General features: G+C 34.5%; 44 protein-coding genes (2 of these 44 cut by a window edge). 11 read left to right on the top strand and 33 right to left on the bottom strand.

What is annotated here, in order from left to right:
• The 3 genes from D1839_RS05005 to D1839_RS04995 all read left to right on the top strand — a co-directional run.
• On the top strand, positions 1-75 hold the 3' portion of the coding sequence (locus tag D1839_RS05005; protein WP_120378944.1) for a class I SAM-dependent methyltransferase. 546 nt of this gene lie to the left of the window's left edge; only the last 75 of its 621 coding nucleotides appear in the window; its start codon lies off the left edge, out of view; its stop codon occupies positions 73-75.
• Between the two features lie 150 nt (positions 76-225).
• A complete protein-coding gene (locus tag D1839_RS05000; protein WP_199689972.1) occupies positions 226-603 on the top strand; it encodes a cupredoxin domain-containing protein in 378 nt (125 codons plus the stop codon).
• A gap of 365 nt (positions 604-968) precedes the next feature.
• Positions 969-1,442: a hypothetical protein gene (locus D1839_RS04995; protein ID WP_120378942.1), complete on the top strand. Its 474-nt coding sequence runs from the start codon at positions 969-971 to the stop codon at positions 1,440-1,442.
• A 589-nt stretch (positions 1,443-2,031) separates the two neighbouring features.
• Here the strand turns inward: D1839_RS04995 and D1839_RS04990 are convergent.
• Positions 2,032-3,216 (bottom strand): ROK family transcriptional regulator, encoded by a 1,185-nt coding sequence (locus tag D1839_RS04990; RefSeq protein ID WP_120378941.1) that lies wholly within the window; start codon positions 3,214-3,216, stop codon positions 2,032-2,034.
• Between the two features lie 737 nt (positions 3,217-3,953).
• A complete protein-coding gene (locus tag D1839_RS04985; protein WP_120378940.1) occupies positions 3,954-4,892 on the bottom strand; it encodes a DMT family transporter in 939 nt (312 codons plus the stop codon).
• 282 nt (positions 4,893-5,174) lie between these two features.
• On the opposite strand from D1839_RS04985, the gene D1839_RS04980 reads away from it, so the two are divergent.
• From D1839_RS04980 to D1839_RS04970, 3 genes are all read left to right on the top strand, one after another.
• Positions 5,175-6,356 carry a galactokinase gene (locus D1839_RS04980; protein WP_120378939.1) on the top strand — a complete coding sequence of 394 codons (1,182 nt, stop codon included), beginning with the start codon at positions 5,175-5,177 and terminating at the stop codon, positions 6,354-6,356.
• 76 nt (positions 6,357-6,432) lie between these two features.
• Positions 6,433-7,941, top strand: coding sequence for a UDP-glucose--hexose-1-phosphate uridylyltransferase (galT, locus tag D1839_RS04975; RefSeq protein WP_120378938.1), 1,509 nt, complete (start codon positions 6,433-6,435; stop codon positions 7,939-7,941).
• 15 nt (positions 7,942-7,956) lie between these two features.
• Positions 7,957-8,994: an aldose epimerase family protein gene (locus D1839_RS04970; protein ID WP_120378937.1), complete on the top strand. Its 1,038-nt coding sequence runs from the start codon at positions 7,957-7,959 to the stop codon at positions 8,992-8,994.
• Positions 8,995-9,282: 288 nt separating this feature from the next.
• Here D1839_RS04970 and D1839_RS04965 read toward each other — a convergent pair whose 3' ends face one another.
• From D1839_RS04965 to D1839_RS04950, 4 genes are all read right to left on the bottom strand, one after another.
• Positions 9,283-9,912, bottom strand: a complete 630-nt coding sequence (locus D1839_RS04965; protein WP_120378936.1) for an NUDIX hydrolase — start codon at positions 9,910-9,912, stop codon at positions 9,283-9,285.
• 278 nt (positions 9,913-10,190) lie between these two features.
• Positions 10,191-10,328 (bottom strand): YvrJ family protein, encoded by a 138-nt coding sequence (locus D1839_RS04960; protein ID WP_120378935.1) that lies wholly within the window; start codon positions 10,326-10,328, stop codon positions 10,191-10,193.
• Between the two features lie 372 nt (positions 10,329-10,700).
• Positions 10,701-10,916, bottom strand: a complete 216-nt coding sequence (locus D1839_RS04955; RefSeq protein ID WP_120378934.1) for a DUF2922 domain-containing protein — start codon at positions 10,914-10,916, stop codon at positions 10,701-10,703.
• A gap of 34 nt (positions 10,917-10,950) precedes the next feature.
• On the bottom strand, positions 10,951-11,175 hold the full coding sequence (locus D1839_RS04950) for a DUF1659 domain-containing protein (protein ID WP_120378933.1): 225 nt from the start codon (positions 11,173-11,175) through the stop codon (positions 10,951-10,953).
• Between the two features lie 404 nt (positions 11,176-11,579).
• Between D1839_RS04950 and D1839_RS04945 the strand changes: the two genes are divergently transcribed.
• Positions 11,580-12,638: an LCP family protein gene (locus D1839_RS04945; protein ID WP_120378932.1), complete on the top strand. Its 1,059-nt coding sequence runs from the start codon at positions 11,580-11,582 to the stop codon at positions 12,636-12,638.
• Positions 12,639-12,659: 21 nt separating this feature from the next.
• Here the strand turns inward: D1839_RS04945 and D1839_RS04940 are convergent, their stop codons facing one another.
• From D1839_RS04940 to D1839_RS04905, 8 genes are all read right to left on the bottom strand, one after another.
• Positions 12,660-13,391 (bottom strand): WecB/TagA/CpsF family glycosyltransferase, encoded by a 732-nt coding sequence (locus D1839_RS04940; protein WP_120378931.1) that lies wholly within the window; start codon positions 13,389-13,391, stop codon positions 12,660-12,662.
• A 104-nt stretch (positions 13,392-13,495) separates the two neighbouring features.
• Positions 13,496-14,866: a polysaccharide pyruvyl transferase family protein gene (locus D1839_RS04935; RefSeq protein ID WP_120378930.1), complete on the bottom strand. Its 1,371-nt coding sequence runs from the start codon at positions 14,864-14,866 to the stop codon at positions 13,496-13,498.
• A 39-nt stretch (positions 14,867-14,905) separates the two neighbouring features.
• Positions 14,906-15,688 (bottom strand): teichoic acids export ABC transporter ATP-binding subunit TagH, encoded by a 783-nt coding sequence (tagH, locus tag D1839_RS04930; protein WP_120378929.1) that lies wholly within the window; start codon positions 15,686-15,688, stop codon positions 14,906-14,908.
• 17 nt (positions 15,689-15,705) lie between these two features.
• The gene (locus D1839_RS04925; protein WP_199689971.1) at positions 15,706-16,530 is read right to left on the bottom strand and encodes an ABC transporter permease; all 825 of its coding nucleotides are present in this window, start codon (positions 16,528-16,530) and stop codon (positions 15,706-15,708) included.
• A gap of 45 nt (positions 16,531-16,575) precedes the next feature.
• A complete protein-coding gene (locus D1839_RS04920) occupies positions 16,576-18,492 on the bottom strand; it encodes a CDP-glycerol glycerophosphotransferase family protein (RefSeq protein WP_120378928.1) in 1,917 nt (638 codons plus the stop codon).
• A gap of 11 nt (positions 18,493-18,503) precedes the next feature.
• Positions 18,504-19,658 carry a CDP-glycerol glycerophosphotransferase family protein gene (locus D1839_RS04915; protein ID WP_120378927.1) on the bottom strand — a complete coding sequence of 385 codons (1,155 nt, stop codon included), beginning with the start codon at positions 19,656-19,658 and terminating at the stop codon, positions 18,504-18,506.
• Position 19,659: 1 nt separating this feature from the next.
• Complete coding sequence (locus D1839_RS04910; RefSeq protein WP_120378926.1) at positions 19,660-20,685, bottom strand: ribitol-5-phosphate dehydrogenase; 1,026 nt, start codon at positions 20,683-20,685, stop codon at positions 19,660-19,662.
• Entirely contained in the window at positions 20,682-21,395 is a 714-nt protein-coding gene (locus tag D1839_RS04905; RefSeq protein ID WP_120378925.1) for an IspD/TarI family cytidylyltransferase, read from the bottom strand. Before D1839_RS04905 ends, D1839_RS04910 begins: the two co-directional genes overlap by 4 nt.
• A gap of 904 nt (positions 21,396-22,299) precedes the next feature.
• Between D1839_RS04905 and tagD the strand changes: the two genes are divergently transcribed.
• From tagD to D1839_RS04890, 3 genes are all read left to right on the top strand, one after another.
• Entirely contained in the window at positions 22,300-22,698 is a 399-nt protein-coding gene (gene tagD / locus D1839_RS04900; RefSeq protein WP_120378924.1) for a glycerol-3-phosphate cytidylyltransferase, read from the top strand.
• 58 nt (positions 22,699-22,756) lie between these two features.
• Positions 22,757-23,884 carry a CDP-glycerol glycerophosphotransferase family protein gene (locus tag D1839_RS04895; RefSeq protein ID WP_199689970.1) on the top strand — a complete coding sequence of 376 codons (1,128 nt, stop codon included), beginning with the start codon at positions 22,757-22,759 and terminating at the stop codon, positions 23,882-23,884.
• Positions 23,885-24,306: 422 nt separating this feature from the next.
• Positions 24,307-25,278, top strand: a complete 972-nt coding sequence (locus D1839_RS04890; protein WP_199689969.1) for an LCP family protein — start codon at positions 24,307-24,309, stop codon at positions 25,276-25,278.
• Between the two features lie 42 nt (positions 25,279-25,320).
• Here the strand turns inward: D1839_RS04890 and D1839_RS04885 are convergent, their stop codons facing one another.
• The 18 genes from D1839_RS04885 to D1839_RS04800 all read right to left on the bottom strand — a co-directional run bounded on the left by D1839_RS04885 (position 25,321) and on the right by D1839_RS04800 (position 55,780).
• Entirely contained in the window at positions 25,321-26,406 is a 1,086-nt protein-coding gene (locus D1839_RS04885) for a glycosyltransferase family 4 protein (RefSeq protein ID WP_120378921.1), read from the bottom strand.
• A 376-nt stretch (positions 26,407-26,782) separates the two neighbouring features.
• The gene (locus tag D1839_RS20740; protein WP_120631198.1) at positions 26,783-29,776 is read right to left on the bottom strand and encodes an SH3 domain-containing protein; all 2,994 of its coding nucleotides are present in this window, start codon (positions 29,774-29,776) and stop codon (positions 26,783-26,785) included.
• Between the two features lie 166 nt (positions 29,777-29,942).
• The gene (locus D1839_RS04875; RefSeq protein WP_120378919.1) at positions 29,943-31,154 is read right to left on the bottom strand and encodes an alginate O-acetyltransferase AlgX-related protein; all 1,212 of its coding nucleotides are present in this window, start codon (positions 31,152-31,154) and stop codon (positions 29,943-29,945) included.
• Positions 31,155-31,170: 16 nt separating this feature from the next.
• A complete protein-coding gene (locus D1839_RS04870; protein WP_330585422.1) occupies positions 31,171-32,349 on the bottom strand; it encodes an MBOAT family O-acyltransferase in 1,179 nt (392 codons plus the stop codon).
• Between the two features lie 364 nt (positions 32,350-32,713).
• A complete protein-coding gene (locus tag D1839_RS04865; RefSeq protein ID WP_120631199.1) occupies positions 32,714-34,762 on the bottom strand; it encodes a hypothetical protein in 2,049 nt (682 codons plus the stop codon).
• Positions 34,763-34,795: 33 nt separating this feature from the next.
• Positions 34,796-37,462 carry a glycosyltransferase gene (locus D1839_RS04860; protein WP_120378917.1) on the bottom strand — a complete coding sequence of 889 codons (2,667 nt, stop codon included), beginning with the start codon at positions 37,460-37,462 and terminating at the stop codon, positions 34,796-34,798.
• A gap of 1 nt (position 37,463) precedes the next feature.
• Positions 37,464-38,429 carry a class I SAM-dependent methyltransferase gene (locus D1839_RS04855; protein ID WP_158589607.1) on the bottom strand — a complete coding sequence of 322 codons (966 nt, stop codon included), beginning with the start codon at positions 38,427-38,429 and terminating at the stop codon, positions 37,464-37,466.
• A 17-nt stretch (positions 38,430-38,446) separates the two neighbouring features.
• Positions 38,447-39,358: an ABC transporter ATP-binding protein gene (locus D1839_RS04850; RefSeq protein WP_120378915.1), complete on the bottom strand. Its 912-nt coding sequence runs from the start codon at positions 39,356-39,358 to the stop codon at positions 38,447-38,449.
• A gap of 15 nt (positions 39,359-39,373) precedes the next feature.
• Entirely contained in the window at positions 39,374-40,189 is an 816-nt protein-coding gene (locus D1839_RS04845; RefSeq protein ID WP_120378914.1) for an ABC transporter permease, read from the bottom strand.
• A 26-nt stretch (positions 40,190-40,215) separates the two neighbouring features.
• Positions 40,216-41,472: a nucleotide sugar dehydrogenase gene (locus tag D1839_RS04840; protein WP_120378913.1), complete on the bottom strand. Its 1,257-nt coding sequence runs from the start codon at positions 41,470-41,472 to the stop codon at positions 40,216-40,218.
• 30 nt (positions 41,473-41,502) lie between these two features.
• Positions 41,503-42,786 (bottom strand): glycosyltransferase, encoded by a 1,284-nt coding sequence (locus D1839_RS04835; RefSeq protein ID WP_120378912.1) that lies wholly within the window; start codon positions 42,784-42,786, stop codon positions 41,503-41,505.
• Positions 42,787-42,797: 11 nt separating this feature from the next.
• Positions 42,798-43,997 (bottom strand): glycosyltransferase family 4 protein, encoded by a 1,200-nt coding sequence (locus tag D1839_RS04830; RefSeq protein WP_120378911.1) that lies wholly within the window; start codon positions 43,995-43,997, stop codon positions 42,798-42,800.
• 352 nt (positions 43,998-44,349) lie between these two features.
• The gene (locus D1839_RS04825) at positions 44,350-45,084 is read right to left on the bottom strand and encodes a glycerophosphodiester phosphodiesterase (protein ID WP_120378910.1); all 735 of its coding nucleotides are present in this window, start codon (positions 45,082-45,084) and stop codon (positions 44,350-44,352) included.
• Positions 45,085-45,392: 308 nt separating this feature from the next.
• Complete coding sequence (locus D1839_RS04820) at positions 45,393-46,853, bottom strand: APC family permease (RefSeq protein ID WP_120378909.1); 1,461 nt, start codon at positions 46,851-46,853, stop codon at positions 45,393-45,395.
• Between the two features lie 421 nt (positions 46,854-47,274).
• The gene (locus D1839_RS04815; protein WP_120378908.1) at positions 47,275-47,811 is read right to left on the bottom strand and encodes a DUF1572 family protein; all 537 of its coding nucleotides are present in this window, start codon (positions 47,809-47,811) and stop codon (positions 47,275-47,277) included.
• A 736-nt stretch (positions 47,812-48,547) separates the two neighbouring features.
• Positions 48,548-52,330, bottom strand: a complete 3,783-nt coding sequence (locus tag D1839_RS04810) for a S8 family serine peptidase (protein ID WP_120378907.1) — start codon at positions 52,328-52,330, stop codon at positions 48,548-48,550.
• A gap of 862 nt (positions 52,331-53,192) precedes the next feature.
• Positions 53,193-54,605 carry an NADP-dependent phosphogluconate dehydrogenase gene (gndA, locus tag D1839_RS04805; RefSeq protein WP_120378906.1) on the bottom strand — a complete coding sequence of 471 codons (1,413 nt, stop codon included), beginning with the start codon at positions 54,603-54,605 and terminating at the stop codon, positions 53,193-53,195.
• A gap of 98 nt (positions 54,606-54,703) precedes the next feature.
• On the bottom strand, positions 54,704-55,780 hold the full coding sequence (locus D1839_RS04800) for a glycosyltransferase family 4 protein (protein ID WP_120378905.1): 1,077 nt from the start codon (positions 55,778-55,780) through the stop codon (positions 54,704-54,706).
• Positions 55,781-56,275: 495 nt separating this feature from the next.
• Between D1839_RS04800 and D1839_RS04795 the strand changes: the two genes are divergently transcribed.
• Entirely contained in the window at positions 56,276-56,680 is a 405-nt protein-coding gene (locus D1839_RS04795) for a hypothetical protein (RefSeq protein ID WP_120378904.1), read from the top strand.
• Positions 56,681-57,017: 337 nt separating this feature from the next.
• Here D1839_RS04795 and hprK read toward each other — a convergent pair whose 3' ends face one another.
• Positions 57,018-57,671 carry the 3' portion of an HPr(Ser) kinase/phosphatase gene (gene hprK, locus D1839_RS04790; RefSeq protein WP_199689968.1) on the bottom strand. The gene runs 282 nt beyond the window's last position, so 654 of the gene's 936 nt are visible here — the last part of the coding sequence; the start codon falls outside the window, past its right edge — the gene reads right to left on this strand; its stop codon occupies positions 57,018-57,020.

Below are 57,671 nucleotides of genomic sequence, written 5' to 3'. Positions count from 1 at the left end.
ATAAACCAGCAAGAGTTGCTTATGTCTGACATCGTTAAAAAACTAGTCATCTCGCCAAATAAAGATCATATTTGAATATCTGACATTTATTAAACATTAGTCTGACAAAGTTGTTACTCCCTGTTGTTCTTTGTTCATCAATTTGTCATTTTATTTACACACAAAATGGATGAATTTTATTTATCCTTCTTATTGAGGCAAAATAAAATGAAGGGGGATCTTGTTTTGAAAAAAAGATGGTTACTTTCCGTGTGCGTTTTATTCCTTGCAGTCCTAGCTGCTTGTGGAAGCGAGAAAGCAGAAGAAGGAAATGAAAAAGGCTCCAAGTCTGAACCAAGTAATACTACCCAACTGGACATATCGGCAACAAATTTTGCATTTGATCAAGAAGAATATAATATCACAGCAGGAGAAGAAGTTACGGTGAAACTATCAAACGAAGAAGGACAACACGGAATTGAGATTGATGAACTGGATGTGTCCATACAAGGCGATGGAGAAGCAACATTCACCGCCAGTGAACCTGGAGAATATACAATCTACTGCAATATCCCATGTGGAGAAGGACATAATGATATGAAATCAACCCTCATTGTCCAGTAATCTAATAATGTAAAATAAAAACGCTTGTTCAAATTAATGGCTACCCTTAAAAAGTTAAATAAAAATGGTTGACTTTCGGTGGGGGTACTTTTATGATACAAGCGTTTTATTGTCTTTAAATACGCTTCTCATCATCTTGCAACAATAAATGAGCTATACCCAAAATACGGTCCACAAACAACAAAGCAAACTGTGTATTACCTCCCATCACTTCCTACTAAATCAACAAAATCCGTTGTTTCCATCGAGATGACAACAAAAAACAGGGTGTATTTAATCCAATGTTTTTGTCCTTTTTGATTCTACAAATTTCACTTGATTATGGTATAATCATATTATGTTGCAGAAAGGAGGTAGTTAGGCAAGTGCAAATGGAAGAAAAAATAATTAGCATGCTAGAGCAAATCTCTACAGACGTGCAAGCACAAGGAGAAAAAATAGGCTCGCTAGAAAAAAGGTTCGATACTCTAGAGCAAAGATTCGATTCCTTAGAGCAAAGATTCGACACTCTAGAAACAAGGTTTAATCAGCAAGAGCAAAAACTGGATGAACAAGGGCAAAAAATCACTACTATTGAGCAAAGACTGGATGAACAAGGGCAAAAAATCACTACTATTGAGCAGAGACTGGATGAACATAAAGACCTTCTTACGGCACTTCGTTCTGGGCAAGAATATTTAAAAGCAGAAGTAGACGGAATGCGCATAGAAAATGCGAAAGAATTTGGCTATGTAAAGAAAGAATTGAGTAACATGCATTTGAACTTTTCTGTACTGCGCGACGATGTGTGGTCAAATAAAAAAGAAATATATCAACTAAAAAAAGCGGGCATGGAATAAGCACCACACTCTTCTTGTTTTTTTCAAAAAATTCCACATACCTCCTCTATCAACAAAACTTTTTCTACTCCTTATTCTTTCATCGTTTAATGCCTCGCCAATTATGTTTAAATTTCAAATTTATTCCCCCTTTGATGTAATATTTTTTATCAATGGGGATTTTTTATTCTTCTGTTCTACTCGTCATATAAAGGATATCGCTCTTCACTTGTTTTTTCACACAAATCGTATAAGTGTAAGTTAGACTGTAGCTATCCAGGAGCTAATGGAATACGCAGTATTTTTACTTTGATCTACGACTTATCCGCTGCCGCATACGGCTTTTTCGTTTTGATGCACAACTTTTTACTTCATAAAAAACCAGCAAGGAGCTTTGACTAGTTTCTCCCTTATATTTGCAGGCTATGTCATCATCCCTAAAAAACTTCGCAAACAAAGAAATCCTTCCAACGGGATTCTTCATCCCACACTAATAATGAGCAACCATAGACAAGATATGATCTTATCTAGGAACTGTCATCTCCCACTTGTTATTTGGAATACAGATTATCCAAGCGGAAATCTTACAGGAACTTATACACTAAATAATCTATCCCAATACCGAATCAAATATTTCCACGAACAATAACGACACAGCGCCTAACACCGTTGCATCCTTTCCAAGTTTGGTTACCATTACTTCTGTATTTTTTGCTTTCTTTGTTAAAGCATTATTTTTTATCGTCTTCCGAATGACAGGCAAAAGAAACTCCTCACTATTCATAACCCCTCCGCCTAACACAATTTTTTTAGGGTTTACGATATGAACGACATTGGTTAAACCAACACCGATTATATACCCCGTTTCTTTCAATACATCTATATATAATGAGTTTCCTGCTTTTGCAAGTTCAAAAACGATTTCTCCTGTTAATTTAGAACCAATATCTTCTCCTCGTGCAGATAATTTTTGGCGAGCGCGTTTTGCGATTGCTGGACCTGTAGCAAACGTTTGTAAACAACCACGGTTCCCGCATTCGCAGACATCCCCATTTATATCAATGGTCATGTGACCTATTTCACCAGCAATATCTTCTGCCCCATGAAACAGTTTTCCATCGGTTACAATCCCAGCACCTACACCACGTCCTAAGTTAACTGCTACCATGCTACCCCATTCTCCATGCCCACCGAACCACGCCTCACCTAAAGCCATGGCACGAGCGTCATTTTCCACTCTTGTGGTAACATGAAACTCCTTTTCTAACTCTTCTTTAATCGGGACATTAGTTAACTGCAAATTTGGAGCGTACAAAGATGTACCTGTTTTTACTTCTACAACTCCGTGCATAGCTATCCCAATTCCCATCGTGTCGCCAATTTGAAGCGAAGCATTTTGTAAAACTTGATAGATACTCTGCTTCATAACATCCACGAAGGAAGTGTTGGAAATCGGGGTTTCCAATGGAAAAGACACCCGTTCTATAATTTTACCACCTAAATCAGCAACAATAGTTTCTACCTTTTCAGGACCGGCATCTACCCCAATGAGATAAAAAGCTGTTTTATTAATCTTCAACATAGTTGGTCTCCGCCCACCCATTGATTGTCCACTATTGCTTTCATAAACCATATTCTGTTCTAATAATTCTTTTACAATGCTACTGACAGTTGGTGGAGTCAATTCCGTCTCTTTAGCAATTTGCGCTCGCGAAATAGGCTCGCACGTTCTAATTTTATTTAAAATAATTGATCTATTCACTGATTTCATCAGCTGAAATGTTCCCCGTTGCATAGCAACCTCCAAAAATTATTCGTTATCAATGTAAAAAACATTATGCTTATAATCCTTTATTTAAATATAACGAGATTACCTATGAAGATTCTTATCCTCTCTAGTACCTACATCTCTAGTACCTACATTGGTATACCCTACGATATCTCTTACATATATGTGACTTATGTTTAAATATGCTCCCTATCTCTTTAATTTGTATCAAATAGATAGACACTTCTACTGCTAATAACGTACGTGACAACAAATAGAGAAGTTAGGGGTACAATAGAACGTTGTCTTATTTCTCTGACTTTTTATACGCTACTGTACATTATTATACCATTCCATAAAAAATGAACAAAATCGCAGGCGCCCGTTTAGAGACGGAGCAATTGGAACGAATCAATTGAGATAAGAGAACCATGCCCTATAACTAAGGGGGATACCGGCGCTTGAGCAGCAAGCCCGTATTTAGTCAGCTTTCCTCTTAGCTACAATCAATGGTGACGTATCGTAGGGCGATTCGTGAAGTGACCTAATTGTTGAAAACCGGGCGTGGTTGTTCCGTCATTTCGTTATCTCAAAGCAACAAAGCTTTCTTATTCTTTTTTAAAAAAGAAGACTTAGCAAGCACCAAGTTGGCAACAGCAATTTCCAAGTATTCATACATAAGGAAACTAATAACAGAATATTTTTAATGGCAGAAATAAGCACTTCTACGAATACGTTTTACTGTTTAAATGCTAATTCCACCATTATGTCAGTTTTTGTTTAGTAGTGCCTTTTCCTTTATAATTTACAGCAATGATGCCAACAGCAACTAGCCCCAAAGCCCCAATAATGTACAGATTCAGTTTCTCAGCTGGTATAAAGATCGCTGATAAAATGGCACCAGAAACAGGAGTGATAAATTTATACATGCTGATCTCCCCTGCTTTGTTATATTTTAATATGGAATACCACAAAGCAAATGCAGCTGCGGATAACACTGCAGAGTAAACGAATAAACCAAACCCTAAAGGTGTAAAAGTCATCGCATTACTTTCCAATTGTGGGACGCCGAAGATCAACATAAGACTAGCTCCAATCGTTAATTGCCAACCTGTTATCGCAAAGGGATGGATGCCCACAGCTAATTCCTTTGCCATGATCGTTCCGATCGCTCCCGTTAATGCTGCCAAAATCATATATCCTTCCCCAGTAAACTGGAAGCTAAGCTGTAACTCTTGCCCCCAATTGGCGACAATAATTCCTGCAAAACCAGCGACTAATCCAATTCCTTTTTTCCAGTTCATCCGATCATTACTATAGAAAAAGTGTGCTAACACAACCGTAAAAAACGTACCGCTAGAAACCAATATAGATCCCTGCATACCTGAAACCTTCGCTAAACCATTATAAAAAAAGAAGTATTGCAATCCTGTTTGAATGAAACCAAATATCGTTAAAAATAACATTTGCCGTTTGGTAACAACTAATCGCTTTCGATCTACAAATAAAAGACCAATTAAGATCATTAACCCTGCTAATAAGAAGCGCATTCCTGCAAACACAATTTTCGCAATGGTATCATCAGCTTCCATTTGCAGCTCCGTATAGCTTACTTTCACAACAGGAAATGCGCTTCCCCATAAAATTGAACAAAAAATAGCGATACTCACAACTACCCATTTTTTCTCAAAAACTTGTTTCACAAAATTCAGCTCCTATTAAACCGCTATTTATAATATGACTATTTTCTCCATCCATTCTAGCAGTTTTCATCACTTTATTTGTTAAAATTAGCGACACAAAAACCTTTTTCATCTTTAGTATTACAGATAAAGATACCTAGATACAATATCTTATATTGAAATGTAAGTAAGCTCTTGTCAAATATATTGTTTTATTGTACAGTTAACTTAATTAATTAATTAATTTAATTAAGTTAACTGATAACCACTATGACCAAAAGTCACATTCAAGGAGGATATAAAATGAACTTAAAAAATTTACAAGCAAAATTTAAAACTATGTTTAATAATTTAGCTGAGCCTTCTATCTGCTTTGCGCCAGGGAGAATTAACTTAATTGGCGAACATACGGATTACAACGGTGGCCATGTTTTACCAGCGACGATTTCCTATGGAACCTATGCACTTGGTGTAAAAAGGACAGATCATACATTGCGCTTTTTTTCTCTGAACTTCCCTGAAACCGGAATCATCGAATGCGACCTAAGCGACTTATCATTTCAGAAAGAGGATGGCTGGGCTAACTACCCAAAAGGGATGATAGAGGCGATTAAAAATAGGACTTATCCGATCCAAACAGGGGCTGACATTTTATTTTATGGAAATATCCCTAATCAAGCAGGCTTATCATCTTCTGCTTCCATTGAATTAGTAACAGGAATTTTAATGGAAGAGCTGTTTTCATTCAACTTACCACGTCTCTCCTTAATAAAACTGGGGCAGCAAGTGGAAAATCAGTACATTCGTGTGAACAGCGGGATTATGGATCAATTTGCCATTGGTTTAGGAAGACAGGAGCACGCCATCCTTTTAAACTGCAAAACAAATGATTACGAGTATGTCCCTATTCATCTACAAGGTTTTGAGATCGTTATTATCCACTCCAATAAGCAGCGAACATTAGCTGAATCAAAATACAATGAACGATTCAATGAATGTAAAACAGCTTTAGCAACATTACAAACTGTGTTGCCTATTAAAAGCCTGAGTGATGTATCATTAGAGCAATTTAACTCTTATCAACATGTCATTAAAAATGACACTATACGAAAACGAGCCAAACATGTTATTTCAGAAAATGAACGGACGTTACACGCCAGTAATGAGCTAAAGAACGGAAACTTATCGGCATTTGGCAAGCTTATGAATGAATCCCACCAATCATTGCAACAGGATTATGAAGTAACCGGAAAAGAATTGGACACAATCGTACACACTGCTTTGAAACAGGAAGGCGTACTTGGTGCCCGGATGACAGGGGCAGGGTTTGGAGGCTGTGCTATCGCCATCGTTGCTAAAGAAAAGGTAAAAGCATTTAAAAAAAATGTAAACGATATCTACAAACGATCCATTGGTTATGACGCTTCTTTCTATACAGCAGCTATTGTTGATGGAGCCAGGTCATTGGTAGAAGCTCCTAAATAATAACAGCCTTTTGATGTTTGCCTAAAAAAATCTTTAAATATGGAGCTTATTCACTCTTTGGAAAGGAAGAACGAACATGCCGAACATTTATGTGCTGTTGAAAAAGCTTATCCAACAAGCTATAAACAAAAAGTTAATGGAACAACTGGACACCATCTATGTACAAAATCAAATTATGTCGTTATTAAAACTTGAATCTATGCCGGATCATATCAATAGCGGTGATTACCTTTCAGCGGATGATACGATTCCTGATCTATTAGAACAGATCATTACGTGGGCGCTGGAGCAACAAATTATTGAAGATGTCTTTGATGACAAAGAAATATTGGCAGCTAAAATCATGAATTGCTTTCTGGATAAGCCTTCAACGATACATGATACATTTTATAAAAAATATGCAGCGTCACCTAAAGCAGCCACAGACTATTTTTATCAATTAAGTAATCATTCTAATTATATTCAAGTAAAACGCATTCAGAAGAATATCTATTTTACAGCGACGTCAGCGTACGGAGATATAGAAATAACGATTAATTTGTCAAAACCAGAAAAAGACCCTGAACAAATAAAACGAGAGCGGGAATTAAAGCAAACGACAAATTACCCAAAGTGTGTGCTATGTAGAGAAAATGAAGGCTACGTAGGACGCACGGGATACCCAGCGAGGGCAAATCATCGCGTCATTCATGTTCCTTTATTAGACGAAAGCTGGTATCTGCAGTACTCACCGTATGTTTATTACAATGAGCATAGTATATTATTATCTAAAGAACATCGAGAAATGAAAATTGAAAGCGATACATTCGCTAGATTGCTAGCATTTGTAGAAAAATTCCCGCATTATTTCATTGGTTCTAATGCTGATTTGCCCATTGTTGGCGGGTCGATTTTAAGCCATGACCATTATCAAGCTGGCAGACATCATTTTCCCATGACCAACGCTCATCCAGCTTTTTCATTTGCAATGAATGGATTCCCTAGTGTCGAAGGGTCGATTTTAAAATGGCCATTATCTGTCATCCGTTTACGCAGTGAACAAAAAAAGGAACTTATTCAGACTGCAACACATATTTTAAACGTTTGGAAGAACTATACGGATGATGCTGTAGGAATTATTTCCTTTACAGACAATGTGCCCCATAACACCATTACGCCAATAGCACGGATACGAGAGAGCATGTTTGAATTAGATCTCGTATTGAGAAATAATCGCACAACACCCGACTACCCAACAGGGATTTTCCATCCCCATATGGATGTACAACATATTAAAAGGGAAAATATTGGGCTAATTGAAGTGATGGGTCTTGCGGTTTTGCCAGCAAGATTGAAAACTGAGCTACATGAACTAAAACAGTTCTTATTAAATGGTGAAGATCATCTAGCTAACTATCACCATGACTGGGCAAATGAAATAAAAAATTCCTATCATTACTCTCAAATACAGGAGCATGTTGATACGATCGTTCGGAATGAAGTGGGGAAAAAATTTATTAGCGCTTTAGAAGATGCTGGTGTTTTCAAACAAACAGAGACTGGCATGTTAGCGTTCCAACGGTTTATTAAAGAACTTAATTCGTAACGGAGTGAATAGCAGATGGAAATACTAGAACAGATCGTTCATGGCAAATGGACTTTACGAACATTAATGAACAACCAAAACATGCAAGTTAGTTTTCTCGACTACGGTGGAACAATTACTGAAATTATCGTACCTGATAAACAGGGTCAGATGGATAATATCGTATTACAGTATAATAGCTATGAAGAATACGAATCCAATCCATTCTATATGGGAGCTTTAATAGGGAGAGTCGCTGGCAGAATAGCTAACGCTACTTTTTCAATAAATGAAACACCCTATCAGGTCACTGCAAATGAAGGGCGTCATCACTTACATGGTGGAATAAATGGCTTCAGTCATGTGCGGTGGCATGTTACTACAGCACAAACAGAAAATGATGTCCGTGCTATTCTTACCTATACAAGTCATGATGGGGATAATGGCTATCCAGGGAACGTAGATGTAACGGTTACCTATATTCTAACAAATGATAATGAGTTTATCATAGACTATGCTGCGATTACAGATAAGACGACTCCAATCGCCTTGACGAATCATAGCTATTTTAACTTACGAGGAAGCAAGAAACAGACGATTAAACAGCATTACGCTAAAATTGCCAGCAGTACTTGCTTAGAGTTAAACAAAGCACTGATTCCAACAGGTAAACAATTTGCAACCGCACATACTCCGTTTGACTTTCAATTAGAACGGCAATTCCATGATGGTATTTACTCAAAGCTCGAACAGAATATCATTGTTGGTCAAGGATATGATCACTATTTTTGTTTCGATAAAGGAAAAGATGAGCAAGTATGTTTATATGATAAAGAAACGGGGAGAACACTTACCGTAAAAACCACTCAACCAGGAATGGTATTATACACCGGTAATTATCTACATGAAAAAAACGAGCACACGCAAACACCCTTTTTACGTTATCAAGGAGTATGTATAGAAACACAGGGTACACCAGCTTCACTTGTACACAAACACTTGCCAAGCATTATTTTAGCACCCGGAGAAGCATATCAGCAAAGAACAGCTTTTTGCTTTGGGTTTGAGGGATAAATTTGTAAATGACCTGCCGCAATTCCAACTACGAAAACTAAACTAATTTCCAACAAAAATTTATACGCAAAACAGACCAATTATGCTTGAGAGTGCCCATGCGTAATTGGTCTGAATACTTTGTTATAAATAGTTGCTTTTTGCTATACAATAAAAGAAACCAATTTACTCTTACGAAATAGGCATTTGGGAGTTGGTATCTCCCACTTAGACTTGTTGCAGTACTGAGATACCCAACTCCTAAAGCGCAAGTCTTACAGTACCTTATATATGGGATAAATAAAGACGTTAATTTTTTTTCTTCTTTTGCAACAAAGCTACAAAATGGGCTATAATTTTTGCGGTTAATCCCCATATTACTTTATCTTGATAATAATAGAACAGTTCATTCATTCCCCGAGCATTCCAATCATAAGCCCTTCCACCTTGTATATCCTCATATGGGAAATCCTGTTCTGGTATAACTTTAAAATTCACCTGATACACTTTTGGTTTTGTCTCCAGAAAAAAACGTAATGGAACCATGAATACTTCTTCAACTTCTGCAGGATTAGGGACAATTCTCTCAGGGTTATGAAGGGTACCAGTAAACGGAAAGATAATCCTTCCAAAATCAGATACAATATAATCCAAAGGGATAATGTTACGAATGTTTTCTTGGTTTACGCCCAGTTCTTCTGAGGTTTCACGTAATGCACAATGCAATTCACTTTTGTCGCTTTCATCCACTCTTCCACCTGGAAAACAAATATCTCCCGGTTGACTGCGCATATGCTTTGAACGAACTTCAAAAAGCAAATGGGTTTCATCTTCTATCTCTATCATCGGAATGAGAATACCAAATTCGCGAAAATTCTCCCGTCCTAAAATTGTCGGTTGCCGATTTTGTAACCGACTAACAATTTCTGATGTTTTCATTCTTTCACCCCCAACATGCTACCCACTCATCTTCATTATATATCACTCTATCAGGAAGATGAAATAAACACAGATTTTTGTAATATTATGATATAAAGATGTTTTTATATTCAACTCCAAACCCCTTCTGAAAAATATACGCCCGTTTAAATTTATTGTTTCTTTTTATCAACTTTTTAAATACAGACTTTAATGGATATGTCGATATTTCCCGGGAAATGAGTAAATATATACACGTGCATATTGGTCTATAAAGCAGGCATGCAAATTCTCTCCCTTTATCGCTTCATGTTACCAGGCAATTCATAAATGGATGCGATTAAGACATTCAGCTTTTCTTCAATACGGTGAAGCAGATAAAATGTTACTGCAACAGGGAATCCTACCTCTGTTATAAATGAAATCCACGTATCCATATACCGCGCCTCCTTTTATCAACTAAATTGTCACTTATAGCCCATAGAACGAATGATCCATTTAAATCATCTAAAGTAACTGGTACCCATGTGAAACAAACATTTGCAAGCATCACATGCAGGAAATAAGGCGTTTCTTAATCCGCTTCCTCTTACTTTATAGGCTAAAGAAGCTTAACATGAAAAGCCCTTATCACCAATTCAAGAGGCGTTGCTCGAATAACCAATTTGAATGAATGAGCCTCCCTCATGCCTTTCTGCTTATACACTGTATTGGCAATCATTTAACAGTTGCCACAAACCCAAAGCACTGAAATCATAATACAAGCGACCAGTAGCATCGCTACTGGTCATCTCTATACAAACAAAGAATTACTGTATTTCAATCTCCTCAACCATTCTTTCTACGATTCTTGCGCTCGATTTTGCGACCAACTCTCCACCGTTAGAGGTGAAAGCATTCTGCACGATAATTTCATCCATTACAGCATTAATAGCTGCAGCATCAGCTGGTTCCACTGGCTGATCAATGGAATAAGTGACTATTTTCCCTTCTTGGTTCGTAAATTTTAATTCTAGTTTTTTCATGTCTTTTCCTCCCTCTCTTCCATATCATTCTCCACTATGCCTCGACAATTTTCGAGCTATCTTTACGCTCGATGGTCAACAGTGGAAGTTTCTGTAAACTGGCAACCGCTTGAGCAATTGCATATAACTGATCAGATGTTGCAGTTGTTTTCACATTATGAAAACTTTTCGATACTATAAGTTGTTTTTCTGAACCTTCCTCCGTGCTTTTGCCAAATTCTAATCGTAGCGACGAATCGGTTAACGTTGAATTTACCATGGTATCACCTCCTTACATCTAAATTCGATGGAGAGGATGGAGAAGTGGCAAAATGAACATAAATTTCTAACAAGACGGATATTTTAAATACTATTTAATAAAATAATGTAAAAAGCAGCAGATTATTATAAAGTGAACCTTCCATCAGTGAGGGTTTTGAAATCATCCACTCTGTTAGTACCATAATGGTATGCCATAAAGACCTCTGAACGAATCGTATTTAGGTATTGTTATCATCCACTTAGGCTTGTTGCAGTACAGATATCTAACTCCTGGGAGTCGTACAGCACCTGATATACGGGATAAATTAGTTATGTACCTTACAATAATGTAACCTAAATGTAATTTACGTTAGCTACATATAGTAGTAAAATAAAAAGTAGTATGTATAATGAGGTGTAATTATGTCGAAAAACCGTGAAAATATATCTCGAATAAAAAAACGAAAAAGAAGAAGTAAAAAGAAACTTTTGTTTTTTTTAATCATTCCCTTAAGCCTTTTACTAGTAGCAACCGTTTCCTACGGTGCCCATGTCTATAACACAGCTCAAGAAGCAGCAAATAAATCATTTGAAAAAGTTGGTAGAGATGGAGAAAAATCCGCTTTAAGAGATGAATCAGTTACACCAATAGATGACAATGTCTCTGTACTTATTATTGGGGTAGATGATAGTGAAGCACGTAATGAAGGCAGCGGCAGGTCCGACGCATTAATGCTTGCAACCTTTAATAAACAAGAAAAAGATGTGAACATTTTAAGCATTCCGAGAGATTCTTATGTCAACGTTCCGGATTACGGATATACAAAAATTAATCATGCACATGCCTATGGCGGCCCCAGCAAAACCATCGATACAGTTGAAAGTTTTTTAAATGTTCCAGTTGATTACTATGTTCGGTTAAATTTTGAAGCATTTATTGAAATTGTTGATACAATTGGTGGTATTCAATATGATGTACCTTTTGAAATGAGCGAACTTGATTCAAATGATAATAAAGACGCTATACATTTAATGCCAGGTTACCAAAATTTAAACGGTGAAGAAGCTTTAGCTTTAGCACGGACAAGAAAATACGATAATGATTTTGAGAGAGGAAAACGGCAACAGGAAATTATTAAAACAATTATAAAGGAAACTGCTTCTGCCTCTTCCATCCTAAAACTCGATGAACTCATTAATGCAGTCGGAGATAACATGAGTACCAACCTTACCTTCGATGAAATGAAGAGCTTTATAAGCTACGGGTTGAATACTAACTTAGCTATAAATACAATTAATATCGATGGCCAAGGTGGTAAAATGCCAGATGGAATTTGGTATTATCAGGTGAATGAACAGAGCAGAGTGGAGGTTGAAAATAAGTTGCGAGAGCACTTGGATCTTCCTGCATCGTCTGAAACAAATTATGAATTCACCCAAGAGAGCAATGATAAAGAAGTACAGGATTCAAATAGTTATTAGAGAGTGATCATAGGTCACTCTCTATTCTTTTTTAAAATATATCCTTGCCATAAACTCTATTACTTTTAATATACGTTTCCAGCGAAAAGGTTGTCTTAGTAAACGATACAGCCACTCTAGGTTAAGACTAATCCACGCATCTGGAGCACGTTTTACCTCTCCAGCAATAACATCGAAACTTCCTCCTACACCCATAAACAAGCCTTTGGTAAAGTTATTTATATGTTTTGTAATCCACTCTTCTTGGCTAGGAGAACCTAATGCAACAAAAATTAAATCCGGGTTAGAGATTACTATGCGCTCTACTATGGATTTATCATCAGTCGATATATAGCCATGGTGATGACCTGCGATAATAATATTTGGATATTGTTGTTTAATTTTCGCGACTACTTTCTTATTAACATGTTCTTTTGCTCCTAGAAAATAACAAGAGTAAGATTTTTTATCAGCTGTTGCCAATAAATCAAGCATTAAATCATAACCAGGAATTCTTTCTTTTATCGGCTGTTTTTGGAATTTAGAGGCCATCACAATACCTACACCATCAGGTACAACATAATCCGCCTGCTTAACCATATTTTTATATGCTTTGTTCTCTCTTGTTTTCATAACGATCTCTGGATTAGCTGTTACGATAAAACATTTTTCATTATTGGCAAGACGAGGATAGACATGTTCCGTTAAAAAGTCGACTTTTGTTTCATTAATAAATTCAATATCCATTATGTTTACTGCAGTTTTATTTACCATAGGCTAATGCAACCTTTCTCATGCATTCTACTAGTATCTAGTGAAACTAGGCATGTATATTATTTCAACAGTGGCTTATAACAAGAAATAATCCCATTTATTATTTAAAAGCGAAACATATTGGCTACCTTCAAAGCAAGGCGGGCGGATTTTCGATTTAGAGTCCCCTCTAACTTCTTAACTGTTTTTTTATTTTTATTAAGCTGTGATTTTAAATCTTTTAAAGATTCATTATGTTTTTTCTCTAATTTTGGATAGTATGACTCTAGCCGATTAACCAATTCTTCTAAGTCGCAACCACTGATTGGATATACAGGAGAAGGATGATTTATTTCATGCAGTTTATCATCTAAAGGTACTTTTGTTGGCGTGATTGTCTCTTTATAAATATGTGATAGCTCATTTTTATTTAAGAAATCAATAAAATGATCAAAATTTCTCCCCTGCACCTTAGTTGGAGCTTGAAAGTCACTATTTTCCACAACGTCTGATAGTTTCATATCTTCATTAATGTCATCGGCGCGGACATGTGTCAGATTATGATATTCCACTAATTCTCTCATTCTTGCATCTTTTGGGATGATTAAACTTGGAGTGCCAGCTATCGTAGCAGATATATTTCCATGTAATCTGGCTCCAAAAGCTAAATCAGCTTGTCGCATAAAATCGAGCCATGTAGGAACATTTAAAAAGAAACGAACCCGATTTGCCATATACACGGGATCTGACATTTTCACTGGATAATATTTGCTTTCCTTAGCAATTGGGGGAGTACCCATATAAGTAAGCCTTAATTCTTTCATCCATTGTGGAATAAAGTAATGATTTTGATATTCCTCCATACCTTTAGCAATAAATTTCAACACATGTTTTGGAGACAAGCGAGAGGAGTTTACACAAACCATCGATTCTTTTGTAATGCTTGTATCCCTTATATTTAACTGTCTTCCAAATGTATACATGGATGGGCAACCGATTACCATATGATCAATCCCCTCACGGAACCCTAAACGTGACAAATAACGAGCGGTAATTTCTCCTCTTACACCAATCATATTTGATTTCTCTAATACAGCACGGACAAATTCCTTTACATCTTCATCAAATGGAAAACCCTCATCCAGTTTTGGTTCAAATGGCGCTCTTAAGCCAACACCGATAACAACAACAGGAATACGAAGTTTTTTTATTAATTTTGTATACTTCCTTAACGCTGATGCGAAACCTTCTCGAAATGCATCCGCAAATGGTATAATTAACCCGTCATACTTATCATTAATTTCATCAGCATCCTCAGGTAAAACTTTATAATAATTTGGAGTTACTGTCGTTTCTTCTGTCATTAATGTACGAAATATACTGTATTGGTAAATTAGGTTTCCAACATTACCACCGATAGCGTTATTTAACATAACATATGGTGCATCAAAAGTATCTAGTGGGGACATACCTGCACGTATAAGATAATTCCTCATGTTTACCTCTCCTCTTCAGTAATATTTCTAATTAGATGGTTACACAGAGTTTATTACGTCATTTTTATAACTCTCTTTTTCAGCTTTAGACATTTTTTTCCACTCCCGAATAAATGCTGTATATTTTGGAAGAATATCTTTTACTGAACCAAAGTCCTTCACTCTTCCGTATTCCAACCATAATATCTTTTCACAAAATTTCTCCATTTGCTTAATAGAGTGACTTACAAATATCATGGTCTTGCCCATTTCTTTAAACTGTTTCATCACGCCAAAACTCTTCTCTGCAAATGCTTTGTCACCGACAGATAAAGCCTCATCAATTAATAAAATATCCGGATCAATATTTATGGATATGGCGAAGCCGAGCCTGGATTTCATACCGCTTGAATAAGATTTTACAGGTTGATCAATGAACTTGCCTAGTTCAGAAAAATCAATGATTTCTGGTTCTAGTCTCTTAATAGCGTGTTTATTAAACCCTAGCATTAATAATTTTAATTCAATATTATCTCTACCACTTAGCTCCTCTTTTAAACCAGAATTGATGGCAATTAATGAAGTCTGTCCATTTCTATACACTTCTCCAGATGAAGGTGGAATGATACCAGTAATGATGTTGGATAATGTGGACTTTCCAGAACCATTCACTCCTACAAAACCAATAATGTCACCCTTTTCAGCTTCAAAGCTCACATTACTTAATGCATAGAAATCTTCGCCAAAATCTTTTGGAGTGATTAAGTCTAATAATCGCTCCTTCGGGTTATTATATAAACGGTATTTTTTTGATACATCGTTAACAATAATTGCTTTTTCCATGATATATTCACAAACCTTTACAAGTAATCAATGAAATGCTTTCTAAACCTCACATGTAATGAAGCACCGATAATTAGTAAAACCATGACTAGGCCCCAAAAATATAAAGTATATCCCCAATGAGTGATAAAGTACCATTCCAGCCCAAAGAATGCTGATCTATACCCTTCAATTAAATAATATAATGGATTTAATTTCATGATACTTACTAAATCAGGGAAATCTTCCAAAAGAGATAGTGGCCATAATACTCCCGATAAATACAACAGCATCCTTAAAACAGAATTTAATAACATATGAAAGTCTCTTATAATGGTAGATAAGGTAGATGTAATTAGAGATATGGCCAATAACAAACATAAAGCAGCAAATATAAAATATATGAGTTGCAAGTAATAAATACTTATAGTAAAGCCCATGAATTGCAACGTGATGACTGTCAGCACTAACATAGCAATATGAACATAAAATTGAGAGAAAATAACAAAGCTAGGAATCACACTCATTGGGAAATTCATTTTCGATAAAATTCGAATTCTAGTGTAAATTGACTTGGATCCTTGTATGGTGGCTTGGTAAAAGAAAGTCCAAAGGAAAAATGCCGCCATTAACCAACTAAAAAATGGTATGACCGTTTCACCCATTTCAATTGGAGCACGAGCACGAAGCGTGCTAAAAACAAACCAATAAATAAGGATTTGTATAAGTGGGTTAAGAATTTCCCAAAGCATACCGAGATAATTATTTTTATTTTGGCTCTTAAGTTCAAAAAGAGACAGTCTTCTAATTAAGTAAAAATTTTCAACTTGTTCTTTAATTACTTTGATCGCAGATTTCATCATAGTTCCCTTTCCTATTTAACGTGAGACACAAAAGAGATCCCATTATTAGTCTTCTTTCTCCTCATAATTACCAATACTTCTTTCAAATAATTCGATTCTTGAAGAAGGCGGTGTTAAGATGGCATCTTGTTCTAGGACATCTTGTCCCATATCCTCAAGACTTGGTATAATTACTTCATCTACTACATTCTTCGAGGCTTTTCCAACAGTGCTGTCAAAAAAATAGTCTACGAATGCATCTATTTTTCCCATATCATATTTTTTCTCTTTTATTGTCGAGACCATTTCTGCAGTTGTCTTAACTAAAGGCCCCGGAATGAAATCAAAATAATTATAATAAAAATCTCTTTCTTCGATATATTTTTCAACATCAAAAGCAAAGAAAAGCATCGGTTTTTTTAACAATGCATATTCAAAACAGACAGATGAATAATCTGTTATTAGAATGTCAGTAATCAACAGCAAATCATTCACTTCTCTGTAATCACTTAAATCGAAGAAGAAATCCTTGTATTCATATGGAATGTGCAACTTATTATTCACAAATGGATGAATCTTAAATAAAAATACATATTCTTCATGAAGCTCTTCGTACAGTTGCTTTAAATTTAAAACTTCAAACGGATAGTGAGCCGAAGCCTGACCATTTCCACGAAAGGTCGGCGCAAAGAGAATTACTTTTTTATTTTTGATAAAAGGGTACATGTCGGTTAGCTTACTTTTTACATATGACTTGTATTTTTCATCAGCAAAAATATCTGCTCTAGGTATTCCAGTAGCATATACTTTATCTACTGTTATGCCAAATCCTTCAGCATAATTTTCTCTAACCCCTTCACTACTTACCAACGCTTTAGTGTAATTTTTATGGTTTTTAGATTTTGGAGACGGTCCTCCAGGCCTTCCAATACGACTATATCCAAAGGTTTTAAATGCTCCAGCTGCATGCCATACCTGTATTAGATCAGCGTTATTCCGTATGTTTAAAGGGTAGACAAGAGGATAAAAATCATCAAGTAAAATAATTTTGGCTGTTGCAAAATGGTACGCTGTTTTTACTAGGTCATTAATCGTTTTTTTATTATTAATTCGCTCATTAAAGATAAACGTAATATTTAAATCCAAATTGCGTTTATACAGTTCCTCATAAACGAAATAAAGGTTCCCATTTAACTCAGATCGACTATCTGAAGCAAATACAACTTTTCGTTTTTTTATCGGGAATAACATACAAAACAACATGTAAAACACTTTGAACAGTCTGCGTTTTATTGCCTGTATTTTCCTGCTTTCTTTATAAGCAATATCACTTGGCTGCTCACGTGGATCGTATGATTGTAAAAGAGTGTTTTTAAACAACAAAGTCTTACTATATTTATCAAATGATACGATTAAGTTATATTTTAGAACTTTTTTAGCCGAAAAATATTGCAGCTTTGTATTTAAGATGCTGCTGCCTTCAATAAATTCTTTCACACTAGATAATGGTAATACCCTTTCAAATTTCTTTCTTCCATGTAGCAACTGTTCTAATTTAATGAACAGATTGTACTCCCCTTTTTCTAATGGCTTTCCATGAGCAAGCGTGGATAAATCTATACTTCCCTTATAGCCAGCCAAAGCTCCAAGTTCATCTGAAGCAAATGTGTCAACATTACCTTTTAGCTCATTTAACCGACAATTATCCAAGGCTATTTTAATAATATATTTATCCAAAATTTCGCTGTCAGAAAGTTCACCATATTCCACGTGTTTTTCTCTTAATTCATCTATGTTTAACTTCGGTACTAATAAAAGGGTTTTACGTATTTCGTCTTCTTGAAAAGATAAATGTTTTTTTACAGTTATATACCCTTCTATCTCCAAATAAGAACCATGTATCTCAAAGCTAGTAACTTTATTAAATACTGGGCTTCCCGTATTTATTTCTAGGTGTTCATCATCCAATGCTGTATGGAACATTCAGCCTCACCTCATTCACTTGTAAAATGCTTTACAATTTTCTCCGTTACATTAGATGTGTCATCGAAATTATGCTTTACCATTCTGGAGGTATCTGCATATTCATTCCGCTTCCTGTTATTTATCCAAGCAAGCAATTGCTTTTCATTATTTAAAATGACCCCATCCGAAAGCAAACTTATATCTTGATATAACCCTCTATTTGTTTCATACTCATCCATATCAGGAATCATATGAGCGATTGGCCGATACAATAAAGCAAACTCAAAAACAGCCGAAGAAAAGTCTGTAACAAAAGCATCTGCAACTAACATCCACTCATTAATGGTAAATTCTTCAGCTACAAGTATTTTAGAATCTTTTCTTAAGTTTTCTATCTCTTGTTCCCTAGTATAAGGATGTGCTTTAAAAATAATTTGGACACGCTGATTGATCTGAGGTGAAATCTGCAATAAAGTTTCAATTATACTATAACTCGTTTCACCCTGTCTTCCATTTGCCCTATACGTAGGAGCAATTAATATATTTACTGCCTCTTTGTCTGACAAATGAGGGTACCTTTGATAAATTTTCCCTTTAATTATGGAGCATTCATCCCGGTGATTAAATAAGTCAATTCTCGCCAAACCGATTGGATATATTTTGTTTTTAGACATATTGAACGCTTCGGCATAGAAATCAATCACTTTTTTAGTTGAAACATACACATGTGTATAATTTTTATGAATTGGAACTAAATCTAAATATTCTTTTTTTGGACCAAACTTAGTCCCGACTGTACTGTATCCAAATTTTTTGAATGCACCAGCTGCATGCCATAGCTGAATGACCTTTAAACTATGTTTAGCTTTAATTAAATAGATTGGCAAATAATAATCATCTAATATAACATATTTAGCGTTTGACAGCTTAAATATTTCAGTAAAAAGCCTAAGATTCATCTTGTTTTGTCCATAGACAAGATGAATCTCAGCATGAGGTATTTGTTTTAATATTTCCTTATACACATATTTAAGATTACCTTCTAATTTTCCAGATCGATACAGAGCAATGACAATCTTATTACGATTATGTTTTCTAAACAAAGAAAATACGCTATAGGCGATTTGCAATAATTTTTTATAGCATTTAATATACATCTTCTTCCATAATTGAAGATGATCCATTTTAAATTTTCCACCTCATTACTGTTTTCCCCCAAGAGTTGGATAAATCATTCTCAAATGCATCAATCGCATCTCTTATTTTCCTTACTTCAAACACTTCTCCAATTAAAGTACTTAAATAATCAATAATGTCTGGATGTTCTTTGAAAATCTCAACCGTCTGTTCAAAATCAGTCACTCCGCTTCTGCTGCTTCCTAGGAGAGTTAATCCTTTTTCTAATACCATTCGTGTATTGATTTCAATTGGATATTCACTAACCCCTAATAGACTAACGGTTCCCTCCGGATTTATATGATCAATAATTTGCTCAATAGCATATTGACTTCCTTTTCCTCCAGCACATTCAATTGCATGATCAACACTAAGACCTTTAGGTATATCATCGATTTTCACAGTTTCATCTACAAAAGAAAAATGGTTTAACTTATAGTCCGTTTTCCCAAAAATAATCACCCAACTATTGGGATACAATTTTTTTAGAAACAAACAGGTAATAAACCCTAGATTTCCGTCACCCCAAACACCAAATGTATTTACACGAGGATGTGCTTTTTGCTTAAAACGTCGCAAAGCGTGTACAGTAATGGTCATTAATTCTGTAAACGCTGCTACATCCATATTTATATCCTCTGGTAGCTGTACAGCTCTGTCAGGGTTTAAAAACACATAGTCTTGCATAAACCCATCATACCCACTAGACCTAAACTTACTAGACCTTAAGTAATTTTCACTTATATATGGATCGCTCTCAACAGGTGTATTCGGCACCATGACTACTTTTGAACCAATTTCAAACTTATTACTAGGATCAAAAACAACCTCGCCAACGCCTTCATGTGTCAAGGCCATCGGCAGTTTTTTCTTCATTGCTTCTTTCCCACGTGTGCCTGTATAATACCTTTGATCAGCAGCACAAATTGATAGGTGAGTCGGTCTAACTATAACATGGTTATTAACAATAGATTCATCCTTATAGGTCACTTCAAACTGTCTTGGTGAGACTAAACGATACACTTGATTTATCATTGGTTTATACTTCCTTTAATAATCGCATTTGCAACGTTTAAATCATAAGGAGTAGTTACCTTAATATTAAAAATCTCACCTTTTACTAACTTGACCTTTTCACCTCTAATAGAGAATATCTTACAGGCATCTGTTAAAATTTGCTTTTCTTCGGCCGTTAATTCATTATATAGTGCCTTTAGCTTCTTCGCATTGAAAGTTTGCGGTGTTTGGCCTTGAAACATATAATCACGTCTTGGGATAGACGAAATATAGTCATTATCTTCTGATTCAACTATTGTATCAATCGCTTGTATGACAGTATCTACAGCCCCATGCTTAAGTCCTTGGTCAATATTATCCTGTATAATACGATGTGTTAAAAATGGGCGGACAGCATCGTGAGTAACTAATATGTCCTCTTCGTTTAATGAAAAGCTTGTTTCAATATGATCAATAATATTCATAATCGTAGTATTTCTATCACTACCACCAGAAATTACTTCAAGTTTAGGAAAATCCAGCTTATATTTTTGCAAAATATTCTTTGTATGATTAAGCCACTCTTTTGGAGTAGCAATAATAATTTTTTCAAATTGATTATTAAGGATAAACTTTTCTACGGTATGAACTATAATTGGCTTATCATTCAGTGTAAGAAATTGCTTCGGCATTGGCACATTGCCCATGCGTGTTCCTTTCCCGCCTGCTAAAATCCCTGCATAAATCAATATATTCACCTCAGTTATTCTAATTACTAGTATTATAACATAAAATTATTTTTACATACGATTTACATTGTATTTACATTACATGGTATCATTTGTCAAGATTATTTTTATAACTATTTTTCACCAACTATTCGATCTTAGCTACAAATATAAAAAACATCGTCAGTTAAGGGATTCCCATTTAAATTCATTCATCATTTTTAATTGGATATTGCTAGCTTTGTAGACAAAGCAAATTCAACGTTAGGATTTCTTCTTGAGTTTAATAGATCACATGGAGAGACTTTAGGTGCTTTTATCTTCCACCTAGGCTTTTTTATTGATCTCGACTCTTAAAATAAGCTTGCTATATTTCAAAGTTTAAATTTGCGCCACTAATATCTACTTAATAGCTTTACCTTATTACTTTGTATGATTCGCATGGACCCTTTGTAGACATGAATTTATTTGCAAAGGTATAGTGAATATTTCACATCCACATCGGGCGGATTTCCATAAATTTCGTTTGAGTTTTGTAGAAGATAATACCTACAAACTTTAATTGTTCCATTTTGAGTTTCAAGTATACGGCACCTTATACTCAGAAAAAAGTAATTACTACATATAGCTTCGTGTTCCTAAACAAAAATGTAGGGGCTAGTACGATATAGTAAATCTTTACACTTAAGGGAAGCCATTTAAAATCAAAATGTGGGAATTGCTGTTATTTTAATAAGCTCCTTGTAAAACGTACCTGTTTATTAAGATTTTATCCCCAAATTATTACTACATCCTGCAGAAAACACAAGTTCAAATCTTAAAGTAAATGTAAATTTAATATTAATTCTATGTAAAGATATGTTATTATACTATTAAGTGAAAGATCATAATTAAAATGATTCTTCATTAATTGGAGGAAAAGATTATGAAAAAGGTAATAACCTACGGAACCTTTGATTTACTTCATACTGGTCACATAAATTTGTTGCGGCGTGCTAAAGAATATGGCGACTATTTAATTGTAGCCATTTCATCTGACGAGTTTAATTTAAACAAAGGGAAAAAGGCATACTATACATTTGAACAACGTAAGGCTATTCTAGAAGCAATTCGATTTGTTGATGAAGTTATAGATGAAAATTCGTGGGATCAGAAAATTGAAGATGTGCAAAAACATAACATAGATGTATTTGTTATGGGCGATGATTGGAAAGGCAAATTTGATTATTTAAACAAGTATTGTGAGGTCGTCTACTTGCCTAGAACAATTGGTATCTCTACAACCCAAATCAAGACAGATCTAAAAAAAGTGAACAATGGTTAGAGAACTTAGTATAACTGTATATCTCCTTGTCTTTCGAATCATTTTCGGCGTATGCAAAATGTTTTCTCGACAGAAAAAGGTTGTAGCTGTCGCCTCTTTTGGTGATAACATCCATTACACCGTGCAGGCTTTAAATAAACAAGCAGACGACATAAGGGTTGTTATTTTAAAGGATAGTAGGTGTACCTATCCATTTAAAGAAGGTTTATATGATGAACTGCTGCTATTCAGTTTATCTCATCCACTTCATTTTTTAAAATCAATTTACCATCTGGCAACAGCTTCAACCATTTTAGTAGATAACTATTTTGGGTTTTTAGCTGTTACCAATTTTAAACCGAATACTACTTGCATTCAATTATGGCATGCAGCTGGTGCTTTAAAAAACTTTGGACTAAAAGACCCGTCCATTCAAAACAGAAGTCAAAAAGCTTATCGACGTTTTAAAAAAGTATACGAAAAGTTTCATTATATCGTTGTCGGATCTGAAAGAATGGCGGCCACTTTTCGTGAGAGCTTCCAATCCCCAAATGAAGCGATGTTAAGAACAGGGATTCCTAGGACGGATCTCCTTTATGATAGCACGAAAAAAAAACAGATCTCGCTCTATTTCAACCAGAAATTTCCTAAGATAAATGGCCGAAAAATTATTTTATATGCTCCAACATACAGGGAGCATCAACTCAAAAATTACACAACACATATTGACTTGAAATCATTGTATAAAGAGTTATCAGGTGAATATGTTTTATTTATCAAGTTGCATCCCGCTATAAAAAACACGTTCCAACAACAATTTGGTTCCTTTTTATATGACGTATCCGATTGGTCAGATACCAACCAATTGCTAACCATAACAGATATATTGATAACCGATTATTCCTCTATTCCATTTGAATATGCTTTATTTGAAAAACCAATGATATTTTATGCCTATGACCTAGAAGTATATAAAAGCGATAGGGGCTTAATCGAGCAGTATGAAACTGAAATGCCAGGTCCAATTGTTCGCTCAACAGAGGAAGTTATTGCAGCCATTAAACAGCATGATTTTAGTACAGAAAAGATAAAATCATTTGCCAATACATGGAATCAATACTCTAAAGGAAACTCAAGCGAACGTTTGGCTAATTTTATCATTGAATTAGAGGCACCAATAGAGAAACGAAGTAAAGCTTTAGGATAAAGTTAATTTGAACAAGTAGGAGGACTAAGAGCGTTGCCTCGGAGTAGTTAACTACTTTTTATCTTAAAAACTATACTACAAAAATTGAGTAAGCCACATGAAATAAAATTTAACTAATTATTTCATGTGGTTTATTTTTTAAAGAGATATGAAAGTATATAGTTGATTTGACCCATTCGCTACGTTGCTAAACGGGCGCTCTGCGCCTTTGTTCTTATGATAAACAATACTTTTTCAATTTACTTTACAACCTTTTTTATTCATTCAGCTAGCTTTTCAACCTCTGTCTAAAGTCAAGAATTGTCAATTTTACAGACTATGTTGTGTTATTATGTCATCCTCTGTCAAAATTTCATTTGATATTTATTAGAATACTATTTATAATTAACTAGAATCACCATCTTTTCTAAAGGAGACTAATGATGGAACGTGAACGTATATTAGTTCGTAAAAGAAAAAAGAAGCGTAGAAGACGTAAACTTCTTTTAGTTATAGTTTTATTGTTCTTAACATTAATAGGTTTTGGCGGTTATATGGCTATTCAAACTCTCCAAGCTGCCAGCGATTCATATGATGACTTGGGGAGAGATAAATCAGATTTACGTGAAAAGGCTGTTTCTATTAGTAAGGACCCTGTTTCTATTCTGTTAATGGGAGTCGAGGATTATGCCACAGATGGTGATAAAGGTCGCACTGATACTCTAATGGTTGCTACTTTCAACCCTAACGATGAACGTCTTAAACTATTAAGCATCCCTAGAGACACCATGGTTGAAATTGTCGGCAACGGAACAGAAGATAAAATCACACATGCCCACTCTTTTGGCGGCAAGAAAATGACCATTGATACGATAGAAAATTTCCTTGAAATTCCTATAGATTATTACGCGACTGTTAACTTTGACGCTTTTAAAAATGTTGTAGACATCCTTGGTGGGATTACTGTTAACGTTCCATTTGATTTTGAACAAAATAGTGATGATAGAGTTGCTGAAAAGCTTCAATTCCACGAAGGTGAGATGGATCTTGATGGCCGATATGCTCTGGCGTACGCAAGAATGCGTAAGGAAGACCCCAAAGGTGATATTGGGAGAAACGAAAGACAGCAAGAGGTTATTAAAAGCATCATTGATAAAGCGATGTCTGTCGGGACCATTACAAAAGTAGATGATTTGGCAAAAGAAATTGGAAATAATGTAGAGACGAATATGAAAATCTCAGAAGGTCTTGCATTTTACAAGGAGTATTCAGATTTTAACACTAGTAAAATAGATAAAATTCAACTAGAAACATATCCAGAAAGAATAAACGGTAGCAGTTACCAGATGGTTGATCAACAATCTCTAGAAGAAGTGAAACAAACCTTAAAAGAGCACTTAGAAATTGCAAACTAGTTGAACAAAAATAATCCTTTCGTTTACATGTAAACGAAAGGATTATTTTATTTGGTCTGTTTTATTTATCCCTAGTACTTTTCTCATACTTCCTATTATAGGTTGCTTCCCCTTTAATACAATTCCTGCTAATTCAGCTATTACTTGTATTCCAATTAAAGCAATAATAAAAATAATGCTAGAGGCTAGCAGGGTACTACTATTAAAAGAAATTGCTAATAATCCAAAAAAGATACTGAAAGCATATATGATTAATACAGCTGTTCTGTGGCTATATCCCATTTTCACAAGCTGGTAATGAATATGCTGCTTATCAGCTGTCGCTATTCCTTGCTGATTGATTATTCTTCTAATAATCGCAAGTGTTGTATCAAAAATAGGAATTGCTATGACGATAATCGGGATAATAAAACTAAAAAACGCAACATTTTTAAATAGCCCCATCATAGACACGATAGCAATCGAATACCCAAGAAACAAGGCGCCTGTATCTCCCATAAAAATTTTTGCAGGATAAAAATTATGGTATAGAAAGCCTAGGCAGCTTCCAATTAATACAATACATAAATAAGCAACTACGACTCGGTAATCCATGACTGCCATTACTAGAATACTAGATAACCCTATTGCTGAAACACCTGCAGCTAAACCATCCAATCCATCGATCAGATTGATAGCATTAGAAGCTCCTACAATCCAAATTATCGTTATGACAAATGCCAACCCTTCTAAATAAACAGTCCCCAAAAAAGGAATTGTCAACTTTTCGATGACTAGCCCAGAAGACACAACAACTACCGCTGCTGTTATCTGTCCAAATAATTTATAATACGGTTTCAATTCAAAAATATCATCAATCAAACCTGTAAGTAACATAATCATAGCGCCAATGATGATTGCGCTCATTTGTGGATGCTCTGGCTGTAAATATAAGAAACCAGCAACAGCTCCAATGAAGATAGCAAGCCCACCTAAGCTAGCTTTGTCTCCATCATGGTTCTTACGATTATTATCAGGCTTATCAATAGCTTTTAAACAAAACGCCAGCTTTTTTATGATTGGTGTCACTAATAGAGCTGTTAACATCGAGATAATAAAAGCTATTATCCATTCTGAGATGTGGAGCATATGTAGCACCTCTTACTATTAAGTTAACTTCATTGTAATTTTACCATATAATATGTCGTAATTCTAATCATAGAGTAATTATTTTAAATTCCTATACATAACAAAGGCGCGGGGCGCCCGTTTAGCAACACAACAACTGGAACGAAGCAACTGAGATAAAGGAACCACGGTGAGGCACGAACCGATGGTGACTTATCGTAGGGCGATTCGTGAAGTTGCCTAGTTGCTGGGCTCCAACGCCGGATGTGGTTATTCCGTTAAGTCCGTATCCTCAAAGCAACAATTTTTATACTTTCTTATCTTTTAAAAAAACAACTACCATCAGTACCGTATCCACTTAGGTACTGATAGTAGTTTTGTAGAATCAGTATAAAAATTATTTGTAATCAGGAACATCAAGATATAAGTTATAGCTACCAATTTCTTGGTATAGATTATACATTGTATAAACTTGCTTCGAAGCCCAGCCAATATCAGTTGCATATTGCTTTCCAAATCTACCCGTATCATCCATGGCCTTAGGGTTCCATCTCATCTTATACAATGTATTTAATCCATTATTTATATAGCCATTACCAATAAATTTAGCTCCTCCTACAATTGCCTTATATGGCGTAGTCCACCCTTCTTCATATGCTTTTTTAGCACCACAATCAACTGGACATGAATCATAAGCACCAATTCCAAACATATTATATACGGTGACACCTTTATACTTTACACCTCGAGCTAAAGTGGAAGTTCCGTTACCAGTTTCTAAAACAGCATGAGATACTAGGTAAATATCGTTGATCCCATTAATGCGGCTTGCATCAACAAACGCTTGGCCTTGACCAGCTAATTTACCTTTGCCTCGCAAATAATTATTTAGTACACTTGCTGTTACATCACTTGATCTTGCCAAATCCAAGAATTGAAACTTCTGTCTTTCATCATTGATGAAATTATTTGGATCTAAATAATATCTGACATCCTCTGGGCTCGCATTGACCCATCGTTGTTTAAAATCTATTTGATACCATCCATTTACTTCTTTAATGATGTCAACATTAGCACCTTTAGAAAGCTGCCCTACTATCCAGTAACTTGATCCTGGACCACCCCTAACATTTAAGGTCGTAGCAGTAACTTTTCCATCTTTTATATACGCTTTTGATACAAACGTCTTATACTTTTTATCTGTTTGCGGTGTGGCTGTCATTTGGATATTTACTGCTTTAGACAAGGATAAATCATATTTTGTTTTATCTATACCATATGCTTCAACTTGACTTTTCTTAATATATCCTACTCGGTCTAAGTAAACAATACGCCACCAATTTCCATAGTTTGTGGCGATAGGGTATACTGTTCCCTTTTCAATCTCTCCAAAAGGGACCAATTTGCCTGTACTATTGTCATATACAGTTACATTTTGCTTAGCCTTAATTTTATCCCGGGAATGTCTATACTTTGTATTTAAATTCTTTATCTCTTTTTTCGTAGCGTATCCAGTATCGGACTTTCTGACATATCCATAGAAATCACCATAATTTACGCGCCACCAATTTCCATAATTACTCAAAATTGAATAGCTTTGACCTTTCCTAAGTTCTCCAACTTTTTTCAAACTACCTGATCTATTATCATACACCGCTACGTTTTCTTTTAAAACACGGAAATAACTGTTATCTCCGCTAAGAAATTTTGTTTTCACTTCATCTTTTTTAACATATCCAACTCGATCTGCAAAGATGACCCGCCACCAATTCCCATAATCTGTGGCTATTGAAAACTCTACTCCTTTATCAATCTTTCCAAAAGGGGTTAAATTTCCCGATGAGTTATCATAGACTGTTACTGATTTTAAAGCTGTAAATGTTCGTTTTTGGTTACTGTAGTTTTTATTTTTATTCTTAATTTCGTTACCTTTTGCAAAAGATGTTCCTGATTTTTTCACATACCCATAATAATTTCCAAATTGGATACGATGCCAATTGCCATAGTCGCTTACACGTGGATATACTTGACCTTTTGTCAGTTCACCGACTTTTTTTAATGAGCCGCTTCCTCGGTTATCGTAAACAGCTATATTGCCATCAGCTTTAAAGTATTTATCACTTTTGGAAAACTCTATTTTTGCTTCACTTTTTCTAACATATCCAACTCGATCTGCAAAGACGACTCGCCACCAATTCCCATAATCTGTGGCTATAGGATAGCTTTCACCTGAACTAATAACCCCATATGGTACTAATTTACCTGAAGTATTATCATATACTACAATATCTTGTTTCGCAGTAAAAGTTCTAGATTGATTTGAATATTGATCATTTTCATTTTTTAATTTTTGTCCACTAGAAGGAATTGTATCAGCTTTTTTAACGTAACCATAAATATCTCCATACTGAATTCGATGCCAATTACCATAATCACTGACCCTAGGATATACTTGACCTTTCTTTAATTCTCCCACAGGTCTCAATGATCCACTTCTATTATCATAAATCATCAAGCTATCTTTGGTTACTTCGAAATATTTAGATTTCACATTTTCCCATGGGTTAGCTTTAGAAACCCTACTAAACTCTTTTATCGCAGAAGATGCAACATTGTTTTCTTCCAATTGTTTTTCATTGGTATTTTGATCTTTTTGATTCTTGTCTTGTTCCTTATCTAATAAATCTTCTAGGCTTTTATCTTTTTCTACTTCCTTAATATCAGATCTTTCATTATTAACTGCTTGATCATCTCCCGATTCCTGCTCATTTGGAGATTTTTCATTATTTTCATTAGCTTGTTCTTCTTTAGGCTCTTCACCTTCTGTACTTTCATCCATTTTTTCTTCTTCATCTGTACTACTTTCTAACTCTTTAATGGCTTTTAATCTATCTTCTTCACTAAAGTAATATTCTATATTTCCTATACAAAGAACTTGTAATCCTAAGCTATTCTCATAAACAAAATATTCACTATCCTTATTCAGAATAACTCGAATTTGCTCGTCAGGTTCTATGGAATATAAAGGAGTTCCTTTTGTTAGAAGCTCTTTCTTCCCATTAAGGTTTTCAGTATTTGTTTGAAATTCTGGTGAACTAGTGTCTGATGCTATTTCATTAACAGATGAAGCAGGAATGGTTATATATGTATCTCCAAATTCTAAGCGCACCATTTCTTCTTCTTTATAACCATACAAGAAAGTGTCTTTTTTAACCAACAACTCATCATTTACATTTATATCCTTGTTAGTTTGAAATAAAAGGTGATTGTTAGCCTCTCTAGTTGCTATATTATTTTTCCCAGAGGCCCACGCTGAAACTGGATACAAAACTTGCAATATAACCATTGTGATGATGAAAATACTTAAAAAGGCTTTTTTATTTTTACACATTTTTTGCTCCTTTCAATTATTAGAATACAAGTTTATTATAATACTTTAGACTCATTTTAACAATGATAAGTAATATAAAACAGACAGAATGTAGATCCTTTTTTAAATTACTACTATGAAAGTCATATAAAAATAGACTTGTAATGTTGATCTCTTTTCAGCAAATCTATTTAGGTAGATCAAAAAAATTATAGTTTACTCCTCTAAGGTGTGAGCTATTGTATAAGATCGCTACAGAATCGAAGTCCTCTTTATCTATAAAATCTTTTATTGTCCTATCTTTATTATGTCTTGGGTCATAAACTGTAGTCTTATAAAAATGCTGAGCTATATGATAAATTATTGGGTTAGCATATGAATCCTTTATAATTAAAATGTTTTCTCTACCCCTATTTTTATTATTAACAATATTAATTTCCCTTTTATTATTAGTAAATATCTCCCCATAATCTATTATGTTGTTATTTTCATCATCTAAAGCTCTAGCATATAAATCAAAAGGTTTTACTTTTTTATTTCCTTGTCTAACTTCATAATCCAAAAAAATTTCTCGATTAGTTAAAGTACACATATCCTTATTATCATCAGACTTGATAGCCATATACAATTGTCTATTAGTACTACCTAGAAATAATTTATTAGGTGATATACATTCTTTTTTATATGAATTAACATCCACATATTTATCTTTATCCTTTTGTAAACCATTTTTATCTAATACATCCACTATCATTTTATATCCTTCAAATGCCCCATATATATTCCAATGGTGGTCTGTTTGAAAATACATATCTTTTAATTCATCTAACGTGAAATTTTTTTTAAACTTCTCAACCATATCTAATGATGTAACTACATTTTTATCAAGATTAGACATAAAATAATTAACACTTTTTAATTCATTTCCCCTTTCTATATAATCAGGTAACATTTCTCTAAACATACTGGCCTTATGCGGAGCTGAAAAATAATAAAAATCTATGTCCTTTTTCTTTAAATATTTTCCAAATTCATTAACTTTGTTAGTGGATAAGTCTATTTGATTCTTATATGAAGTATGAACAGGTTTATTGAGAATCCAATTATCCTCCGTAATATAGAAACCATTTACATAGGTCTTGTCAACCATCCTTTGGTAATTTAAATAACTCTTTAACCAAACGTCTCTACCGGGGAACTGATCAGTAAAATAATCTTCGAATTCTTTCATAAAAGTACCCTTCCCAAATGAATCATATGAAAGATTTGGCTTTTGAGCCATTTCCCTATTTTCTGTATTAGACTTTGCATTATCTGGTGTTAACATCAGATAAATACCTATTATAAAAATATAAGTAATAAATAAACTAATTAAAATTAATTTTCCGTGCTTATTCATATATTAGCAACTCCAATTAAAATCTAAAATAAATAAAGGGATTGTATGTTGAATTAACTAAGAGAATCATTACGCAAACCATTATTACCATATATATAAACGGTAGAATAAATGAAATTAAATACACTAATACTGTTTTATATTCGCCAGCTAATTCAATATACTTCTTTTTCATCCAAGGAACGATTGGAATGCTAAAAATTAAGCCTAGCGAAAATATAATCCAGTAATCGTTTAAATATATGTACACACTTCCATCAATAAAATTAGTATGGTTTAATCCAAACATTGTTTGTAAATACTTTAAAGAGTAACTAAAATCATCTGCTCTAAAGAAAACCCAACCAATCATGACTACCAAAAGTAAGTATAAATGTTGAAAAGGCTTTTTTAATTTGAATAGAAATTTCTCTAATCCAAAACGCTCAAGGGTAATAAAGATTCCAAAATAAAAGCCCCAAATAATAAATGTCCAACTAGCACCATGCCAAAAACCAGTAACCGTCCAAACAATTAATAGGTTTCTAACTGTCTTATACAACCCTTTTCGATTTCCCCCTAAAGGAATGTATAAGTAGTCTCTAAACCAACTCCCAAGTGATATATGCCATCTCCTCCAAAATTCTGAAACTGATCTCGAAATATACGGATAATTAAAGTTTTCTAAGAAATCAAATCCAAACATTTTGCCAAGACCTATTGCCATATCACTATATCCGGAAAAATCAAAGTAGATCTGTAATGAGTACGCTGCAATTCCTATCCAAGTCGCTGCAACGCTTAGATTGTCTGGTGATGTACTAAATACAGAATCAGCAATTTCGCCAAAAGAATTTGCTAAAATAACTTTCTTAGCAAGTCCTTCTATAAATCTCTTAATGCCCTCAGCAAATTTATCTATATTAGTAAACCTTTTCTTTATTTGTTGTGAAATAGTATTGTACCTAACAATTGGTCCAGCTACTAATTGAGGGAATAAAGAAATATATAAAGATAAGGAAATAAAGTTCTTTTGTACCTCAACATCTCTTCTATAAACATCTATAATATAGCTCATTGCTTGGAATGTAAAAAAAGATATGCCAATTGGCAAGGGAATAGTTTCTATTTCTATAGATAAATTTAATAAATTATTAATGTTATTTACTAAGAAATTAGCATATTTAAAATAGCCTAATATAAGAAGATTTCCCAATATAGCTAATATTAAAAATGCTTTTTATACGTTACATTAGTTTTATATTTATTTATAAGTAAGCCAAAAACATAGTTTAATATAATTGAAAATAACATTAATAGCACATACTCGGGCTCGCCCCATGCATAAAAAATTAAACTCGCCAATAGCAATACCAGATTTTTTAATTCTTTCCTCACAATGAAATAAAATAATAGTACCAATGGTAGAAATACAAACAAAAATACTAAATTACTAAATACCAATTTGTTCACCCACTAAAATGTACTTATAAACAATTATTAAAATCAAGATACCGAAAAATCGGACATATAAGCGCTTAGCTAGAATGATAAGCAAAGATTAATAAATCAAAAAGGATTTACTTGTTAAATAGCTTTGAAATTACTTTTTTAATTCCTTTTAAGTTTTCTTCATCAACCGTAGAAAACGGGCTTGAAAAGATCAATTTATTTGGCATTTCATCAGGTTTTTCAACTACTTCAATCTTTTCTATTTTAACTCTTGCTGCCTTTCCCCAATTCCACTCTTCACACCCACGAAGTGCCAAAATTCTAATCGATAAGTTTTGATGCGACTTATTAGAATCCAAAGGAATAAAAATTTGATTGGTTAAACCCCATTTAGCTATATCTTCCTCTAGTAATAGTTCTTTATTTAAGAAAACTTGATACTTCAATCTACCACTATTTTTGGGTTTATTGTAAGGGCTACAAATCTCCAAATTTAATATGTATTCTTGATTTTCACCTGGAATATTGATAGGGATTTCCGCTGTTGCATAATCTCCTTTTTGAGGAGCTTCCTTTTTAATGTAAAACACGTCACTACTTTTAGATTTATAGTGCTTTATTGGTACATATGAATTGTTTAAAGTATTTCCCGAGTGATAAGTAATTTTAAAATTTTTTATTCCAGAATTCAGCTTCCTAATTTTTGACTGTTGGTGCTTAGTTACCTTAATTAAATCCTGATCTTTATTAATATCCCAAAAAAGTAAAACAGGCCATTCTTTTTCAATAATGTGATAATATATTTGTTTATCTTCTCTCTGTTTTCTTGGCAAGGATAACATATTCTTTAATATATAATGCGAATTAATTAATGTATGGGTATTAAAAGCCAAATCACTTTGTAAAATTAATTGTGAATGCCATGTTCCCATTCTACTTTCCCAATATAATAAATCAAAAGGATCGTAATTGTATTTAACATTTGGGTTATATTCTGTTAGCCACTTAGTAAACGCACTGACTGCTAAGTCGTCATCTAGCAATGAAGGATTTGTACATTTTATTATATCGGAGAGACTTGCAGTTTTACTTTTAAACTGAAATTTTTTCCTGAAATTTGATTTTGTTATTCCTTGTATATTTGATCGAATATGTAAAAAGTTTTGATTGCTAAAATGATCAATATACAATTTAGCCAATAAAGAATTATGGTTTAAAAATGTATTATCCCTCAACACTTCTCTTAGTTTTAAAAACTCACTATTTTGGCTATTGGCGTAGTCAATTGGTAAAAAGCGATGGTTCAGAGGAATGTTTTCAGTTATTTCATTAACAATATCTCTATCTTTATATAACGAATTATTTCCTTTATAGTTCTGATCCCGACTATGAGTATAAAAATATGTAAATACAATAGATGAATTAACGAAATTTTTCATAGTAGCTAAAGTAGTTCTACTATCCAAACCACCAGTAAGAGAAAATAGTAATTTATACTCTTCTTTCAGCAATTTTAACTGCTTTTGTGATTCACTTATTACCATATCTCCAACTTCATCAATACTTTTTTCTGTTAAATCCTCACGTGGAAAGTACCTTTCGAAATTAGTAGAATTGACATTTTTTCTATGATTGGGTAGAAGGAAACGCACGTTCTCATATGGGGTAAAATTTCCAGGTAAATGATATGTGCCAGATTCTTTTAACCAATCCATGTTTATTTGAGAACTATTTTTACTGTTTGTCGCCTCGGCTACAAGCTTTGCATGACTGGCCACTGAAATAATATTTTGGTGATAAAAAACACTTTGCATACCAGTTGCATCATTATATATATAAGTTTCACCATTTACATGAGTAAATATAGCAAATCTTCCAGCCAGTACTTCTAAATAGTCTAAAAACATTTCATAGTTATGCGTTAACTTATTTAATAATATCTGAGAAATACGGTTTAAGCTAGTCGTTTCATTAATTGTATCGATACAATGACCAATAAAGAACACCCAATTATTCTGACTTTCTGCAACAGCATATTTACTGTAAGGGTGAAGATAAATGAAGTATTCACCCTTACGTATCTCGTTCCACTTCAAATCAAGTAAATTATCGTTCTTCTTTGTAGTTAAAAGAAAACCTCTTGCGTAAATATATTTTTCATAATGATAAGACATCATTGGAGGCCACCTTTCAGTTTACAAAAATGCTGTTTAAATTCTTTTTCTTCGTAATTTTTTTATAAAATCCTTCAATTCAGAGTCTACTGATTTTACATCTAAATAATTTTCATATAAAGTATATATTTCCAATAAAATTGACAAAGCTGATTTCTTTTGTTCAATCTCTACTTTTTGCAACTTCTTCAAATACCAGTTTTTAAAATAAAAATTAAATCTCTTATTTATATAAGCCTCCATTAAATTATTTTGTTCTAAGAATTTAACTCGTTCTTTTTCTAACATTAAATATTTTTCAAAAGTCTTACTAGTTATATGGTTAACTGCGGAACCCTGTATACCAGCATAATATATATGAATTAATTCATCAATTACTTTAAATGTGCTCACACTATTTATAATTTCATGAAAAAACAAAGTGTCTTGTCCAACTACTCCGTCCACCATTTTTAAATTATAATTATCAATTATGCTCTTTTTAACCATCAATGCCTGAATACTTTGAGCTTTAAAATAAGTGTTCTCTAAAAAATTTTTAGGGTTAACTCCTGCAAACACTGTTTTACCTTCATAATGATGCACATCTTTATAATAATTAAAATCACGCTCTTTTATATCAACTTTTTTCATATTTCCTATAACAAGATCCACTTCACCTTTTTCAATTTCATTATAGAGTTTAGTAAACCCATCATTTATTCCCTCGTTATCAGGGTCTAAAAAAGTTATATATTGCGTCGTGGCTAGTTGTATACCCTTATTTCTAGGTCTAGATGCGCTCCCACTACCGTTGTCGTTAAATTTAAAAGTTTTCACATTATCGTACATTCTATCCAATCTATTTATAACTGTTAAAGTTTCCTTATCTGTAGAACCATCATCAACAATTAAAATCTCCATTTCATTAAACATACTCGACCTTCTAAGACTCATAAAACATTTACCATATAAGTGTTCCCCATTATTAAAAGTAGGAATAATAACAGTGAATTTTTTACTTGTTTGAGTATTGAACTTTGGTACATTCCCTGTATCATATTCTAATGAATCACAACTGTAGCCATTCTCAAAATTTAGACTTTCTATATTTTCACATATATCTTCTAAACTGTTATTATCTAGCGAGAAAACAGTTCGATATTTACTTTCAAATTTATCTATAAAGTTGTTTTCTACCCCTCCTACCTTAATACCATTATGATAATAACTCGCTTTGGTAACAAAATTTACATCTGTATATTTAAATGCGTTTAACATATCTTGTAAATAATATTCTCCATAAAAGCTTGTCTCATCAAAAAAAGTTACAAAATCAAATTTTTCCTTAACATTTGGTACTTCTGAAGCTTGCAATAATTTTTTGTATGGATATGTTTGCTGATCAAACATATCTTGAACGTGGTGAGATTTTTCCTTAACAATTACAACAATCTTTCTTGGGATAATAAACTCATGCTCATAACCAATCTTATTTAACAAATAACTTATTCTGTGGAAAGTAGTGTGCTCTCTTAAAACCTTCCTTACCCCATGCATTCGAAGTTGATATAATTCTTTTTCATTTAATGTATTTATCATAGCCTTAATCTCAGATGTGTTAAATGCGAAAAATATATTGGGAAATAAATTGTTTATCCCCAGACTAAAATTTGATAATATTGCGTTTCCCATTGCCTGTAATTCAAATACACGATTTGCAAACATAGTAGAACTGTATTTTACAGAGTTTAGATTAATTACCCACCCATATAGTTTAAATAATCCTTGTAACGTTTGATGGTCTATACTTGGAGAAATATATTCTAAGTAAGCAGGAGGATAAAAATGTCTTTCCAAATTTAAATGAAAATTACGGTCAATAATCTTTAGAGGTTTTCCTGATTGTATAACACCATCGAATAAAATCCTAGTATCCTCTTGTCGGTGCGGATACTTTTTGTACCAAGATCCTGCAAAAATAGCTCCATCTAATTGACTAGAACTTTTAATTCCGATGGGATTATTATAAAGCGGGTTTACTCCAAACTCTAATACAAACACATTTTCATTATTACAATCCTTTTTATAATCTTCTACTTTTTCTTCGGCAGTAGTAAAGATATAATCACACCTTTGTGCGATATCAACAAAATAATCATAATTAGTTGGATCTTCTTTGGAATAAAAAACAATTTTCACTCCATCTTTTTTGAAGAAATTTATGACTTTGGAAATTGATTTTCTTATTTTACTAAGGTTTGGGTTACCCAAACCTTTCCAGTCACCTTCAATCCCCTTCCAAGCGCTGGCAATAACTAAGACTTCAATTTTCCCTTGTAATTTCTCATAATTTTCTCTGTTCACGTAATAAAAATTAGCAACATCTTTAAACGAGTTATACAAAAATTCATCTGCAATAATACCAATATTCACATCTATTTTCTTAAAGAATGAAGTTCCATTGCTCCTTGGGAGAGTCTCTATGCTAGACTTAAGATTATCAATATAGTTTAAATCCACAAGTTTATTACGTAGTTCTAAGTATTTCCTTTTGTTGTACTCTGTAGAGCCTTGCGCAGATTCAAAGTTATTTATATCAAACTTAACCTCAATATTGTTAGCTTTCAAATAATTATATTCTTCTCTAATTTCTTCTAATAATTTACTTTTACGTTGACCTATTTTGAAAAGCAATTTATTTATTTGATCAACACTACCCATGTTAATTTCTCCTTTTTTTGTTCCGAAACTGCCAGTACTTAGTTGTTAACTTACCTAACTTAGAATTCTTTAAATTATGATATCTATCTAAAAGAGTCTCATAATCATATAATACCTTTTTATGCTTTTGTAAAATTGATTCATTTTCACTGTAAGCTTCATATAATTCTTTTTGTATTTTTAATTTTTCTTCTTTTTCTTTATGGTATTTTTGAATCTCGATTTTGCTGCTATCAGCGCTTTCCTCTTTACTATCTTTTAACAACTTTGAAAGATATGCATTTCTTTTTTTTAATTCTTTGTTTTTACGAATGTAGTCTTCTTCTAGATTATAGACAGCTTTTTCAAATTCTCTCCACAACTGTTTATCATACTTTTGCAATATTTTGTTCTCAGACCCATCAGGATTATGTCTATAAACAACTCCAATCCACTTGCCAAAGAATTTGACCTCTTCAATATATAAACTTTCACTTTGCAATTCCAGAAAATCATTAAGATAAAATGTTCTTTTATGATCTATAAAGTCGTTAATACCGAAAGGAGTTGTTATAATAATATATCCATTTTCCTTTACCAACGAAGAAGCTTTCGAAAAAAAATTATTAATATCTGTAATATGTTCAAGTACCTCTCCAAGTATCACACTATCATATTTCTCTTTGAAGTTATATATAAAGAAGTTTGCTTTCTCAAAATGAACAAAGTTTTGAGTGTCTTTTTCTTCTTTAAGCAAATTATTCTTTGCATCTTCAATAGCTGAGGTCGATGAATCAATTGCAAACACCTTTTTTCCTTCTCGTGCTAAAAGAATCCCAGTAATCCCCTGAGAGCACCCAATATCTAATACATTTACGCCTCTAACCCTCTGTGTTATCCAATGTATACGCTCTCTTACTTTTTTCCCGAATTCCTCGCCTTTTTCAGAGTAATAGGCATCGTATATCCTATCTTTTATTTTTTCCATTATCACGTTCGCCCCTTCTAGTATCCCAAACTGAGTAATAATCCTAAAATGAGTAATGGGCATATAAGAAAAATGTTAAATGCTAACTCTCTAATATTGCCCCCTTTTTCTATTTTACTTTGATATACTTTAGAGCTCGTAAATTGCTCTTTTAACATTTTTTGTTTGTGTTGCTTCTTTTGTGATTGGGAAAGATTATTAAACCATTTTGTAAAATTCACATATTCCTTCACTACAGCTTGTGTAGAACCAAATGCCTTCATTTCTCCGTAATGCATCCAAATCACTCGATCACAAAAAGTTTTCATTTGCCCCGCTGAATGACTAATAAAAAAGATTGTTTTTCCTTCCTTTTTAAATTCGTTCATTTTATTTAAACATTTTTTGGTAAAAGTAGAATCCCCAACTGAAAGGGCTTCATCAATTATTAAAATATCTGGATCTGTATGGACTGCAATTGCAAAACCTAATCTAGACCTCATCCCACTAGAATAATTTTTTACCGGTTGGTAAATATAGTCGCCTATATCAGCAAATTCAATAATATCTGATTTCACTGCCTTAATCTGAGCTTTTGTTAGTCCATGCATCATACATTTCAAGTCAATATTCTCAGTTCCAGATAAGTTTTTATTCAAACCTGCTGATATAGCTATTAAAGAAGTCTCACCGTTAATTTCAAGCTGGCCACTAGTTGGTTCTATCACTTGTGCAAGAATATTCGATAAAGTAGATTTGCCAGAACCATTTAATCCAACAATTCCTATTGTTTCTCCTTCAAACACTTCAAACGAAACATCTCTTACGGCTAAAAACTCTTTTGTTTCTTTTTTTGAATGCAAAGAAAATAGACTCAATAATTTATCTGATCTTTTTGCATACATATTAAAAGATTTATAAATATTCTTTAGTTTTACTTTAGTTTTCATAACAAATCCTCATTTTTATAAATAATCTACGAAGCTTTTTTTGAATTTCAAATGGCTTTTCGAACCAAAATATAGCAATAAAAATGTTAAAAACCAAAAATACAGTGTGTAAGTTATATCGTCAAAAAACCATCCACTTCCAAGTATAGAACTTCTAATACCATCAATAATATAATAAAACGGATTTAATTTAAGGATGTTACTTAAGAAATCAGGGAGCCCTTTACTTTCTGGGTTCCATAAAATAGGAGACAAATAAAGTAGCATCCTCATCATCGATTGTAGTAACTGCTGATAATCCCTTACTAAGGTAGAAATGGTCGAACTAAGAATTGTAAACGAAAATAGGAACAAATATAAACATATAATATAATATGGTAATTGGATTAAATGAACTGAGAAATCAACGCCATACACTATTAACAAGAAGAACATTATAAAAAGAAGAATAAAAAACTGAAAGCTATTGCCGACAATTTTTATTGTTGGCAATAAGCTTACAGGAAAATTCATTTTTGAAACTAAACTCACTTTTTGGTGCACACTATTTGAACCTTGAATCACAGTTGGAGCAATAAAAAACCATGGTATTAAACCCATTAATAGCCATAATATAAAAGGAACATCTGCATCAATAGTTCGGTTACTTCTTAACCCGATCCCAAAAACAATCCAATAAATCGCCACTTGTAAAGCAGGGCTAATAAATTGCCATAAGGATCCTAAATAGTGCCCTTGATACATTCCTTTTGTCTCAAAAGTGGCCATTCTAATAATTAAACTTCTATACTCAATTTGCTCCTGCAATACTTGCTTTATTTCTTTAAACATATAAAATTGCTTCCTTTACCAAGTATTTAAAGATACTTATATAAGTTACCATAGTTGATATAACGAATTTGATCAGAATGTGATTTAACAATATTCTTTGTATCAAACACTTGCGCCACATTCATCTTTTCAAAGATTGGACTGTTCAGTTCTTTAAATTCATTATGGTCGCTTAAGATGAGTACTAAATCAGAATCTGTCAATGCTTTTTCCAAGTCTCTCTCCACGAAGCTTAATTTTACATGTGGATCATAAGCTACTACTTCAAATTCCGAACGGGAATTTAACGCTGCGTATATATCCATCGCTGGGCTTTCTCTTATATCATCAACATTTCCTTTATATGTTAAACCAAACACAGTTATTTTTTTACCATTATACTTGGCTAGTAGCTTTTCAGTAGCGTCCATAACAAATTGTGGCATCGATTTATTAATCTGACGAGATAAGCTAATTAATTTTGCCTCATTTGGTGCTTTAGCAATGATGAAATAAGGATCTACCGCTAAGCAATGCCCACCAACTCCAGGCCCTGGAGTGTGTAAATTAACACGTGGATGTTTATTGGCCATTTCAATAACCTCTAGAGCATTAATGTCTAATTCGTTACAAACCTTAGCCAATTCATTCGCTAAAGCAATATTAACATCACGGAATGTGTTTTCCATTAGTTTGGACATTTCTGCGGTTTTTGCATTTGTCTTAATTATCTCACCTTTAACAAAGGTTTCATAGACTTCTGCACCTTTTTCCGTACACTCAGGAGTAATTCCACCTACAATACGATTATTGTAAATTAGTTCATTTAAAATTTGGCCAGGGAGTACACGCTCTGGACAATGAACTAAATAAATATCCTTTCCAATAACAAAGCCTGCTTCCTCTAATTTAGGCTTTACATAGTCATCCATTGTTCTTGGAGCAATAGTTGATTCGACAATTACTACATTTCCTTTTTTCAAAAAAGGAATGATGTTTTCTGTTGCTTGCATTACATAGCTAAGATCAGCGGATTTAAATTGATCATCATTATTCGGTGTCGGAACAGCAATAATGAAAACGTCAGCAGGCTGTGGCTCTAAAGACGCTTTAAACTTTCCAGATGCGATCGAATTGTCCAGTGCTTCCTGTAAGCCTGGTTCTTCAATATGGATTTTCCCATTGTTTAACATTTCTACAGCTTCACGCTTTACATCCACACCTAATACTTCCACATCATGGTTTGCAAACATAATTGATGTCGGTAATCCAATATATCCAAGTCCTATAGTACATAATTTCAACGTAATACCCTTCTTTCTGTATTGGTAAGTTTATTTATATTTATTGTAAACCTCGAGTAAATACTGCTGCTCTATTTCCCAATTATACTTTTTTCGTGCATTTTTGCAATTAGCACTGAAAAAGTCACGCTTGTCTGGGTTTTCTAATAAATAATTAACACCTTTGGCAATTTCTTCAGGGTTATGCGGATCGATGGTTACACCTACTTCACTTTCTTCCACCGCTCGTTTAATTTCTGGAAAATCACAAGCAATAACAGGAACTTCATTCATCATATACTCAAATAATTTATTTGATGAGGCTGACCAATGATTAAAGTTAATGTTATTTAACACTTGAAAACCTAAATATGCATTTTTCGTATACTTAGGTAATTCACGTACAGGAACTTTTGGAATAAAACGAATACCCTCCTCTAATCCTCTTTCCTTAACCACGTTTACAAGCATATCTTTGATCTTGCCGTCTCCTATAAACACGAGTGTACCTTCCTTAAAAAGTGGATAAGCATCTATTAATTTTTCAAGTCCCCTACCAGCCTGAATACCTCCCTGGTATAATAAAATCTTCTCATCTGATGGCAACTGTAACATCTCGTGCAAATTGATTTTCTCATCTACTTGCTGTATCTCCAAGGAAGGATAGTTGTGCAATACATGCGGATAAAACCCATACAAATCTTTATTATATTTTGCCCTTGTATCATTTTCCACAATCATACTATCGATTTTCTTAATAAAAAACAATTCAAAACGCTTATACCAAGGACTATCGTAGCCTGTTCTGCTTGTTTGCACTTCATGGGAATCATAAATTAATGGCTTCTTATTTATCCTCCATTTTGCACTAACATAGGCTTGAGGCATAGTATTTAAATCATTTGCATGATAAATGTCATAATTACCACGATGCCCCTTTAACATCATTCTTAAGATTAAAGCTGCTCTAATCCATACAACCCGAATTTTGGTCTTTAATAATAAACCTACAAGAATTGTTATTGGAACGACAATCCATGGCAATAAATAAACGAAAAATCCCCATATAATTAGTAAAGGAATCAACGGCCATTTTTTCCCTACTGCAAAGCGATAAAATTTCTGTAAAAAAAGCAATGTTGATGGATAGCGTTTCATTCGATACACTCGAAAATGCTTATTTACTTCTTCATATCTTTTCACATTAGGATCATTAGGGTCGTCAATACAAATAAGCTCTACATCATATCCATTTTTTGAAAGGCTGGTGCATTCTCTTAATACCCTTGCATCATTTGTGAAATGATTCCAAACAAACATACCTACGCGCTTCATGTAATTCCCTCTTATCTGTCAAAAATATCCATTAATTTCTCAATATTATCTTCCCAAAGAAAGTTTTTCATAACAGTATGTGTACAATTTTCACCTAGGTGCCTCAATTCTTCCGGCTTTTCTTTCAACTCAAGAATCTTATTAATCATCCCACTAATATTATTCTGATCGAATACAAAGCCAGTTTTATTTGTCTCAATTATCTTTGCCGCCGTTCCTTTAACTCCTGCTATTACTGGTGTTTGGCAAGTCATATAATCAATCACCTTGCCAGGCAATACGGTTTCAAATACTTGATTATCGTTTAAAAAAGCAATGGAAAGGTTGGATTGTTTAATTAATTCCAGACTCTTCTTTCGAGTAGTTGGATGATGCATATAAACATTGGATAGACCATTTTTTTCAATATGCTCCTTAAATCCTTTTGTTTTTATCCCATAACCTAGCACATCAAAGCGAATATTATGTTTTTGAAATAAAGAAGCTAATTTCTTTAAATGTCCCACATCCTGTGCAAGACCTAAATTACCTGTATAAACCACCCGAAATTCGTGTTGCTGCTCTTTCTCAGAGACTATTTCATACTTTCTTGGACCATTTGGTAAATAGATAATCTGCTTAGACTTATCTTTTAGTTTTGATTTTATATGTTGCTCAAACCCCAAACTATTTATGATAATAGTATCAGCCTTTTTATACATGCTTTTCTCCAGGAAACGAAAGCACTCAATCACTAGCGGATGATCAAACGTTTTTACCCCGATCAAGCTATCCGGCCATAAATCTCTTACTTCCAGTACTACTCTTGCCTTCATAAAAAATGCTCCTACAAAAGCAGCGAATACAATAAAAATAGGAGGGGTAGACACATATATGTAATCATACTTTTCTTTCCTAAGTTTCCATAACTTCAATAAGAAGCGCCACATAATTTCTATATAGAAAAACAACCTGTTTAATATATGATTAGAAAAATGATTGTTTTTAATGGGGACTCTTACTATTTTTTTTTCATCTTCTATAATATTTTTATCATCCCAAAATTGCTTATCCTTATATAGGTTTTTATTCGGATAAGCTGGCTCTGTAGTTAATACATGAGTTTCAATGCCTTTATCATTCAAAAGCTGAAAAATATTCTTCATGCGGTTACCCGCACTACCTATTACGGGATAAAAATTTTGTGTTATAACTAATACTTTTCTTGTCATTTTAACGCTCCTAGTTGAAAATGAACACCTAGTATATTCTATCACAATTTTACATTTTACGATAAGATAAAATAATTTTAATACATATGTTGCTAATTTACGGGCAGTATGGTTGTAGATATGTGTATGTTTTTATATGACGATGTTAGTCAAAATAGGTGATTTTCATCTAACTTTTGAACAATATGTGTAGTGTAAAATTCCTTCCTGCATAAGTTTTCATGCAGTTACACTTTTAGTGTTCTAAAAAAACAGCAATTTGATTCGCTTTTATTTGAATAAAGACAGAAATACATAATGAGAATAACCCTTGTAAACACAAGGGCCCCATGTAAATAAACTACTACTATATTTATCCATGAACTGTTTCCAACTCTTTAGTCATATCTTGTTGATTGTTAATTGTTATAAACTTTTCAAGGTCATCTGTTGTAACGAGCACAGACGGAAATTGCTGAAAATAATTCATTTGTTCAATTGTATTTACAGTCCAGACAACAAGCTGAACACCAATTGCCTCGCACTTTTTAATATAAGACTCTTTTACACCATTATAATTAACAGCAACGTAATTTGCATGAAGCTTTTCAATAAGCCGAAAATGAGGTCGTTTAAATTTATTTACTAACAGTCCTATTTCTATTGTTTTGGAAAGTTTTCGAAGTCGTTTTAATGATTGCTGGTTAAAAGATATAATATAAACTTGGTTTAGCATGTTTGTTCTTTTAATTACAGATAGAACACGCTCTTCAAAGTCATGATACAATTTTGGATTCTTTAATTCAATAGAAACAGTAACACGATCTTTGGCAAATAATAATACTTCTTCTAACGTAGGAATGACCTCCACGTTTTTGACCTTAAACGTACGTAGTTCTTCCAGTGTATAAGACCTGATTTCCCCTTTACCATCCGTCATACGATCAATAGTATGGTCATGCATAACTACTGGTATACCATCTTTACTTAAATGTACATCTAGTTCAATATGTGTAAAGTTTAATTGGACTGCAGCCTGAAAAGAAGCCATTGTATTCTCTGGATATTTTACAGGGTAGCCTCTATGACCAATGCCTCGTATACGCATGAACATTCCCCTTTTGAAATAAAATCTATTTATGGTTTATCTATCATTATAAATTGCGTTTATTAATTTAGTATAACGGCAACGTTAAGTTAATGTAAATTAGACACGATGAAGTTTTAGATGGAGGCATTTTTCAGTAGTAGGATAATAGGTAGATGTTTTTATCATTAGTGACATGAAAACGAGAAAGAATCTCTAAAGTTTATTCTTATGTACGTTTTTTACAAAGCTTCTAAACAAATTTTTGGGTTAAGACGAACCTCATCCTTTTAAAAAGCTGCTAGAAATATTTCTAGCAGCTTCTAAGATCACGATTGGTTTTTCGCTTCAATTTTTTTCGATCCCAAGATTAAGTAATTTAACTCTTCTTTCGGAATCTTATTAAATTCTTCGCGTTTAACAAAATAAAAGCCAATCCCCAACACAATCCAGACTACCAAGGCAATTTGTGATTGAAGACCTAGAAAAGCTGGTGAACCAGGAATTAACAGTAATGCTAAGAAAATTAGACTAGCAAACATTCCGACCCCTGAAATAATTTTTTTAAATGGCGATACGATATGCTTTTTCTGATCAAATGAAGCTGTTTTCTTTGTTTTAAACAACGTAAACGCTGTATAACATGTATAAAAATAAGCAATGGTAACTCCAACAGAAGACATGTCTACTACCCATAATAATGCTTCTCTGCCGAACCATGGTGCAAACGCAGATATAACGACTGTAAAAATAATCCCAATATAAGGGGTTTTATATTTCGGATGAAGTTTTGAAAATGATGCTGGTAATATCTTTGCTCGTGACATCGCAAATAATAAGCGACTGGAAGAAATAATAAAACCGTTTAACCCTGTAAATACACCCATGGTCAATGCAGTTACTAAAAGTACTAAACCGATTGTACCGAGTAATTCTTGTATTGCAGCACCTGTTCCCCATCCGTTGCTTTCAGCTACTAAACCTTCCCACGGCTGTGTCATAGCAGTAGCTAAAATCATGAGGCTGTATAAAATTGCCGCAAAAAAAATGGCTAGAATAATTAAGGAAAATGCTTTTTTGGAAGAGAAATGAAATTCTTCAGCTGCTTGTGGTACATTATCAAAACCGACATAAGCCCAAGGGGCAATTGCTACAATCGAGATAATCGCTGCCCAAGCAGTCGTGTCGGATGGAAAGTATGGTTGTACATTTGCAAGGCCAGACCCTGGTTGATTTCCGACCATCCATGTAATGATTAATATACTTCCAATCATGACACTACAAAAAATAAATTGCATACGTCCAGATATTCCTGTTCCTCGAATATTAAAATAACCAAACGCTCCTAAAGCGATGGATGCGATAATTACTTCCATTCCGTATACATCCCAGCCAGCAATTTGATAAAGCGGGAAGTTTTCCATTAGTGTAGGAAAAACAAATTTAAGCATTAAAGCAAAAGCAGATGCATTTAACGCGACAATACAGATATATCCTAATGTTAAAAACCAACCACTAATAAATGCATGCTTGCGCCCCAAGCTAATAAATGCATATGCAAATTCTCCACCTGTTACTGGAAAACTTTTAATTAAAAACCCGTAGCTCACAGCAATTAACATCATTAATAATGCACCAATTGCTAAGCCAATAATAACTCCCATAGGTCCTGCTGTTGCCATCCATGTTGTAGGTTGAACAAAAGCCCCCCAACCAATTGATGAGCCTAAAGCAATTGCCCAAACCCAATGCGCCTTTAAAGATTTTTTTAGTGTCGTTCTTTCCTCCATGAAACCGGATCTCCCTTTTCAAATCAGTTTAACCTACCATTATGCTTTCTTATAATATGCTGGTATATTGTACGATTATTGTGCAAGCTGCCACCGTGTTAAAATAGCTTACCTCGTTTTCTATCATCCGCATCATACAAAATACATAGTTATAAGAAATAAACGGTATTCTTTGCTATTCCTGTTTTAAGCATAGGTTAAACCTGTTTGGGGTCGATTTATCCAATGAAGCTCCCATCAGTGGAATATTTTGTCCTCGCTGCTTGTTAGTTCCATAAGGATTGCTTAAAGACCACTAAACAAAATATTGCATTTGACTGTTGCGGTCGGATTTCCTCTACTGTTTTACTAATTTCGCATCATAGGTGAAAGGGATAGATTTGCTCCTGTAAACTTTCCCTTTCAAAACGACTAAAAGCAACTATTTACCGTATCTTTGCTTCATTTGCTGTAAATATTCTGTTGATTTCCCTTTAGGAATGCTTAAGCTTTTCCACTCATTACCTTTCAGCTGTTTCCCAATATATATAATTTGTCCAACATGCGAGGCATAATGAGCAAGCTGTCTTTCAACAGCTTCTAGCACCAGAATTGGCTGCTCTCGAATCTTTACATGTTTTAACAAATCTTCTGCTGATATTTGCTCCAATGCTTCAAATAACACGATCCAGCCCTCGTTCCATACAGTAAGCAATTCTTGTTTCGATGGAATCGTATTTATAAATTCCAGATCACGATGACGATTACTTTTTTCTCCATCCGATGTTAAAAAGTTTGTCCACCTTGACAGCATATTGCCTCTCATATGCTTAACAATTACTGCAATACTATTGGAAGCATTATTAAATGTCCAATGTATATCTGTTTCATCCAACTGCTCAAAAACGCCATCTCCCTGTTCCTTCATTTGCGCAAACCTTCGTTTAATTACCTGTAAATAAATAATCCCCAATTCCATAAACGCATCCTCTCCTTTTTCACATATAAGATTGGCTAGCTTTATAAATGAAACTCTATCCATCCCCACGGATTGTTAATTAAATCAAGCTATTACTGGTTGTTGATCACCTGCTTATAATACTTGGCTTTTGCTCGAATTCTTGGATTGGGTGCTTTGAGTCAATTAGACTGCGATAAATTACTACTTTCGCAATGGATATAATAAATAATAGCACCTTCCATTGCGCTCTCCAAATAGGATGAACAAAGGCGCAGAGCGTCCGGTTAGCAACGTAGCGAATAGAACGAATCAACGAAAGATAAAGTGAACCTTCCACCAGCGGGGTTTTCTTCATCCCGCTGATGGTTAGTACTGTAATGGTATGACCTAAAGGCCCTTACGAAATAGGGGATTTAGGTGCTGTTACCTCCCACTTCGACTTGTTCCGCTTGCATCTTCTATTCCTAGACCGTGGGAGCCTACAATGCCTTTTTACGGGATAAAGGAATCATGCCACTAAAACTGGGGTATACAGACGTCTGGGCGGCAAGCCCGTTTTTAGTCGGTCTTCCTCTTACAGGCGAACCAATGAGGCCTGATCGGAGGTCGCATTTCTAAAGTCGCATCGTTGCTGGCGATGGGACCAGACGTGGCTATTCGGTTATTTCATTACCCACAACACATCATTTTATAGTTTCTTATCTTCTTAAAAAGACCCGGCTCTCCAAAGAGCACCGAGTCCTCACCGTATCATTTAACCAAACATCGTCCACAGCTTACCGAACATGATCCATAGCTTTGAAAACAGATAGGAAAAGAAATTCTCAAATCCATTCCCTTCACCTTCCTCTTCTTTGCTATCTTCCTCTTTCGTGACAGTATATATTTTAACTGTTTCATGCCCTGCTAAATCAACGACTTTAAATTCAAATTCATTTTTTCCGTCTTCTAATTCAAGTTCTACTTCTATTTGTTCGTTGAAGCTATTTTTTCCATAAGGTTCCGAAAGCTCGTGTGTATATACATGGTCCCCGTCCACAAATACGTTGATATCATCAAAGTTATCCCGCACTTTCGCTTTTACTGTAAGCGTATCGGCTTTTGTTTTCTTTTTCCCTTTAATATTTAATTTTGCTTCCTTCGTATCAATAAAATAGCGACGACCTATCTCCGTTTCATTCCCGAGATTGTCCACTGCTTTAATATGCTTGAAATAATAACCGTCTTTTTTGTGCTTAACAGGTAGAGAAAATTCATAGCGTTTGTTTTCTTTATTAAACTCTAGTGTTGCTTTTTTACCATCTATCGTTACTTCTTTCACACCAGATTCATCCGTTACATAACCGGAGAAAACAACTTCTCGCTGATTATCCACTCCTAGATTCTCTGGAGTAACTAAGCGTAAATCAGGGGCAGTTTTATCTGGCTCCTGCATCTCTGCTTCTACTTCTGTTTCGTTTCCTGCATAATCCTTTACTCGTACCGTTATCGTAGCATCAGGATCTATATCCGATAAAGGGTGCTCTTTGTCGCCATTCACATAAGGCTCTTCCAGAACGGGCTCCTCATCTACAAAAATTTCCCAAGCAGCAACACCACTTCCTTTTTTAGCATCTTGCGCTGAAACCGTAAGCTTTTCATCATCAAAGCTATACGTGGCTTCTACCTTGGGGGCTGTTGTGTCCAAAATTATTGGGAGTTGCAACGTTTGCCATTCTGCGCCTTCATAATCGATTTTTGCTTCTGCCTGCAAATAATAGTTTCCTTCTGGAGCAGGTTTTCCTTTAATCTTTCCATCCCAAGCTCTATCGGAAGAAATAGAATAATAGGTTCCATTTCCAGAATCATAATAATCTTTTCTAAGTCCCGACTCTAAACGGATGGTACGGATTTTTTTTCCTTGTTCATCTAGTACGGTAAATCGCGCTTCTTTTGCATTTCTTAAAAATGACAATATGGGCAGAGCGTCATCTTTTACGCCATCATCATTCGGAGAAAAGGCAATTTTTTCAGGATGGATCTCTCCGGTGGCTAAATCTTCTCCTAAATAGTTATACTGCATGTCTCCATTTTCATCTTTACCAGCAGAAGTGACCACCCCTGTCATACCATAAAATGAATCCTCTTCCCATACTGGTTGATCAAAAATAGATGCTTTGTCCCATTCCCCTTTAAAGCCTACGTAAGGAACAGTTAACTGTGGATGTGTGTCTGTTGGATCTGTTAGCATAACAAAACCTTCCAACCAGTACCCACTTGTAAATATTTCCGATAACTCGTTATCAACAGAGCTTACATCAACGGTTACGGTAAAGGTAGTTTTACTGTTTGCAGGTACTTCTATCGTTGCCTGTTCTTTCCCGTTAATGGTTACAATATCCCCCAAATCATTCGCTGGTAAAAGATTTGGCGCGGTAACGAGGTTTTCATTGCTATTTGCAATTGCATCCGTTTGAGCAGTTGCTTTTACATCATAACTTACAGCTGTGTCTTGGAAATTTTCCGCAGTTAATTCAAAAGAAACCCGGTTCTCAGAAATCTCTTTTAGTGCAACTTTTGCTTCCTTTGTTTTCGATTCTGTAACTACAACTGGCGTAGTTAGTGCTGCATGAAGCTGCATGATACCGGAGCCTTGACGTCGTGGGGAAACTGGTTCTTCTTCATACTGTATTTGGTCTGCTGTATTCATTATGACGTTTTTGGCAAACTGAATCCGGTCTGCCTGCTCATAGCCAAACTCCTCCTCAACACGCTGTAAAACTAGCGTTCCACCTCCAGCTACATGTGGTGCAGCCATCGATGTCCCGCTCATTAAACCATATTGATTATCGTTTAGTGTAGAATAAATTTGCCCTCCCGGGGCGGTTATTTCTGGCTTGAAGTCAAGATTTGGCGTAAGCCCCCAAGAAGTGAATGCACTCATTTTCCCAGCGTCCGGGTTGTCAATCGTAGTCATTTCACCAGAAAATACAATATTCACTGGTTTCTCTTCTGTTAATGCTTGTGCAAGTTTATCACCATCACTTTTCAACATAAATAACTGCGGAATGGTGATGTCAGCGGAGGTCGCCATGCTAACAATCCCATCTGTATTATTATAAATAATAACGCCAGCAGCGCCGGCTGCTTGTGCATTTAACGCTTTATCCGTAAAAGATAATTCGCCACGTTGAATTAATGCGTATTTTCCTTCGGGATCTTTTCCTTCAAAGTCTTCGGGGTACCCAAGACCGGCATGGAATACAGGGAAGGAGGTGCCATCTGCTTCAGGACTTGTATTGCCTGCTGATAAAAAGGCTGCTGACTCTGCTTGACCGTCAATGGTGTAGGTTAACTTGTCTACTTCCATAAATGTATTTTCAAATGAAGCAACTTGAAATGAATCAGAAGAGACACCTGGTGAACCTGCTACACCATAATCCGGATTCGCCGCATCAGGATAAGCAAATCCATCTCCAAATAAAGCGGAATTACCTGCTGAAATGGACATAAGCACCCCATTTTCAACAGCGCGAGAAACAGCTTGTTGCTCAGGTGCCTCATCATTGACATAGCCAGCTGGCGAACCTAAGCTCATATTTAATGCGTCTGCACCTAGCTTAATTGCATCATCGATTGCTTTTATATAAATATCGCCGAAAGTAGACTGCATCGCTGGGTCATTGCCAAACACTTTCAATGCAAGCAGCTGTGCTTCTGGAGCAACCCCAACAACACCCTTGCTCTCTTCATCTCCATTTGCTGCAACAGTACCTGCAACATGCATCCCGTGATAATTTGCTTCAGCATGTATTTCTCGTATTTCACTGTTGTTATCCATATAATTATAGCCATAGGGGATTTTTTCGGTATAAAATTTTCCCGGAAGCGATTCGTTATTAATGATCTGTTCCACTTTATCTTCTGTTAGTTCAGCAGTTTGTTTATCAGATAACATCATATCCTGGTGAGTTGGGTCAATTCCGGTATCAATAATACCAACAACCATCCCTTCCCCCTTAAAGTCATATTCTCTCCAAGCCTGCTGTGCTTCTACTAATTCTTTACTATATTTCATATCAGGTTTAGCAATAGGACGTTTGTACTCATTTACAGTATGAACCTTTTTTACATTATGAATGTCTTTAATTTTTTTCAAATCACCTTGCTTTACCTCTGCACTAAAGCCATTGACAACCGTTGTAAATTCCTCGTAATAGGTCGCATCCACTTTTTTCTGTCTCATTTCTTCTTTTACCGATTTTTGTTTTTTCTTGGCATCATTCTCCAATTTCTTCTTTTCATTTTTCGGCATTTGCTTGAACATAATGCCCTTTTTTGTTGCTATTTCTATAGCTGGTTTATCTTCTACTTCTACAATGACTCGGACCTTTTTATTAGGATTACTCGTTTCTTTTAATTTTTCTGATGTCAGGTCTGGCTGATTTTTCATCTGAGGTAATTGCTTCACTGCATGTACCGTGGAAAAACTGCTAAACATAAGTAAAAATGCAAATAACATAATAAAAGAGCGTTTAATGGTCAATCTTAGCTTCATACAATTTCCCCCTTGGATTAAAATATTAATTTTCGGACAGTCACATAACCAGTATTAGAATATTAGGAAGGGAACAGAGGTTCAACAAACAAGGCTACATAATGTGTCATCATTACTGTTTTTTAGATTCATATCATCAGAAAAATCACCCTTTCTATTTCAATCTAAATATTCTGATATATTAAATCATATTAAAGTTGGTAATATATAGGAAGTGTAAATAGTCCTGTATTCCAATAGAAGAGAAGGGTCTTTTCGACAAATAACTACAGTATATGATCAGACTTATGGACTAGAATCAACGTGCTGAATAAAATCATAAGATAGATTTTTCGTGCTATCCTTGATGTTTTTTTAAATCTTTTTTTTAAATCTTAAAGAGAACCTTGATTTTCCTGCCATTTATTAGTGAGCGATATTTTAAGGATAGATGCAATTCAACTGGAGAAGCATGGTAGTTTTTTAACATAAAATTACGCTGTAGCTCGGATAATGAGCCCTTTTTCCCTACTATTATTAGAAAGTAAAACCCAGGATATAAATTGCCAAACGTCATCTAATCTATAAAGTGAATTTTCCATCAGTGGGATGGTTCATTTATCCCTTACTGATTGCTGTTATTTCCTACTTATTGTGGTACAGATTATCAACTCCTAAAGAGGTAGTCTTCCAGCCCCTCAGATATGGGGATAAAAGCAATCGTTCGTTAAAACAGGACCTTTGCAGTAGTTTTCGTCAAATTTCGCTAACCTATTTTCAAACTATTTTTCTGGCAAAAAATTGCAGTCCCATTTAATTGTTTATACAACACACTAAAAAACCCCTCTAACAAAGTGATAAAGGGGTTCTATAATCAAAATAATTATTCAAACCAGTTTGTGTGAAAGACGCCTTCTTTGTCTTTTCGTTGGTACGTGTGCGCTCCGAAGTAATCGCGCTGAGCTTGTACCAAGTTTGCTGGTAAATCAGCAGAACGATAGCTGTCAAAATAAGCAATAGCGCTTGAAAAAGCTGGGACAGCAATTCCATGCGTAATCGCAATAGCGACGACTTCGCGCAGAGCATGTTGGTAGTTTTCTACGATTTCTTTAAAGTATGGATCAAGCAGTAAATTAGCTAAGTCCGGTGTTCTGTCGTATGCATCTTTAATTTTTTGCAGGAATTGTGCACGAATAATACATCCTCCGCGCCAGATCATCGCAATCTCCCCGTAATTCAAATTCCAATCATTCTCTTCCGATTGCGCACGCATTTGTGCGAACCCTTGAGCATAGGAACAAATTTTACTCATATATAGTGCTTTTCTTACCGCTTCAATAAGCTCTTTTTTATCGCCGGTAAATTCCTGTTTCTCTGGACCATGTAGCTGTTCACTTGCGCGTACACGCTCATCCTTCATGGCAGAAATAAACCGTGCAAATACGGACTCAGTGATTAATGGAAGCGGTACACCTAGATCAAGAGCGTTTTTACTTGTCCACTTTCCAGTTCCTTTTTGTCCCGCCGTATCTAGAATAACGTCAACTAATGGCTTTTTAGTTTCTTCATCTTTTTTGGTGAAAATATCTGCTGTGATCTCGATAAGATAACTGTCTAATTCGCCCTTATTCCAATCTGCAAATACTTCATGCAACTCTTCGGCTCCCATACCGAGCACTTGCTTTAAAATAAAGTACGCTTCTGCTATAAGCTGCATATCCCCATATTCAATACCGTTGTGGACCATTTTCACATAATGCCCTGCACCATCTGGTCCAATATATGTTGTACAAGCAGCTCCATCGACTTTGGCCGCAATAGCTTCAAAAATTGGCGCTACTAGCTCATGCGCTTCTTTTTGGCCTCCTGGCATAATCGAAGGTCCCTTTAACGCTCCTTCTTCTCCACCTGATACACCTGTGCCAATAAAATGGATGCCTGATTTTTCAAGGACTTTATTACGACGTATCGTATCTTCATAAAGCGTATTACCACCATCAATTAAAATATCGCCTTTTTCCAAATATGGAAGAAGCGATTCAATGGTCGCATCTGTTGCAGCACCAGCTTTTACCATTAATAATATTTTTCGCGGTTTTTCCAGTGATGCCACAAATTCCTCGATTGTTTTCGTACCTTTAAATTGTTTTCCTTTTGCTTCATTGTCCAAAAAAGCATCTGTTTTATCGCCAGAACGGTTATAAACGGCAACCGAATAGCCACGGCTTTCCATATTTAAAGCTAAGTTTTTCCCCATTACTGCTAAACCGATAACACCAATTTGTTGTTTTTCCATGTTTGTAGGTCATTCCCTTCCAGGTTCTTACATCATGTGATAATGATACAACTTCTTTTATTATAATAAACTTTTCACATTTTGACGATTGATTATGTTTATTGATCTCTTTTTCGTTTAGTAACGAGCAGGCGAAGCATACGTAAAACTGGGCGCTTCCCTCCCATCACTATTCCGGCCATTTCGGCAAACAAATGGAGCAAAATAAGCACAATGATCGTAATGATAAAGGCAACTGTTATACTTGCATTGGAAAACAGCACTGCCATAATGCCAAACAATCCACTAAACCCGTATATGATTAGTACTGTTTTGCGATGACTGTATCCTGCTTGTAAAAGTTGATAATGAATATGCTTATTATCAGGCATCATAATATTCTCTTTATTATATGCTCTCCTTGCAATGGCAAACAATGTGTCAAATATTGGCACAGCCAGGACCATAATTGGAATAACAAAGCTAAACAAAGCAACATTTTTAAATAAACCGAGCATGGAAACTACGGCAATCATATAGCCTAAAAAATTGGAGCCTGTATCACCCATATAAATCTTGGCAGGGTAAAAATTGTGATATAAAAAACCGAGATTGCTGCCAATTAACACGATACATAAATAAGCGACTATGATTTGCATATCAATAAACGCCATAACACAAATACTGATTAAAGCAATGGTTGTGACCCCAGTTGCTAAACCATCTAGTCCATCAATTAAATTAATTGCATTGGTAATCCCGACCACCCAGAGGATCGTAATTAATACACTTGCAAATCCCAATTCAACGGTGCCAAAAAGCGGAAGCGTCAATTTTTCAATAATTAGTCCAGAAGAAACCAAGAACGATGCTGCGATCAATTGTCCTGTTAATTTAACAACTGGCTGAATGCTGAAACGGTCATCTAAAGCACCAGTTATAATAATCACAACTGCCCCAGCAGCAATTTCAGCTAAATGTGGGTGGCTTGGTTGTAAATATACTAACCCTGCAACCGTTCCAAAAAAAATGGCTAAACCTCCAAGACGAGGGGTTACTTTCGTATGTATTTTGCGATAATTTGGGAAGTCAACGGCACCGATAAAGATAGCTAATCTCTTTATAGGGTATGTCAGCAAAAAAGAAGTAATAACTGCAATACCAAAGGCTATAATTAAATCCACATAATTTATCATATTATTCTCCTAATATTCTGAGCTGTGTTCCTCTTCGTTTGAATTACAATAATCGACTTAAATTATATCGAATCCTAGCAGTTTTTAGCAAATTTTATTGTACAGACTCGTCAAACATGATAGGCTAATTTTGGGTGGGCTAAGATCATGATCTTATGAACAATAAAGGAAAACTTCTATACATAGGGGGGTTGGAAAAGTTGAACAAATGAGACTTTACTGGTTGTTAAGCAGACACTTATATTTGTTCACATCTCCTCTAATTTTTAAAGTGCGGGCTTACAGTCAGTCTTATAGAACGTTATCCTTTAAACTTAATGTAAGGTAAGTACCTGTAGGGGTTAGTCTAATTGGATTTGAAAAAACAAAATGAATCAGCCAGAGATCCTCATTTCCTCCAAGCAAATAAATGAAATTAAATTTTATCCAGCTAGAACGGAGCAAGCGACAATAAATAGAGCCATTTTACCAATTCTTAATCAAAGGAGGTTGTCCATGATCGCATATGTATTTGTTGCAGCAGCTGCATTAGCAATGCTCCCCATTTTAGTACTTTTTAAAATGAATGTAGAAAAATTAAAACAAGACCCAAGTCTACAAACTAAAGTTCAAACCAATATGATGATTGGTGTAGCAATAAGCGAATTTCTTCCCATCCTATTGATTATTTACGGCTTTTCTCAAATGGAACTCGTAACGGACGTTTCAGATCTATACACACCAGCAACTATTCTCATATTCCTAGTTGTTTTTACAGTGTTTTTTATATTTCTGCAGAATAAAGTAGATGTGCCAGAGGAAGCTAAATCTATAGTCAAGCAATTTTCTTTCATTAGTATCGCTCTAATACTAGCAATTCCTATTATTGCCTTCGTAGCGTTTTTTATGATGCTGCCTTAATTACATCCTCATCGACCTACTCAGATAAAATGGAAACAAGCTACTTTTAGCTCATAATGTGGACTAACCCCACATAAGTTATGTAAAGAGACGGAGCATAACCAAACCAGCGCTGCTATTTTAAAAAACGAGCAATAAAGTGGGCCTTCAATAAGTAGGGGTTTCTTTTATCCCCTACTTATTGTTAGTACCACAATGGTATGACTAAAGACCACTAAACGAAACGAGTATTTAAGCGTCGATATCTTGAAGTGGAAGTTTTACCTTATAAGCGGGATAAATAAATCGTTTGGTCTTTGCTATATTGTATTTGCTTTTGCCCATTTAGAACTATCGTTTAATTAGTTTTTCCCTTATTTTCCATATCCGATTCTAGACGTTGAATAAATTCTTCTGCTGCACTATAGCCTTGTTGTTTTAAATACCAGTTATTTGCCGCAGCTTCAATTAAGCCGACTACATCTCGTCCTGGTTGCAATTGAATTTCTATTGTGGGTATAGTAACCCCCATATAATCATTCGTTTTTGTCTCAAGTTCCAATTCGTTGTTTAAAGCATTTTTTTCCCATTCTGTTAAATGAATATCCAATGCGATACGTGTTTCTTCTTGAAATGCCTTCCTTCCATACAAACGAACGACATTTAGTAAACCGACACTTCGTAAAGCGAGAAACTCTTTATTCGTTTCATTATGTGTTCCCAACAAAGTATCGGGGCCAAGTTTTTTTAAAACAACGATATCATCCGCCACTAATCGATGCCCTCTACCTATCAACGTATGGGCAATCTCACTTTTTCCAATCCCTGATTTTCCACGAATGAGTATTCCGAGCCCAAAAATGTTAACACAAACAGCATGAATTGCTGTTTCTGGTGCTAATGACTTGATCATATAAGCATCATATTTTTCAATAAAAGTGGATGTAGGCTCTTTTGTACGAAGTAGCGGAATACCTTCCTCATTACAAAATTGAGTTAAATACATCAATCC

The sequence above is a fragment of the Roseburia sp. 1XD42-34 genome, assembly GCF_009917385.1.
Classification (GTDB): Bacteria; Bacillota; Bacilli; order Bacillales; family Amphibacillaceae; genus Virgibacillus.
Note: the sequence above shows the minus strand (reverse complement) of the source record. Positions and strands in the feature narration are given on the sequence as shown.

Coding starts and splice junctions, on each gene's coding strand:
- D1839_RS04990 (WP_120378941.1), bottom strand. CDS start 3,216: ATGCAACGGGGAACATTTCAGCTGATGAAATCAGTGAATAGATCAATT.
- D1839_RS04980 (WP_120378939.1), top strand. CDS start 5,175: ATGAACTTAAAAAATTTACAAGCAAAATTTAAAACTATGTTTAATAAT.
- galT (WP_120378938.1), top strand. CDS start 6,433: ATGCCGAACATTTATGTGCTGTTGAAAAAGCTTATCCAACAAGCTATA.
- D1839_RS04970 (WP_120378937.1), top strand. CDS start 7,957: ATGGAAATACTAGAACAGATCGTTCATGGCAAATGGACTTTACGAACA.
- D1839_RS04965 (WP_120378936.1), bottom strand. CDS start 9,912: ATGAAAACATCAGAAATTGTTAGTCGGTTACAAAATCGGCAACCGACA.
- D1839_RS04960 (WP_120378935.1), bottom strand. CDS start 10,328: ATGGATACGTGGATTTCATTTATAACAGAGGTAGGATTCCCTGTTGCA.
- D1839_RS04955 (WP_120378934.1), bottom strand. CDS start 10,916: ATGAAAAAACTAGAATTAAAATTTACGAACCAAGAAGGGAAAATAGTC.
- D1839_RS04950 (WP_120378933.1), bottom strand. CDS start 11,175: ATGGTAAATTCAACGTTAACCGATTCGTCGCTACGATTAGAATTTGGC.
- D1839_RS04945 (WP_120378932.1), top strand. CDS start 11,580: ATGTCGAAAAACCGTGAAAATATATCTCGAATAAAAAAACGAAAAAGA.
- D1839_RS04940 (WP_120378931.1), bottom strand. CDS start 13,391: ATGGTAAATAAAACTGCAGTAAACATAATGGATATTGAATTTATTAAT.
- D1839_RS04935 (WP_120378930.1), bottom strand. CDS start 14,866: ATGAGGAATTATCTTATACGTGCAGGTATGTCCCCACTAGATACTTTT.
- tagH (WP_120378929.1), bottom strand. CDS start 15,688: ATGGAAAAAGCAATTATTGTTAACGATGTATCAAAAAAATACCGTTTA.
- D1839_RS04925 (WP_199689971.1), bottom strand. CDS start 16,530: ATGATGAAATCTGCGATCAAAGTAATTAAAGAACAAGTTGAAAATTTT.
- D1839_RS04920 (WP_120378928.1), bottom strand. CDS start 18,492: ATGTTCCATACAGCATTGGATGATGAACACCTAGAAATAAATACGGGA.
- D1839_RS04915 (WP_120378927.1), bottom strand. CDS start 19,658: ATGGATCATCTTCAATTATGGAAGAAGATGTATATTAAATGCTATAAA.
- D1839_RS04910 (WP_120378926.1), bottom strand. CDS start 20,685: ATGATAAATCAAGTGTATCGTTTAGTCTCACCAAGACAGTTTGAAGTG.
- tagD (WP_120378924.1), top strand. CDS start 22,300: ATGAAAAAGGTAATAACCTACGGAACCTTTGATTTACTTCATACTGGT.
- D1839_RS04895 (WP_199689970.1), top strand. CDS start 22,757: ATGTTTTCTCGACAGAAAAAGGTTGTAGCTGTCGCCTCTTTTGGTGAT.
- D1839_RS04890 (WP_199689969.1), top strand. CDS start 24,307: ATGGAACGTGAACGTATATTAGTTCGTAAAAGAAAAAAGAAGCGTAGA.
- D1839_RS04885 (WP_120378921.1), bottom strand. CDS start 26,406: ATGCTCCACATCTCAGAATGGATAATAGCTTTTATTATCTCGATGTTA.
- D1839_RS20740 (WP_120631198.1), bottom strand. CDS start 29,776: ATGTGTAAAAATAAAAAAGCCTTTTTAAGTATTTTCATCATCACAATG.
- D1839_RS04875 (WP_120378919.1), bottom strand. CDS start 31,154: ATGAATAAGCACGGAAAATTAATTTTAATTAGTTTATTTATTACTTAT.
- D1839_RS04865 (WP_120631199.1), bottom strand. CDS start 34,762: ATGATGTCTTATCATTATGAAAAATATATTTACGCAAGAGGTTTTCTT.
- D1839_RS04860 (WP_120378917.1), bottom strand. CDS start 37,462: ATGGGTAGTGTTGATCAAATAAATAAATTGCTTTTCAAAATAGGTCAA.
- D1839_RS04855 (WP_158589607.1), bottom strand. CDS start 38,429: ATGGAAAAAATAAAAGATAGGATATACGATGCCTATTACTCTGAAAAA.
- D1839_RS04850 (WP_120378915.1), bottom strand. CDS start 39,358: ATGAAAACTAAAGTAAAACTAAAGAATATTTATAAATCTTTTAATATG.
- D1839_RS04845 (WP_120378914.1), bottom strand. CDS start 40,189: ATGTTTAAAGAAATAAAGCAAGTATTGCAGGAGCAAATTGAGTATAGA.
- D1839_RS04835 (WP_120378912.1), bottom strand. CDS start 42,786: ATGAAGCGCGTAGGTATGTTTGTTTGGAATCATTTCACAAATGATGCA.
- D1839_RS04830 (WP_120378911.1), bottom strand. CDS start 43,997: ATGACAAGAAAAGTATTAGTTATAACACAAAATTTTTATCCCGTAATA.
- D1839_RS04825 (WP_120378910.1), bottom strand. CDS start 45,084: ATGCGTATACGAGGCATTGGTCATAGAGGCTACCCTGTAAAATATCCA.
- D1839_RS04820 (WP_120378909.1), bottom strand. CDS start 46,853: ATGGAGGAAAGAACGACACTAAAAAAATCTTTAAAGGCGCATTGGGTT.
- D1839_RS04815 (WP_120378908.1), bottom strand. CDS start 47,811: ATGGAATTGGGGATTATTTATTTACAGGTAATTAAACGAAGGTTTGCG.
- D1839_RS04810 (WP_120378907.1), bottom strand. CDS start 52,330: ATGAAGCTAAGATTGACCATTAAACGCTCTTTTATTATGTTATTTGCA.
- gndA (WP_120378906.1), bottom strand. CDS start 54,605: ATGGAAAAACAACAAATTGGTGTTATCGGTTTAGCAGTAATGGGGAAA.
- D1839_RS04800 (WP_120378905.1), bottom strand. CDS start 55,780: ATGATAAATTATGTGGATTTAATTATAGCCTTTGGTATTGCAGTTATT.
- D1839_RS04795 (WP_120378904.1), top strand. CDS start 56,276: ATGATCGCATATGTATTTGTTGCAGCAGCTGCATTAGCAATGCTCCCC.